Source organism: Aeromonas veronii bv. veronii (assembly GCF_000820225.1).
Lineage (GTDB): Bacteria > Pseudomonadota > Gammaproteobacteria > Enterobacterales > Aeromonadaceae > Aeromonas > Aeromonas veronii.
In genome coordinates this window covers 1-56,242 of the sequence record NZ_CDDK01000020.1, presented here as the reverse complement: position 1 = coordinate 56,242, position 56,242 = coordinate 1, and the positions used below count along the sequence as shown (strand labels likewise).

At 58.2% G+C, this 56,242-nt stretch carries 52 protein-coding genes and 2 tRNA genes (1 of these 54 cut by a window edge); 27 read left to right on the top strand and 27 right to left on the bottom strand.

The features are described from left to right. Window positions 1–1,332 carry the 5' portion of an NAD-dependent succinate-semialdehyde dehydrogenase gene (locus BN1139_RS09335; protein ID WP_005350117.1) on the bottom strand. 132 nt of this gene lie to the left of the window's left edge, so 1,332 of the gene's 1,464 nt are visible here — the first part of the coding sequence; the start codon lies at window positions 1,330–1,332; its stop codon lies beyond the left edge, outside the window. A gap of 413 nt (window positions 1,333–1,745) precedes the next feature. Between BN1139_RS09335 and puuR the strand changes: the two genes are divergently transcribed. Next, entirely contained in the window at window positions 1,746–2,348 is a 603-nt protein-coding gene (gene puuR, locus BN1139_RS09330) for an HTH-type transcriptional regulator PuuR (RefSeq protein WP_005350120.1), read from the top strand. Window positions 2,349–2,393: 45 nt separating this feature from the next. Continuing rightward, window positions 2,394–3,671 (top strand): NAD(P)/FAD-dependent oxidoreductase, encoded by a 1,278-nt coding sequence (locus BN1139_RS09325; RefSeq protein WP_005350123.1) that lies wholly within the window; start codon window positions 2,394–2,396, stop codon window positions 3,669–3,671. A gap of 126 nt (window positions 3,672–3,797) precedes the next feature. On the opposite strand, the gene BN1139_RS09320 is transcribed toward BN1139_RS09325, so the two are convergent. The 6 genes from BN1139_RS09320 to BN1139_RS09295 form a co-directional block, all read right to left on the bottom strand. Then, window positions 3,798–4,046 (bottom strand): DUF3297 family protein, encoded by a 249-nt coding sequence (locus tag BN1139_RS09320; RefSeq protein ID WP_005338226.1) that lies wholly within the window; start codon window positions 4,044–4,046, stop codon window positions 3,798–3,800. A gap of 112 nt (window positions 4,047–4,158) precedes the next feature. Further along, the gene (locus BN1139_RS09315) at window positions 4,159–4,587 is read right to left on the bottom strand and encodes an N-acetyltransferase (protein WP_005350125.1); all 429 of its coding nucleotides are present in this window, start codon (window positions 4,585–4,587) and stop codon (window positions 4,159–4,161) included. A gap of 138 nt (window positions 4,588–4,725) precedes the next feature. Further along, on the bottom strand, window positions 4,726–5,007 hold the full coding sequence (locus tag BN1139_RS09310; protein ID WP_005350126.1) for a putative quinol monooxygenase: 282 nt from the start codon (window positions 5,005–5,007) through the stop codon (window positions 4,726–4,728). Window positions 5,008–5,700: 693 nt separating this feature from the next. Then, window positions 5,701–6,108, bottom strand: coding sequence for a hypothetical protein (locus BN1139_RS21380; protein ID WP_139472625.1), 408 nt, complete (start codon window positions 6,106–6,108; stop codon window positions 5,701–5,703). Between the two features lie 397 nt (window positions 6,109–6,505). Then, a complete protein-coding gene (locus BN1139_RS09300) occupies window positions 6,506–7,891 on the bottom strand; it encodes an ATP-binding protein (RefSeq protein ID WP_005350127.1) in 1,386 nt (461 codons plus the stop codon). Next, window positions 7,891–8,565: a response regulator transcription factor gene (locus tag BN1139_RS09295; protein ID WP_040066247.1), complete on the bottom strand. Its 675-nt coding sequence runs from the start codon at window positions 8,563–8,565 to the stop codon at window positions 7,891–7,893. The genes BN1139_RS09300 and BN1139_RS09295 overlap by 1 nt, the downstream gene beginning before the upstream one ends. Before the next feature lie 199 nt (window positions 8,566–8,764). On the opposite strand from BN1139_RS09295, the gene BN1139_RS09290 reads away from it, so the two are divergent. Further along, window positions 8,765–9,445: a bactofilin family protein gene (locus tag BN1139_RS09290; protein WP_005350130.1), complete on the top strand. Its 681-nt coding sequence runs from the start codon at window positions 8,765–8,767 to the stop codon at window positions 9,443–9,445. Window positions 9,446–9,521: 76 nt separating this feature from the next. On the opposite strand, the gene BN1139_RS09285 is transcribed toward BN1139_RS09290, so the two are convergent. Both BN1139_RS09285 and tsaA read right to left on the bottom strand, forming a co-directional pair. After that, complete coding sequence (locus BN1139_RS09285; RefSeq protein ID WP_005350133.1) at window positions 9,522–10,070, bottom strand: cytochrome b; 549 nt, start codon at window positions 10,068–10,070, stop codon at window positions 9,522–9,524. Between the two features lie 288 nt (window positions 10,071–10,358). Next, entirely contained in the window at window positions 10,359–11,063 is a 705-nt protein-coding gene (gene tsaA, locus BN1139_RS09280; RefSeq protein WP_005350137.1) for a tRNA (N6-threonylcarbamoyladenosine(37)-N6)-methyltransferase TrmO, read from the bottom strand. Window positions 11,064–11,276: 213 nt separating this feature from the next. Between tsaA and BN1139_RS09275 the strand changes: the two genes are divergently transcribed. Continuing rightward, the gene (locus BN1139_RS09275) at window positions 11,277–12,275 is read left to right on the top strand and encodes an NAD-dependent epimerase/dehydratase family protein (protein ID WP_005350140.1); all 999 of its coding nucleotides are present in this window, start codon (window positions 11,277–11,279) and stop codon (window positions 12,273–12,275) included. A 163-nt stretch (window positions 12,276–12,438) separates the two neighbouring features. Here BN1139_RS09275 and BN1139_RS09270 read toward each other — a convergent pair whose 3' ends face one another. The 4 genes from BN1139_RS09270 to cydD form a co-directional block, all read right to left on the bottom strand. Continuing rightward, on the bottom strand, window positions 12,439–12,825 hold the full coding sequence (locus BN1139_RS09270) for a DUF488 domain-containing protein (protein ID WP_005350143.1): 387 nt from the start codon (window positions 12,823–12,825) through the stop codon (window positions 12,439–12,441). A gap of 9 nt (window positions 12,826–12,834) precedes the next feature. Further along, on the bottom strand, window positions 12,835–13,206 hold the full coding sequence (gene rcsF, locus BN1139_RS09265) for an Rcs stress response system protein RcsF (protein WP_013723982.1): 372 nt from the start codon (window positions 13,204–13,206) through the stop codon (window positions 12,835–12,837). A gap of 163 nt (window positions 13,207–13,369) precedes the next feature. Continuing rightward, window positions 13,370–15,100, bottom strand: a complete 1,731-nt coding sequence (cydC, locus tag BN1139_RS09260; RefSeq protein WP_005350145.1) for a heme ABC transporter ATP-binding protein/permease CydC — start codon at window positions 15,098–15,100, stop codon at window positions 13,370–13,372. Continuing rightward, window positions 15,093–16,862: a heme ABC transporter permease/ATP-binding protein CydD gene (gene cydD, locus BN1139_RS09255; protein ID WP_005350149.1), complete on the bottom strand. Its 1,770-nt coding sequence runs from the start codon at window positions 16,860–16,862 to the stop codon at window positions 15,093–15,095. Before cydD ends, cydC begins: the two co-directional genes overlap by 8 nt. A 201-nt stretch (window positions 16,863–17,063) precedes the next feature. Between cydD and BN1139_RS09250 the strand changes: the two genes are divergently transcribed. Both BN1139_RS09250 and BN1139_RS09245 read left to right on the top strand, forming a co-directional pair. Next, a tRNA-Gly gene (locus BN1139_RS09250) sits at window positions 17,064–17,137 on the top strand. Window positions 17,138–17,152: 15 nt separating this feature from the next. Continuing rightward, window positions 17,153–17,227 (top strand) — tRNA-Gly (locus BN1139_RS09245). A 161-nt stretch (window positions 17,228–17,388) separates the two neighbouring features. On the opposite strand, the gene arcA is transcribed toward BN1139_RS09245, so the two are convergent. Next, window positions 17,389–18,108 (bottom strand): two-component system response regulator ArcA, encoded by a 720-nt coding sequence (arcA, locus tag BN1139_RS09240; protein ID WP_005338193.1) that lies wholly within the window; start codon window positions 18,106–18,108, stop codon window positions 17,389–17,391. 396 nt (window positions 18,109–18,504) lie between these two features. Here arcA and BN1139_RS09235 point away from each other — a divergent pair, with 396 nt between their 5' ends. Beyond that, window positions 18,505–18,912 carry a DUF3293 domain-containing protein gene (locus tag BN1139_RS09235; RefSeq protein WP_005350152.1) on the top strand — a complete coding sequence of 136 codons (408 nt, stop codon included), beginning with the start codon at window positions 18,505–18,507 and terminating at the stop codon, window positions 18,910–18,912. 42 nt (window positions 18,913–18,954) lie between these two features. After that, window positions 18,955–19,434, top strand: a complete 480-nt coding sequence (locus BN1139_RS09230; RefSeq protein WP_005350154.1) for a putative 4-hydroxy-4-methyl-2-oxoglutarate aldolase — start codon at window positions 18,955–18,957, stop codon at window positions 19,432–19,434. 3 nt (window positions 19,435–19,437) lie between these two features. Here BN1139_RS09230 and BN1139_RS09225 read toward each other — a convergent pair whose 3' ends face one another. After that, the gene (locus tag BN1139_RS09225; RefSeq protein WP_005350173.1) at window positions 19,438–19,917 is read right to left on the bottom strand and encodes a hypothetical protein; all 480 of its coding nucleotides are present in this window, start codon (window positions 19,915–19,917) and stop codon (window positions 19,438–19,440) included. A 157-nt stretch (window positions 19,918–20,074) separates the two neighbouring features. On the opposite strand from BN1139_RS09225, the gene BN1139_RS09220 reads away from it, so the two are divergent. The 7 genes from BN1139_RS09220 (at window position 20,075) to BN1139_RS09190 (ending at window position 26,487) form a co-directional block, all read left to right on the top strand. Further along, the gene (locus tag BN1139_RS09220; protein ID WP_005338183.1) at window positions 20,075–20,473 is read left to right on the top strand and encodes an META domain-containing protein; all 399 of its coding nucleotides are present in this window, start codon (window positions 20,075–20,077) and stop codon (window positions 20,471–20,473) included. Between the two features lie 239 nt (window positions 20,474–20,712). Continuing rightward, window positions 20,713–21,081 (top strand): ArsR/SmtB family transcription factor, encoded by a 369-nt coding sequence (locus BN1139_RS09215; protein ID WP_005338181.1) that lies wholly within the window; start codon window positions 20,713–20,715, stop codon window positions 21,079–21,081. A gap of 4 nt (window positions 21,082–21,085) precedes the next feature. Then, entirely contained in the window at window positions 21,086–21,454 is a 369-nt protein-coding gene (gene arsD, locus BN1139_RS09210) for an arsenite efflux transporter metallochaperone ArsD (protein ID WP_005350176.1), read from the top strand. 27 nt (window positions 21,455–21,481) lie between these two features. Beyond that, complete coding sequence (gene arsA / locus BN1139_RS09205) at window positions 21,482–23,245, top strand: arsenical pump-driving ATPase (protein WP_005350190.1); 1,764 nt, start codon at window positions 21,482–21,484, stop codon at window positions 23,243–23,245. A gap of 109 nt (window positions 23,246–23,354) precedes the next feature. After that, window positions 23,355–24,419, top strand: a complete 1,065-nt coding sequence (gene arsB / locus BN1139_RS09200; protein ID WP_005350193.1) for an ACR3 family arsenite efflux transporter — start codon at window positions 23,355–23,357, stop codon at window positions 24,417–24,419. Window positions 24,420–24,494: 75 nt separating this feature from the next. Beyond that, complete coding sequence (arsC, locus tag BN1139_RS09195) at window positions 24,495–24,920, top strand: glutaredoxin-dependent arsenate reductase (protein ID WP_005350196.1); 426 nt, start codon at window positions 24,495–24,497, stop codon at window positions 24,918–24,920. A 358-nt stretch (window positions 24,921–25,278) separates the two neighbouring features. Next, window positions 25,279–26,487 carry a NupC/NupG family nucleoside CNT transporter gene (locus BN1139_RS09190; protein ID WP_005350199.1) on the top strand — a complete coding sequence of 403 codons (1,209 nt, stop codon included), beginning with the start codon at window positions 25,279–25,281 and terminating at the stop codon, window positions 26,485–26,487. A gap of 87 nt (window positions 26,488–26,574) precedes the next feature. Here BN1139_RS09190 and BN1139_RS09185 read toward each other — a convergent pair whose 3' ends face one another. Continuing rightward, window positions 26,575–28,674 (bottom strand): hypothetical protein, encoded by a 2,100-nt coding sequence (locus BN1139_RS09185; protein ID WP_005350202.1) that lies wholly within the window; start codon window positions 28,672–28,674, stop codon window positions 26,575–26,577. Window positions 28,675–29,117: 443 nt separating this feature from the next. Here BN1139_RS09185 and BN1139_RS21650 point away from each other — a divergent pair, with 443 nt between their 5' ends. Next, window positions 29,118–29,267, top strand: a complete 150-nt coding sequence (locus BN1139_RS21650; RefSeq protein ID WP_005338159.1) for a hypothetical protein — start codon at window positions 29,118–29,120, stop codon at window positions 29,265–29,267. Between the two features lie 181 nt (window positions 29,268–29,448). On the opposite strand, the gene BN1139_RS09180 is transcribed toward BN1139_RS21650, so the two are convergent. Next, window positions 29,449–30,225, bottom strand: coding sequence for a BPL-N domain-containing protein (locus BN1139_RS09180; RefSeq protein WP_005350204.1), 777 nt, complete (start codon window positions 30,223–30,225; stop codon window positions 29,449–29,451). Between the two features lie 216 nt (window positions 30,226–30,441). Between BN1139_RS09180 and BN1139_RS09175 the strand changes: the two genes are divergently transcribed. Beyond that, a complete protein-coding gene (locus tag BN1139_RS09175; RefSeq protein WP_005350208.1) occupies window positions 30,442–30,975 on the top strand; it encodes a metal-dependent hydrolase in 534 nt (177 codons plus the stop codon). 200 nt (window positions 30,976–31,175) lie between these two features. Here the strand turns inward: BN1139_RS09175 and BN1139_RS20975 are convergent, their stop codons facing one another. The 7 genes from BN1139_RS20975 to BN1139_RS09140 form a co-directional block, all read right to left on the bottom strand. Next, complete coding sequence (locus BN1139_RS20975; protein WP_005350209.1) at window positions 31,176–31,934, bottom strand: hypothetical protein; 759 nt, start codon at window positions 31,932–31,934, stop codon at window positions 31,176–31,178. Between the two features lie 878 nt (window positions 31,935–32,812). Further along, a complete protein-coding gene (gene trpA, locus BN1139_RS09165; RefSeq protein ID WP_005350211.1) occupies window positions 32,813–33,619 on the bottom strand; it encodes a tryptophan synthase subunit alpha in 807 nt (268 codons plus the stop codon). Continuing rightward, window positions 33,616–34,809: a tryptophan synthase subunit beta gene (gene trpB, locus BN1139_RS09160; protein WP_005338139.1), complete on the bottom strand. Its 1,194-nt coding sequence runs from the start codon at window positions 34,807–34,809 to the stop codon at window positions 33,616–33,618. The genes trpA and trpB overlap by 4 nt, the downstream gene beginning before the upstream one ends. A 47-nt stretch (window positions 34,810–34,856) precedes the next feature. Further along, a complete protein-coding gene (gene trpCF / locus BN1139_RS09155; RefSeq protein ID WP_005350214.1) occupies window positions 34,857–36,365 on the bottom strand; it encodes a bifunctional indole-3-glycerol-phosphate synthase TrpC/phosphoribosylanthranilate isomerase TrpF in 1,509 nt (502 codons plus the stop codon). Then, window positions 36,365–37,393 (bottom strand): anthranilate phosphoribosyltransferase, encoded by a 1,029-nt coding sequence (trpD, locus tag BN1139_RS09150; RefSeq protein WP_005350217.1) that lies wholly within the window; start codon window positions 37,391–37,393, stop codon window positions 36,365–36,367. The genes trpCF and trpD overlap by 1 nt, the downstream gene beginning before the upstream one ends. 15 nt (window positions 37,394–37,408) lie before the next feature. Beyond that, on the bottom strand, window positions 37,409–38,026 hold the full coding sequence (locus BN1139_RS09145) for an aminodeoxychorismate/anthranilate synthase component II (protein ID WP_005350219.1): 618 nt from the start codon (window positions 38,024–38,026) through the stop codon (window positions 37,409–37,411). Continuing rightward, window positions 38,023–39,675 (bottom strand): anthranilate synthase component 1, encoded by a 1,653-nt coding sequence (locus BN1139_RS09140; protein WP_005350222.1) that lies wholly within the window; start codon window positions 39,673–39,675, stop codon window positions 38,023–38,025. The genes BN1139_RS09145 and BN1139_RS09140 overlap by 4 nt, the downstream gene beginning before the upstream one ends. Before the next feature lie 436 nt (window positions 39,676–40,111). On the opposite strand from BN1139_RS09140, the gene rnm reads away from it, so the two are divergent. From rnm to tesB, 6 genes are all read left to right on the top strand, one after another. Further along, window positions 40,112–40,993 carry an RNase RNM gene (gene rnm / locus BN1139_RS09135; protein ID WP_005350223.1) on the top strand — a complete coding sequence of 294 codons (882 nt, stop codon included), beginning with the start codon at window positions 40,112–40,114 and terminating at the stop codon, window positions 40,991–40,993. A gap of 106 nt (window positions 40,994–41,099) precedes the next feature. After that, window positions 41,100–41,720, top strand: a complete 621-nt coding sequence (locus tag BN1139_RS09130) for an L-threonylcarbamoyladenylate synthase (protein WP_005350226.1) — start codon at window positions 41,100–41,102, stop codon at window positions 41,718–41,720. Then, complete coding sequence (locus tag BN1139_RS09125) at window positions 41,713–42,582, top strand: segregation and condensation protein A (protein WP_005350228.1); 870 nt, start codon at window positions 41,713–41,715, stop codon at window positions 42,580–42,582. The genes BN1139_RS09130 and BN1139_RS09125 overlap by 8 nt, the downstream gene beginning before the upstream one ends. After that, on the top strand, window positions 42,566–43,138 hold the full coding sequence (gene scpB, locus BN1139_RS09120; RefSeq protein WP_005350230.1) for an SMC-Scp complex subunit ScpB: 573 nt from the start codon (window positions 42,566–42,568) through the stop codon (window positions 43,136–43,138). The genes BN1139_RS09125 and scpB overlap by 17 nt, the downstream gene beginning before the upstream one ends. A 134-nt stretch (window positions 43,139–43,272) precedes the next feature. Continuing rightward, the gene (gene rluB / locus BN1139_RS09115; RefSeq protein ID WP_005347347.1) at window positions 43,273–44,196 is read left to right on the top strand and encodes a 23S rRNA pseudouridine(2605) synthase RluB; all 924 of its coding nucleotides are present in this window, start codon (window positions 43,273–43,275) and stop codon (window positions 44,194–44,196) included. 222 nt (window positions 44,197–44,418) lie between these two features. After that, the gene (gene tesB, locus BN1139_RS09110; RefSeq protein ID WP_005350232.1) at window positions 44,419–45,285 is read left to right on the top strand and encodes an acyl-CoA thioesterase II; all 867 of its coding nucleotides are present in this window, start codon (window positions 44,419–44,421) and stop codon (window positions 45,283–45,285) included. A gap of 78 nt (window positions 45,286–45,363) precedes the next feature. Here tesB and aceK read toward each other — a convergent pair whose 3' ends face one another. Further along, window positions 45,364–47,091, bottom strand: a complete 1,728-nt coding sequence (aceK, locus tag BN1139_RS09105) for a bifunctional isocitrate dehydrogenase kinase/phosphatase (protein ID WP_005350234.1) — start codon at window positions 47,089–47,091, stop codon at window positions 45,364–45,366. Between the two features lie 206 nt (window positions 47,092–47,297). Between aceK and BN1139_RS09100 the strand changes: the two genes are divergently transcribed. The 4 genes from BN1139_RS09100 (at window position 47,298) to thrC (ending at window position 52,994) form a co-directional block, all read left to right on the top strand. Continuing rightward, window positions 47,298–48,002: a tRNA/rRNA methyltransferase gene (locus tag BN1139_RS09100; RefSeq protein WP_005350238.1), complete on the top strand. Its 705-nt coding sequence runs from the start codon at window positions 47,298–47,300 to the stop codon at window positions 48,000–48,002. 263 nt (window positions 48,003–48,265) lie between these two features. After that, window positions 48,266–50,725, top strand: coding sequence for a bifunctional aspartate kinase/homoserine dehydrogenase I (gene thrA / locus BN1139_RS09095; protein ID WP_005350241.1), 2,460 nt, complete (start codon window positions 48,266–48,268; stop codon window positions 50,723–50,725). Between the two features lie 2 nt (window positions 50,726–50,727). Next, window positions 50,728–51,723: a homoserine kinase gene (gene thrB / locus BN1139_RS09090; protein ID WP_005350244.1), complete on the top strand. Its 996-nt coding sequence runs from the start codon at window positions 50,728–50,730 to the stop codon at window positions 51,721–51,723. Then, window positions 51,720–52,994 carry a threonine synthase gene (thrC, locus tag BN1139_RS09085; RefSeq protein WP_005350247.1) on the top strand — a complete coding sequence of 425 codons (1,275 nt, stop codon included), beginning with the start codon at window positions 51,720–51,722 and terminating at the stop codon, window positions 52,992–52,994. The genes thrB and thrC overlap by 4 nt, the downstream gene beginning before the upstream one ends. Before the next feature lie 349 nt (window positions 52,995–53,343). On the opposite strand, the gene BN1139_RS20965 is transcribed toward thrC, so the two are convergent. Both BN1139_RS20965 and BN1139_RS20960 read right to left on the bottom strand, forming a co-directional pair. Next, window positions 53,344–54,348, bottom strand: a complete 1,005-nt coding sequence (locus BN1139_RS20965) for a hypothetical protein (RefSeq protein ID WP_005350248.1) — start codon at window positions 54,346–54,348, stop codon at window positions 53,344–53,346. Next, window positions 54,341–55,810 (bottom strand): AAA family ATPase, encoded by a 1,470-nt coding sequence (locus tag BN1139_RS20960; RefSeq protein WP_005350249.1) that lies wholly within the window; start codon window positions 55,808–55,810, stop codon window positions 54,341–54,343. Before BN1139_RS20960 ends, BN1139_RS20965 begins: the two co-directional genes overlap by 8 nt. Window positions 55,811–56,242 lie beyond the last annotated feature (432 nt).

Sequence of the window (56,242 nt, the reverse complement as noted above, 5' to 3'; positions counted from 1 at the left end):
GTTGATGCCAACCATGCCGTACTCCAGCTGCTCGGCGACGCGCCACACCCGGGCGATATCGCGGCCATAGAAGTAGGCGGCCAGGCCATAAGGGGTGTCGTTGGCAATGGCGATGGCCTCGGCTTCCGTCTCGAAGCGCACCAGCGGGGCGACCGGGCCGAAGATCTCCTCCTGCAGGATGGGGTTGGTTTTATCCACCTTGCCCAAAATGGTGGGGCGGTAGAAGAGGGGGCCAGCGGGGTGAGCTTCGCCCCCCAGCAGCACTTCGGCACCGGCGGCGACCGATTGTTGCACCAGCTCGGCCACCTTGCTGGCGGCGGCGGGGTTGATGAGCGGGCCGATCTGGGTGCCTTCGGCCATGCCATCCCCCACCTTGAAGGCGCTGACGGCAGCGGTCAGCTTCTCGGCGAAGGCGTCATAGACACTGGCCTGCACCAGAATGCGGTTGGCGCAGACACAGGTCTGCCCGGCGTTGCGGTATTTGGAGGCGAGCGCCCCTGCCACGGCAGCGTCGAGATCGGCGTCGTCAAAGACGATAAAGGGGGCGTTGCCACCCAGCTCCAGCGAGAGGCGCTTCATGGTGTCGGCGCACTGGCGCATCAGCAGCTTGCCGATGCGGGTGGAGCCGGTGAAGGAGAGCTTGCGCACCACCGGATTGCTGCACAGCTCGTTGCCCACCGCGCTCGCCTGATGGCTGGTGACGATATTGATGACACCGGCGGGGATGCCCGCCTGCTCGGCCAACACCGCCAGCGCCAGCGCGCAGAGTGGCGTCTCGGCGGCGGGCTTGATGACTATAGTGCAGCCGGCGGCCAGCGCCGGGCCCGCCTTGCGGGTGATCATGGCAATGGGGAAGTTCCACGGAGTGATGGCGGCGACCACGCCCACCGGCTGCTTGATGGTGGCCAACCGGCGATCGCCGCTAAAGCCCGGGATGGTGCGGCCATAGGCGCGCTTGCCCTCCTCGGCGAACCACTGGATAAAGCTGGCGCCATAGGTCACCTCTCCCTTTGCTTCCGCCAGCGGCTTGCCCTGCTCGCAGGTCATGATGCGGGCCAGCTCGTCGCTGTGGGCTGTGATGGCGGCAAACCAGGCGTAGAGCTTGTTGCTGCGCTCCTTGGCGGTCAGCGCAGCCCAGGCGGGTTGCGCCGCGTGGGCGGCCGCGATGGCGCGGCGGGTATCCTCGGCATCCATGTCGGGCACCTGGGTAATGACGGCACCGCTGGCGGGGTTGGTGACCTCGAAGGTGCGGCCGCTGGCGGCCTCGCACCACTGTCCATCTATATAGGCGCGGGATGTGATCAAGCTGGAGTGGGATGTTGTTCCTGACATGAGAAGCCTCGAGTGTGGGTCAGAGCAGCTGGTTGCCGGAGTGAGCCGACCCTTCCTGCGCCGCTGCCGTATAAAATAATAAGCACAGGAAGACCATAATTTGAGCTGAAATGTTTTTCAAGTGTTAAATATATTTGAATTGCTGGGGGGCGCCATGCTAGAAAATGGGCTGTGTAGCGCGCTTTCTCCGGTTCGCTTGCAGGCTGTAAGTGGGCAGACGACCGGGAGATGGTAAATCAGGTGTGCAAAATAATGAACGGCTGTGCTGTGTAACATAGTGAACGGCAAGGGAAAGCTGGTTGGCTATTTTAACCAGCAGGGTAAACAAGCAGCGCCTGATCCGATGCGATCACGCGCAAGCAGGAGAGGCTGATGATGCAAGGATGCAGACATGGCGCAGAAGGGGGCCTTTCATGAGCGGGCCACAGAGCCGGGAGGGCGTGGCTCGACCGGTGAGTGGGACTGACGCCGGGGCGCGCACCATGGGGGAACGGCTGGCGGCGGTACGCCATCAGCTGGGGCTCTCCCAGCGGCGGGCGGCCGAGTTGAGTGGCCTGACTCATGGCGCCATCTGCATGATCGAGCAGGACAAGGTGAGCCCCTCGGTCGCCTCCCTGCAAAAGCTGCTCACCATCTACGGCCTGCCGCTGTCGCGGTTTTTCGCCGAGGAGGAGAGCCGCACTCCGGAGGTGGTGATCAAGGCGGATCAGCTGATCGAGCTGGGCAGCCAGGGGGTCTCCCTCAAGCTAGTGCACAACGGCAACAACCGCCGCCAGCTCGGCTTTATGCTGGAGACCTATCCCCCCGGCACCGACACAGGCGGTCAGGTTACCCATCAGGGGGAGGAGGTCGGCACCGTGCTGGAGGGGTCGGTGATCCTGACGGTGGCGGGCCAGAGTTATCAGCTGGAGGCGGGCGACAGCTATGTGATCGACACCGGCGAGCCCCATAGCTTCAGCAATCCGTCGGGGGAGACCTGTCGCATCGTCAGCGCCCACACCCCGGCGAGCTTTTAATCCTCACAGTAGTTTGGCAACCGAACCGGTAAGGAAACAGGGATCATGACCGAACATGTAAACAGTTACTACGCAGCCAGCGCCAATAAACACGCGCCCTACCCGACACTGACCGAGCAGCTGGAGTGCGATGTCTGCGTCATCGGGGCGGGTTATACCGGCCTCTCCAGCGCCCTGCATCTGGTAGAAAAGGGCTACAAGGTGGTGGTGCTGGAGGCCGCACGAGTTGGCTTTGGCGCCAGCGGCCGCAACGGCGGCCAGATCGTCAACTCCTACAGCCGCGACATCGACACCATAGAAGCGAACTGCCCGCCGGATCAGGCCAGGCTGCTCGGTTCCATGTTGTTTGAGGGGGGCCAGATCATCCGCGAGCGGATCAAGCGCTACAACATCCAGTGCGATCTGCAGGAGGGCGGTGTCTTTGCCGCCGAGACCGAGAAGCAGCTGCACGAGCTCAAATCCCAATACGCCCGCTGGCAGAAGTGGGGTAACGACCAGCTGGAGCTGCTCGATGCCAAGGGGGTGCGCGAGGTAGTCGCGAGCGATCGCTACGTCGGCGCCTTGCTCGACAAGAGCGGCGGCCATATCCACCCACTCAATCTGGCGTTGGGGGAGGCGGAAGCCATCCGCATCCAGGGGGGGCAGATCTTCGAACAATCCGCCGTCACCAGCATCACCCCGGGCCAGCCAGCCTTGGTCAAGACCGCCAAGGGGGCGGTGAAGGCGCGCTTTGTCGTGGTGGCGGGCAACGCTTACCTCGGCAACCTGGTGCCCGAGCTCGCCGCCAAGAGCATGCCCTGCGGCACCCAGGTGATAGCTACCGAAGTGCTGGGGGAGGAGCGGGCCCGTTCACTGCTGCCGCAAAATTACTGTCTGGAGGATTGCAACTACCTGCTCGACTACTACCGAACCTCCGGCGATCACCGGCTGCTCTATGGCGGCGGTGTGGTCTATGGGGCGCGGGATCCGGCGGATATCGAGCGGCTGATCATCCCCAAGATGCTCAAGACCTTCCCGCAGCTGGCCGACGTCAAGGTGGATTACACCTGGACCGGCAACTTCCTGCTCACCCTGTCGCGGCTGCCGCAGTTTGGTCGCATCGGCCCCAACATCTACTACATGCAGGGCTACAGCGGCCACGGCGTCACCTGTACCCATCTGGCGGGCAAGCTGCTCGCGGAGGTGCTGAGCGGTCAGGCGGAGCGCTTCGATGCATTCGCTAAACTGCCGCACTACCCCTTCCCGGGTGGCCGCCTGTTCCGTATACCCTTTACCGCCGCGGGCGCCGCTTGGTACACCTTGCGCGATCGGTTGGGGGTATAAGAGCTGCCAGCGAGAAATGTGGGCTGGTGGTTGCCGCTTAGTTAGCGCAGATGCCAGCACCAATACCGGAAACAACAAGGCCACCGCGAGGGTGGCCTTGTTGTTTATCAAGCAGTAGCGCGCTGATTAGCTGTAGAAGGCTTCAACGGTGCCTTTGAGTTTGATCAGGATGGGCTGACCACGGCGATCCAGCGCCTTGGGGGAGGGGATCTTCACCCAACCTTCGCTGATGCAGTACTCCTCGACATCGGTGCGCTCTTTGCCGTTCAGGCGAATACCGATCGGATGCTCGAAGCAGGCGGCCACATAGTGAGGGCTGCGGGGATTGCAGGAGAGGTGATCCGGCAGAGCCGGTTTGGTGCTGGTATCGCTCATCGATATAACCCGAAATGAATAAAAAGTGGGTCATTGTAGAGAATGCCGCCATGGCATTCAAGGCGGCCACAAAACAGGCAAAGCGTGCTCGCCATCGCTATGGGCGACCCGCTTATACTCGTTGCCAATGCATCACCAGCTCGGGGTGTCCGCTATGCTCGCACAACTGCTGCTCACCCTCTTTGAAACCGTTGCGGGAATAGAAGCGCCGCGCCTGCTCATTTTCGGCGTAGACCGTCAACTCGAGTCGATCATATTGGGCTTTGAGGTGTTCGAGCAATTGGCGACCCAACCCGTGTGCTTGGTGATCTGGGGAGATAAACAGGGCGGCAACAGACCCCTGATACCAGGAGATAAAGCCCAGTAGCTGTCCATCCTCCTCATAGCCCCAGCTCTGGCTGGCGGGCAGATAACTATCGCGCATCGCTGCCTGTTGCTCACGCCAAAAGGTGGCGGGAATAAAGTCGTGGGCCTGCACCGATGCCTGATACCAGAGCTCGACGGCGGCATCCAGATCGGTTGTTAATAATGGGCGGATCATAGTGGCCTTAATAACAAAGGGTGGAAGTAACGCAGGCTCGATAAGCGCAGCGTAATCGGGCATTCGCGGTAGCGAGAGGGGGGAGAGTTCTGCGCCACTCCCAGTTCGCCACCTTGGCCAAAATGGCAAGGCTGTGATTTATGCAATCCCTGTTACCGTATAGTGTCGCTCGACATTGACGGTAATTTCACCCCAGCGGGAGGATTTGACTCTGGCCTGATGCGCTTGAAAAGCCGCCTCATCAACAAACTCTTCATAGACATCGAATCGGCAGGGATTGAGAGGATCTTGAGTCACCTTAAAGATCAGGCAGCCGGTTTCAGCGCGGGTTAACAGGATATGGTTATCAAGTTCATTCTTGACCGCAGTCAAATCGTTGGAGGACACGATAATAAATCCATTTAATATTACAACGCCCATGAATGCCTCTTCATGTCGGAGATTGGAAGATTCCATAGTTAACATTGATTAATTAGGTTTGATTTTTATTAGAGCCTGCTTGCAAGATAAATGCTCTTGGCAATCATTTCGATTGTGTGATTTTTTTTGTGATAATAGCTGAAATTTGTCTCATTTCAAGAACAAAGGAGTCATCCAATTCATCATTAATAAACGTCGGCCTTATGTCATTGTGCGCTATCCATGTAGGATGTTTGTATATAAACTCAAGGTAATTGTTTAATAAGGAAGTGCGAGTGGTTTTTCTGGCTAGCTGTTTTTTGAACGAATCACATGTGAGTTTGGATTTATAATTGTAAAATTTATCATATTCGAAAACGAATTCATTCATACTCCAACCAATTTTTGATATTTCATCCTTTATTTTTTGTGCTTTGTCATCATAGTCCATTTTTGTCCCCAATTGTCCCTATTGCTCCTGTTAATCTTAATGCGTCCAGAGATGGTCTGGATATGCAAACTTACTGGAAGGATTGATTTATGGCTAAAGGTAACAACTCTGGTTCTAGCTCAGGTAAAGGTAATAGTCGTGGCCCCTCTTCACATCCTGGCCCTGGGGGCAACTGGCCTTCTACAACAGGTAGAGTTTCGGGTGATGGCAGAGGTAATGCTCCGGTGAAGGGAACTAAATAAGGTGATGCTCAGAGCTATCAATTAACCGTTTGGCTCTGAGCATATTTCTGAATTTTTTGAAAAAGCAGAGGCAAAGCTTTCATGGTCTACTTTATAACGTATATATGAGATTTCATTCATGGTTTTCTCCATTGAACATAAACAAATTTCCTTTCTTCGGCTATAAACAGAGAGACTAACTAGTTCACTGTATGAATTATTGCATGCATCAATTATTGAATACTCAGTTTTTATGGGGTACCTATTATCATTTATTACATAGTCAGCTATTTGTCCACCAACAATTCCAATAGCCAACATAGCCCCACTAGAAATAATATGTTTTTTGAATTTATGAGAGCTTAATTCCTCTTGGCAATGTCCACACCTTACAATTGCATTTAATTTGATATTGTTTTCTTTATGGCATTTCGGGCATTCAATTTGCATTCGTTATCCTTTAAAAAACATTTCAATTTGATATTTTTATTGATTTAGTAAATCCGGAATGTTTGATGAGTCATCCCCCCCTCATGATTTATTTTTTCTCTTATCGGTAACTCCAAAGCTACCGCCCTCAAGTTACAGCCCCTGACTTGCTGCTTTTAACCCATGTTCTGCGGATAACACCCTTATGAAAACGAATGCTCATGGTGTGGCTCCGGAAGCAGCTTTGTGCCGCGCCACCATGATACCGATTGAAGCCGGTGGTGGAAGGTCTGAGGGGCGAGAATCAGTGCCGGATCAATAAATTAAAACAACTTGGGTGGCAGAAACGACAAGGCCCCCGAGGTCGGGGGCCTTGTGGTAGGGGCATCACTGGCGAGGCTGAGCAGGGCAATGCCGATCAGGGTAAGTTCAGGGTAAAGCGGGCGCCGCCGAGGGGGGATTCATCGACCCGGATCTGGCCGCCGTAGCTGTGGACGATTTCGGTCACCACCGCCAGTCCGATGCCCTGACCCGGCGAGCTGTCAGCCCGCACGCCGCGCTGGAAGATCTGCTCCGATTTGGCCGGATCGATACCCGGTCCATCATCTTCCACTTCGATGCGCAGCCGCTCGAGATGACGGCGCACCGTCACCTTCACTTCGCTGATGGCAAACTTGCAGGCGTTGTCGAGCAGGTTGCCCATCAGCTCCATCAGGTCGCCCTGTTCGCCGTGGAAGAGGGCGTCATCGTCGAACTTGAAGTGGGTTTGCAGCTTCTTGTGGCGATAGACCTTGGTCAGGCTGGCCAGCAGTTTTTCAATCAGCGGCACCGGCTCGGTGCCCTTGCTGGCAAGGCGCTGGCGGCCGGTCACGGCCCGTCTGAGCTGATACTGGATCATCTGATCCATGGTGAGGATCTGCTCATTGATGTTGTCGTGGATCTCCCGCCCCAGCTTCACTTCGCGGGTGGTGATCTGGATCAGCGCCAGCCGGGTTTTCAGGCTGTGGGCGAGATCGTTGAGGGCGTGCTGGTAGCGCTGGGTCTGCTGGCGTTCGTTCTCCAGCAACTGGTTGATGGAGTCGGTCAGCGGGGCCAGCTCCCGCTCAAAATCGCTCGAGAGGTCATCGCGCTTGCCGGCCCGGATATCGTCGATCTGACGGGCGATGGTGCGCAGGGAGCTGAGGCTCCAGAAGGTGGTGAGCAGCAGCAGCCCGGCCAGCAGCATATAGGCGAGCAGTGCCTGTTTGGCGGTCTGGTAGAGGTAGGTGCGGGACTCTTCGTGATAGCGTTTGGCCGAGTCGATCATCACCACGTAGTAGGCGGTGGTGCCGCTGCCGGGATTGCGGATAAACCGCAGGCTGTAGACGAAGTAGCTCTCGCCGTTCTTGATGGTGTGCTTCTTGAAGAAGTAGTCGAGATCCATCCCCCCCAGATACTTCATCAGATCGCCGCAGATGGTCTGTTTGGCCTTGATCACCTCCGGCATATGGAGGCTCGACCAGACCAGATCGCCATCGGCGCGGCAGATCAGGGTATCGAGGTTGCGATCCCCCGCACCACGGGATATCCGCCCCAGCTCGACGTTTGACCCCTTGTCATCTGGCTCGGTGGAGGAAAACAGCTTGGCCAGGTTCTCCTGCATCCGGGCGCTGGCCTTCTGGGTCTGCTCCTCGACGTGGCCAAGATAGAGGGCGTAGACGGCAAACCCCATGATCAGCGCGATGACCAGCAGCGAGCTGAGCAGCAGTTTGATGTGCAGTGAGCTGCGGATCATCTTGATGGGGCGCGGCAGATGAAACTGCATCAGTTACAGGAGAGGTTGAAGATATAACCCTGACGCCGGATGGTGGAGATGGGTTGAATCGTCCCCTCCGGATCCAGCTTCTTGCGCAGGCGGCTCACCATCACCTCGATAGTGTTGGGATCCCCCTCGCCGTCGCCGTAGAGCTGGTCGAGCAGTTGCTGCTTGGAGACCACCTGACGGGCGTTACGCATCAGGTACTCCAGAATCAGGTATTCAAAGCTGGTGAGCACCGCCACTTCTCCGGCGATGGTCAGCTCCTTGCGGGAGAGATCCAGCTCGTAATCACCAGCCTTCACCTTCGGCGAGATAAAACCGGCGCTGCGGCGCACCAGCGCATTGAGTCGGGCCAGCAGCTCATCTTTCTGGAACGGTTTGACCAGATAGTCATCAGCACCCGCTTCCAGTCCTTCGACCTTGTCCTGCCAGTTGCCACGGGCGGTCAGCACAATGATGGGGAAGGGGATCTGCCGTTCGCGCAGTTGCCGGATCAGTTGCAGGCCGTCCATATCGGGCAGACCGAGGTCGATGATGGCCACATCAATGGGATAGTCGGCGGCGTAGTGCAGTGCAATCCCGGCCTGGTCGGTGCTGTAGACCTGATTGTCGGCTTCGGTCAGCAGAGAGGAGAGGTGGTGATTGAGCAGCTTGTCGTCTTCGACCAACAGAATTTTCATGATGTGAGCGGTCATAGGGATCCAGGCTGTCAATTAGAAAGTGTATGTCGCTTCGAGTCAATTCGAATCCTAATGCATCCCGGCTGTATCGGGACTGAATCAGCGGGACTTCAGAGTTCGCGCCAACTGGTCGTTTAACCATGGTCCGGGTTGTCGATGGCCTGCTGGTCGGCAGCCATGCTGCGAAAGGTTTGATGTGATGAGAGAAATGGCCGGGAGGCTGCTGGCGCGACTGCAACAGCGTGAGCGCAGCGACCTCCTCTATATTGTCTGGCTCTGCTGGGAGGCAGCCTTGCTGCTCTACGTGCTGGGGTTGCCCTGTTTTCTGTGGCCAGTGGCGCCGATGCCGCTGGTTCTGCTTGTGTGGTTGGTGGAGAGAGTACGGATGTTTGGAAGAAACAAAGGTGGTGCGGCTACTGGGTCGGCCGGGGCCACTGTGATTGCAGCCGGTGCCCGCTTCAAGGGCGAGTTGCAGGTGGAGGGGGATCTGGAGGTGCGCGGTCAGGTCAATGGCACCATCCAGCTCATCGGTGGTGTGTTGCGCATCATGCAGGGCGGTAGCGTTGAGGGGGAGGTGAGTGCGCCTCACGTGATCATCAATGGCCTGCTGGAGGGGACGTGCACCTCCGCCGAGGTGGAGATCCTGGAGAGCGGCAAGATGCAGGGGATCTTCAAGGGGGGCAGTCTCTCCATCTGCAAGGGCGGCAACTTTGTTGGCCAGTCCCAGCCCACCGTGGCTAGCAAGGCCGATCCCGTGTTGCAAGCCTTGTCTGAAAACAGTTCGTCCGGGAGCAAGCAGCCGGAGAACAAGAGCAATGTGAAAAAGCTGCCGCACGAGCCGAAAGGCAAGCCGACCGAGGAGCTGGCTAAGCAGGCGTGATGCTCTTTGCCAGCGTGCTGTTCAGGAAAACAGAGAGGGGGCCACGATGGCCCCCTCTGCATTTCCCCGTTACCCGTTAGCTGCGGCGTGGCGGCAGCATATTGGTGAGGGTGTTGTCTTTGAGAATATGGTGGTGATAGAGGGCCGCCACCGTGTGCAGGCCGATCAGGGCGTAACCGATATTACCCAGCGTCTCGTGTACCTCCTTGATCAGCCCCTTGAGGTCCGGACTGGGGGAGAGCAGGGCAGGCAGCTCAAGCCCGAAGAAGGGGATGGGCTTGCCCGCGGCGCTCAGCAGCAGCCAGCCAAACAGCGGGGTGAGAATCAGAAAACCGTAGAGGGCGAGGTGGGCCAGTTTTGCCAGCTTGTGCATGATCGGGGAGAGCTCGGGCACGATACGCGGCGTCGGGCTCATCCAGCGCAGGGCCAGTCTGACAAAGACCAGGGCGAAGATAAGCAGCCCCAGCATAAAGTGCCACTCCTTCATCAAATCACGGCCAGGGTCCCCTTTAGGGAAAATATCGCGAAATTCGATCAGGGCGTAGACGGCGATCATGGCCCACAGGGTCAGCCAGTGCAGCCCGATATTCAGGGTGCCATAACGTTGTTCACTGTTCATCAGCATAGGTTTGTTCCTTCGAAGTGCTGTCACATCCGTTTGGCATCCCCGCACTCAAACGTGTCGGGGCGAGGCCAGATCCTTTGGCGGCAATAGCAGAGCTACCATGCTTGCGATACATCGATAGCCTGCTTCTGACATCAGTCAGAGAGGAGATGCCCTCTGCTGTCTGCATGGTATCACTGGCAACCGGGTGGATAGTCTGATCAATGCCACACAATTTACAGGCTCATTAAGCCCCTTGTGACGTGAAGAAGGCGTGAAATAGCATCAGCGATGTCAGCCCCCCCAGGTTCAGGCAGGCTCGATGGCCAGCACCACGCAATCCGGCTCGCTGATGCGAAAACGGACGTTGCAGTCAAACAGTCGCACCCCGTACTCCTTCTCATCGGGCTTGCCCTTCTTGTAAGCGGGGCGCGGATCTTGTGCCAGCACTTCGCTCACCAGCTGGCGCAGCTCGGGATGGGCCTTGAGCCAGGGTTGCAACTGCTGCTCGGCCTCGGCACTGAAGCTCACCGCTAGCGGCGGGGTGGGGGCGTCGGGGGCAAAACCACCACGGGCATTCGGCAGGCTGTCGGCATAGGGGATGTAGGGTTTGATATCGACGATGGGGGTGCCATCGAGCAGATCCACCGCCCCCAGCTCCAGCCACAGCTTGCCACGCTCGCGACCGACCCCGTGCAGCTCGACCACCGAGAGCCCTAGCGGATTGGGGCGGAAAGTAGAGCGGGTGGCAAAGACGCCGACCCGTTCGTTGCCGCCAAGGCGCGGCGGGCGCACCGTCGGGTGCCAGCCCTGCGCCATGGTCTGATGAAAGACGAAGCTGAGCCACAGATGGGAGAACTGCTCGATGCCGCGCAGCACATCCGGCTGATCGTAAGGGGGGAGCAGCTCGAGGCGGGCGCGGGCCGATTTGACCAGTCCGGGCTGGCGGGGGATGGCGAACTTCTCCTTGTAGGGAGAGCGGATGATCCCGAGGGTGTCGATTTCGAACTTCATGGCGGATCCTGACTGAAAACCCCGGCAATTTAGCACAGGCGGCCCCAAAACGCAGGTTCGGCCTTATTACGCCAATTTCTGAGGCGCTGCCGTGATCCCTGTCCCATCCCGGCCAGTCGGGGGCTGTGCCCGCGCGCCAAGTTGCGTAGGGTGGAGGCAACTGGCGTGTCAGGATGAAATGTGCGCACTCGCGCCGAAGGGGGAGGGAGAGGGATGAAACTGCTGATTATCGGTGGCACCGGCTTTTTGGGGCGCCACCTCACCGCGCTGGCACTGGATTGGGGCCATGAAGTGACGCTGTTCAACCGCGGCCTGCACCAGCATCCGGACTGGCGCGATCTGGTGCAGCTCACCGGCGACAGGGACAAGAGCCTGAGCGCCCTGCAAGGGGCCGGGTTGCAGTGGGATCTCGTCATCGATACCTGCTGCTATCGCCCCGAGCAGGCGGCGAGCCTCTCGGCAGCTTTGCTCGGGTGCTGCGCGCGGCTGATCTTTATCTCCACCATCAGCGTCTATCGCGATTTCTCAATGCCCGGGATGAATGAGTCGGCGCCGCTGCATGCTATCCCCGAAGGGGAAATGCCCACTGACTATGGCCCCCTCAAGGTGTTGTGCGAGCAGGAGTATCGCGCCCGCTGGGGTGAGCGGCTTTGCATCTTGCGCCCGGGCGTGCTGTGCGGCCCCCATGATCCTACCGGGCGCATGGCCTGGTGGATTAAGCGGGTGCAGCAGGGCGGGCCCTGGTTGCTGCCGGGCAGTGGCGAGGATCGCTTGCAGTATCTCGATGTGCGCGACTGCGCCGAGTTTGTGTTGCGTGCGGCCGAGCAGCAGTTGGGGGGCACATTCAACCTGATCAAACCCGGCATTATCCTCTGCGACTGGCTGGAGCGGCTGAGCGCTAGGTTGCAGCCAGCTCGCTCCATCCAGCCCGAGTGGCTGCCTTGGTCGACCCTGATGGCGGCCGGAATCGAGCCCTGGCAGAGCTATCCCACCCTGCTGCCCTGTGCGCAGGCGGAGTTTGCCGGTTACGGCTCTATAAGCGCCGAGGCGGCCATCGTGAAGGGATTGAACTTTCGGCCGCTGGAGGAGACCGCCGCCGACCTTGCCCACTGGTTGGCTATCGAGCCTGCCGCCGGGGTGGCGGAACATGCCATGACTCAGGCCGAGGAGACTTCGCTACGGCAGCAGTTGCTGGAGCCCAGTCTGCAATAGGAAAGAGTGGCGGGATCATAGTGCTGCTGCCGAGTGTGGCGCGGCAGGTGTGAATACAACGAGAGAGGGCATCCCGCGGGATGCCCTCTCTGTCTATTCATACCTGATGGCTACTGAAGATCGGCTGACGCGATTCCCCATCCCATCGTTGTCGCTCGCCGAGTTAGCGGATGGCGGCGCCTGCGGCTACCAGCAGCTCTTTCAAGATAGCGCGATGGCAGCGGGACTCCTGCTCGCAGTAGCAACCGACCGAGAGGTTGGTGGTATGAGAGAGGGCGGCCAGCAGCGTCAGATCGTGCCTAGCGGCAGGTTGCGCCATCTCGGCCTTGTACTGTTTGCCAAACGCCGCCCACTGGGCGGGCGTCTCGGCTGCCTGCCCCAGCTTCATGGTCTCGCTGCTGGGGGCCAGGTTGGGGAACCAGACATCGTACCAATGCTGGCTGGCAAATTCGCTCTTGGGTACGCCGCGGGGCGGGCGGCGCACTGTGCCGATCCGCAGCCCCTCATCGGGCAGGCGCGGGCTGCCAAGGCGAACGATAGCGAGGGCCATGACAGCGAGTTACTTCTCTTCGGCCACTTTCAGCGCCTGCCCGTAGCAGATCACCTGTTTCAGGCAGCCCGGGGTGTCGCTGAACTCGGCGCATTTGTCGATGGTGACGCCGTTGCCGCCCATGTCGGCGGCGCGGCGGCGGGCCAGGGTGCGCGCTTCACCGGCGTTGGGCACCGGCTGGTTGGCATCGGCCTGGCAGGATTCACCCTCGATGGTGCCGAGGTAGAGGTAGTTGAGGTCAGCCAGCTCATCCTGTTCATAGATGCGCACGCTACCGGGTTTGAAGTATTCGTCGAAGTTCTCTTTATCCAGATTGCTGTTGAAGGCGTAGTTGGCACAGCCGGAGGCAATCAGGGGCATCATCAGGATCAGGCGTTTCATCGTCTCGTATCTTGTGTCGGTGATGAGGACAGTAGAAATGCGCAGGCGCTCCATGTCGGCATCTTGTTGAATAATGAGGGGGACATTATAGGGGCCAGCCGCCTGCGGCGACCAGCCCCGTTTTGCGCCCGGTTGTCAGGGTGTGACCCCCATCAGCCTGATATCAAACCGGAGCCAGTCGCTGATAGAGGCTGCGGTAGTAATCATCCGCCAGCAGCTCGTTGTGCGGGGCGCAGAGGCGGATCTGTCCCTCTTCCATCAGGGCAATCCGGTCCATCTGCTCCATCCCCAGCAGGCGGTGGGAGATAAGCAGCAAGGTGCGATCTGCCCCGAGCCGGAACAGCAGATCCATGATCTCCCGCTCGGTCTGACTGTCGAGCCCTTCGGTCGGCTCGTCCAGCAGCCAGAGCGGCGCATCGTGCAGCAGGGCACGGGCGATGCCGATACGGCGACGCTCACCACCGGAGAGGGGGCGGCCACCGTCACCGAGCCAGGCGTCGAGGCCCGCCTCATCTTCCAGCAGATTGGCCAGTCCGACCTGGGTCAGCACCGCAATCAGCTGCTCGTCAGTGGCGGTTGGTGCGGCCAGCTTGAGGTTGCCCCGCAAGGTATCGGCAAACAGATGCACCCGCTGGCTCACCACCGAGATGGAGGCACGCAGCGCCCCTTCGCTGTAGTCGGTGAGCGGCTTGCCACCCAGCAGGATCTTGCCTGCTTGCGGGCTCCACTCCCGGGTCAGCAGCCCCATCAGGGTCGATTTGCCGCAGCCGGTCTGGCCCAGCAGCGCCAGCTTCTCACCGGCGTGCAGCTGCAGGGTGCAGCCACGCAGCACCGGCTGGGGGTTGCCCGGGTAGCCAAAATAGAGGTCATTGATCTGCAGCGCGCCAGCGGTGGCATGGGTCTGTTCGTCGCCCCACACGGGGGCTTTTGCCTCTTGCAGGATCTCGTTCAGGCGGCGTGCCGAGGTAAGACTGGTGGAGAGGTGCTGGAAAGCCCCCGCCAGTGGCATCAGTGCCTCGAAGCTTGCCAGGGTGGCAAAGACCATCAATGCGGTAATGGGGTCGGGCGCAGCACCCGCTACCCCATGACCGGCCAGCCAGAGCATCAGGGTCAGGGTCCAGCCGCTCAGCAGTTGCACCGAGAAGTTGGCCTGCCCGCTCACCTTGGCCATCCGGGCCTGCGCGACGAGCAGCGCCTGCTCGGCTTGTTGCAGCTCAACCAGCGCCTTGGGGGCGGCGGCAAACATCTGCAGCTCGGCCTGACCATCCAGATAGTCCACCATCCGGGTGCGCAGGGTCGATTTTTCGGCAATCAGCGCCTGACCGGGGCGACGGCCGAGGAAGTAGAACACCAGCGGCAGGGCAATCATGCCAAACAGCAGAATGGCACCCAGGGTGAGGGCGAGACGGCTGTCGAAAAACGACAGGAAGAGGACCAGTCCGGCGGTACTGAGCAGGGCCGCGCCTATGGGGGTGATCAGCCGCAGATAGACGTGATCCATCGCATCGATGTCGGCCACCAGTCGGTTGAGCAGATCCGCCTGACGGAAACCGGCCAGGGTACCGGTGGAGAGCGGCGAGAGTTTCTGCCAGAACCAGACCCGCAGTCGGGTCAGCACCCGGAAGGTGGCATCGTGGCTCACGACCCGCTCACCCCAGCGACCGGCGGTGCGAACGATGGAGAAGAAGCGCACCCCACCAGCGGGGGTCATGTAGTTAAAGGCATGGGTCGTCGCAACTGTCATTCCCGCCACGGCGGCGGCAGAGAGGAACCAGCCGGAGAGGGAGAGCAGCCCCATGCCGGCGGCCAGGGTCACCAGCGCCAGCAGCAAACCAATGGTGAGGCTGAGCCAGTGTTGGCGATAGAGGCGCAGAAACGGCAACAGATCACTCATCGAGAGAACCTCCGGAACGTTGGGAGAGCAGGCGGGCAAAAGGCCCATCCGCCTGACTCAATTGTTGGAAGCTGCCTTGCTCCACCAGCTGGCCACGGGCCAGCACCATTATCTTGTCCATCTTGGTAAGCTGGTCGAGGCGGTGGGTGATCATCAGCAGGGTCTGGCCAGCCATCGCCTGCTCAATGGTGGTCATGATGGCGCGTTCGGAGTGGCGATCCAGACTGGCGGTCGGTTCGTCGAGCACCATCAGCTGGGTTGATTTGAGCAGGGTTCGCGCCAGTGCGAGGCGCTGGGCCTGACCGACCGAGAGGCCGCCCGCCTGATCGCCGACCGGATAGTCGAGCCCCTTCTCCATGGCAAATTCCCACGCCTGTGCCCGTTTCAGGGCATCTTCCAGTTCGGCATCGCTGGCCGTTGGCTTGGCCAGCAGCAGGTTGTCGCGCAAGGAGGCGTGGAACAGCTGCGGGTTTTGCGAGAGCCAGCCCAGCTGCAGGCGCCACTGGCTCATGTCGAGGGTGGCAAGCTCCTGCCCGTTGACCTTGAGCTCACCGCGATAGGGGGCAAAGCCGAGTAGGGCGTTGACCAGCGAGCTCTTGCCTGCGCCGCTGACGCCGATGAGGGCGGTGCGCGAACCGGCTTCCAGGGTGAAGTCGATGGGGCCGACCAGCACCTTGCCTTCGGCGCTCAGCACTTCAAGGGCTTTAGCTTCTACCTTGACCGAGCTGTCGGCATGGAACGGCGCTGTGCCTGCGGCCGGCTCGCTCACCTCGGCTTCTAGGAATTCAAGCAGCTGCTCGGCAGCGCCGATAGCCTGCGCTTTGGCGTGGTAGTGGGTGCCGAGTTCTCGCAGCGGGGCGTAGAACTCGGGGGCGAGAAACAGCACGAACAGGCCGGTAAAGAGGGTGACTTTGACCCCATAGCTACCAAAGTTCAGATGGTCGATATAAGAGAAGCCGAAGTAGACGGCGACCAGCGCCACTGAAATGGCGGCGAAGAACTCCAGCACGGCGGTGCTCAAAAATGCCAGGCGCAGCACTTCCATGGTGCGCTCGCGAAAATCTTCCGAGGCGTTGCGAATAGCGTCACCTTCTGCCTGGGTACGCATAAAGAGTTGCAGGGTACGCAGCCCCTTCAGCCGATCGAGGAAGTGGCCGGAGAGACGGGCCAGCGCCTGAAAGTTGCGGCGGTTGGCATCGGCGGCGCCCACACCGACCAGGATCATAAAGATGGGGATGAGGGGGGCAGTGCCCAGCAGGATCAGGCCCGCCGCCCAGTTGACCGGGAACACGGCAACCAGAATGACCACCGGAATAAAGACGGCGATGGCCATCTGCGGCAGATAGCGGGAGAAGAAATCCTGCATGTTTTCAATCTGTTCCAGCAACAGGCTGGCCCAGCTACCGGCCGGACGGCGCTGGATATAGGCAGGGCCGAGACGACTCAAGCGAGTGAGCACCAGCTGGCGGATGGTCTGGCGCACCGCGCTGCCCGCCTTGAAACTGGCCACTTCGCGGCCATAGGCCAGCGCCGCTTTGCCAAGCGTCACCAGCAGCAGGGTAATAAAGAGCGTGATGGATTGCTCAGGCGTTGAGCCTTCGATGATAAAGCCGTGCAACAGGGTCGCCAGCAGCCAGGCTTGCGCCACCATCAGAATGCCCTGGCCAAGGCCAAAAGCGATGGATATCGTGATCCAGCGGCGACCGTGACTCGATTGCTTGCGCAACCAGCCATAGAGACGTTTTTGCGTTTTTTTATCCATTACCACCATCCTCGCGTCGAGTGGCGCAAGACTATCCTTGCCGTTTGGCCTTGGCAACCTTGTAAATTATCTGTGTTGAAAATGTTTGATTGAAAAAGCAACCGTCTGTTCAATCCTTGTCCGAACAGATTGATTTATTGAAAAAAGTGGCAAAGGCGCCATTGCGCTCGGCGGCAAAATGCATATAGTAGGAGCCCTGACGCGGGTGTAGTTCAATGGTAGAACGGTAGCTTCCCAAGCTGCATACGTGGGTTCGATTCCCATCACCCGCTCCAAATTTCAGATGCCAGGCGGGCATCGTATAATGGCTATTACCTCAGCCTTCCAAGCTGATGATGCGGGTTCGATTCCCGCTGCCCGCTCCAGCTTCAAAACAAAAAGCCCACTCCTGCGAGTGGGCTTTTTGTTTTTCATCTATCCTGTGCGCCGTTCGACGTCACGCTCACGGTTTCTCGGCTTTAAGGCAAACCGCAGAGACAGAAAAGGCGCCCGAGGCGCCTTTTCAGATCAACAGCGTAGCGGGAGCTTATTCCTGCTCCAGCTCACCACAGAAACGGTAGCCTTCGCCGTGGATGGTGGCGATGATCTCCGGAGTATCGTTGACGCTTTCGAAGTGCTTGCGAATGCGACGGATGGTCACATCGACGGTTCGGTCGTGGGGCTTGAGCTCACGGCCGGTCATCTTCTTCAGCAGCTCGGCACGGGTCTGGATCTGGCCCGGGTTTTCGCAGAAGTGCAGCATGGCGCGGAACTCGGAGCGCGGCAGCTTGAACATGTCGCCAGTCGGGCTAACCAGTGCGCGGCTGTTGATATCCAGCGCCCAGCCGTTGAACAGGTAACGCTCAACCAGCTTCTTCTCTTCGCCACCGGCTGCCACGTTCATGGTGCGGCTCAGCAGGTTGCGGGCACGGATAGTCAGTTCGCGCGGGTTGAACGGCTTGGTGATGTAATCATCGGCGCCGATCTCCAGACCCAGGATCTTGTCCACTTCGTTGTCACGACCGGTCAGGAACATCAGAGCGATGTTGTCGTTCTCACGCAGTTCACGGGCCAGCAGCAGGCCGTTCTTGCCCGGCAGGTTGATGTCCATGATCACCAGATTGATGGTGTGGGAAGTGAGGGCTTGATGCATTTCGTCGCCGTTGTTGGCTTCGAGCACGATGTAGCCTTCGGCTTCAAAAATGCTTTTCAGGGTATTGCGTGTGACCAGCTCGTCTTCGACGATCAGAATGTGTGGTGTTTGCATGAGTATTCCCAGATTCTTATCAGTTAATTATCTTAAATTTAACACTCTTTGGCGTTTCAAACCGATTTCCTGACTGATCCTGAAAATTTATTACGTCATCCTGGGTATGAGAGTCAGGTCGGAATATCGCGAATTAGGCATCAGTACCGGCAAGTATCCCTGTGCCACTTATAGGTTCCCGACAAGTCTGGTCGAGCAGAGCCTGGAAAGGTCGTCCATTACGAAAGTGGCCGCATTTTATCAGTTAACAGGAGCATAACAACACTCTTTGCCGTCAGATAGCAACTTTTTAACTCTGATTTGATATAGGTCAAACCCTGGTACAGCAGCATCATACTTGGCCTGAACCGGGTTTTCGCCCCTACAAAATGTAATGGAATGTAACATGTGATTGACATGAATTTGTGGGAAAACTACAAGAAAATCTGCTTTATCGCGCCATTTGAGCCACCAGACTGGTCTGCTTTTGCCATCATCACAGCCTGGAATCCGGCCAGCCAGTGGGTCACAGAACGACGCAATATGCGGCGAGAACGGGCGCTGTGGCGCCATCTGACCGTGGATTTGCAGGTGCCCGTGGTGGGGCCGTTTTGGGGATCTGACCTGGACGAACACTGGCAGGAGTCATCGCTGGCGGTGGCGCTATCCCTGCCACAAGCCCGTCAGCTGGCTGTTCGTTTTGGCCAGAACGCCATCTACTGGGTGGAGGATGGCCAGCTCTGGCTGACACCAGTATTGATGGATAAATCAGCAGTTTATCTGGGCAATATTGAATCCTTCTGGATTGCCAGAAATCTTGCCTGATGAAAGAATGAACACCTTCATGCATCTGAAAGGAATCAAATCATGCTGGATCTCCTGCCCGACCTCTGCGATCAACATGGCGACTTGCTGCAAGTGGCCGACCCGGTGTTTCAGGATTTTGGCGGCAAGGCCCTCTTTTATGGTCGCGCCGTAACGCTCTCCTGTTATGAAGACAACAGTCTGGTGCGGGGTCTGGTGACCCGCCCCGGTCACGGCAAGGTGATGGTGATCGATGGTGGCGGCTCGCTGCGCCGTGCGCTGCTGGGCGATCAACTGGCGGTCAAGGCGGTGGATCAGGGGTGGGAGGGGATCCTGATCCACGGCGCGGCGCGGGATGTGGGCACCCTGGCGACACTGGCGCTCGGGGTCAAGGCGCTGGCGGCCTGTCCGGTCAAGACCGAGAAGCGAGGATTGGGAGAGCTGGGGGCTGTGGTCAGCTTTGCCGGGGTGACCATCCACGAAGGGGATTATGTTTATGCGGATCGCAACGGCGTGGTGGTGAGTGCCACGCCGCTGATGTGATCATCAGAAGTTGAAGCCGACCCCCAGACTCAGTGCCTGATCGGCAGTGATGGCGCTGACGCCGTAGTTGGCGGTGAGGGAGAGTCTGGGGGTCAGCAGCAGGCTGGAGTTGAGCTCCAGCAGGGTGCTGGCCTTGTTGAGATCGAGATGCTTGATCTGGCTGCCGATATTGAATGCCGGAGAGAGCTGGTAGCGTACCCCCGAACTCATATTGAAACCGGATGTGCGATTCTGATCCGCCACCGCCGGGCCCGCTTCCATAAAGAGGGTCACATCATCCACCACCGGATATTGATAGCCGCTATTGACCAGCCAGAGATCAAAACTGTCGCTGTGATGGCTATGGCCATTGAGCAGCACACCCGAGTAACTTTTGACATAGAGAGACGGGTTGGATTGCGGCTGAACCACTGCCCAGTCGGCGGCCTGAACAGCCATGCTGGCGCAGGTTGCAAGCAGTGTGATGATGAGTGATTTGACCATTCGTTTCCCCTCCCTGGGTCCGGAACTGAGCCTAAGCATGGCACATGCCAGCTGGTAGTAAAGTGAAGGGAGATCACAATAAAATCCTTTGGCATGGGCGCCAGCCATGATAAACAGGCTGCCGTATTGATGGCTCTAATCATTAAGAGGTGAATCCATGAACAAGAAACTGACTCTGCTGGCCGCGCTGGCACTGGGAGGCTGCGCAATGGCAACAGGTTCCAGCATGGCTCAACTGCAAGCATCCAGCTGGCAGCTGCAAGGCGCCACCGGCGATACCTTCACCCTGCAAGTGGTCGACGGCAAGGTGGCGGGCAAGGGCGGCTGCAACCGCTATTTTGGCGGTATCACCAAGCAGGGTGACGGTGTCTTGACGCTGGGCGCCATGGGCTCCACTCGCATGATGTGCATCGGCGACGCCATGAACAAAGAGACCGAGTTCCTGCAAAAGCTGGAGAAGGTGGCAACCTACTCCATCAACGGCAACCAGCTGACTCTGAGCGATGCCAACAAGGCGGCCCTGCTCACCTTTAACGCAGTGCCTGCTACCAAATAAGGGACGCGTTCGTCTGATTGCCCCGACAGCTCTGACTGTCTGATACGCCCTCCCTCTGGAGGGCGTCTGTTTATCTGCGACGAACCCTGCGTGGTCGTCCGCTACTGTTGTTCACTCGTCGATTCTCCAGTCAGCCCGGTTTGATACCAGAACCTCGTATCTTCGCTTCGGTACGCATCTTGATCATTTCAATAATTCTTGTATAGTTGAAATAAAAAGTCGCACCAAGGGGAGTGAAGATGAACAAAGAGATGGCCACCAAGGTCTTTGAATCGCTGGCATCCGGCATCCGGCTCGATGTATGGCGGCTGCTGGTGAAGGCTGGGCTGGAGGGGCGGGTCGCCGGTGAACTTGCCAGCGAGCTCGATATTGCCCCCAATACCCTCTCGTTTCACCTCAAGGCGATGCTCAACACCGGTCTGCTGTCGGTGGAGCAGGAGGGGCGCTTTCTGCGCTACCGCGCCAATATTCCCCTGATGCTGGATGTGATCGCCTACCTCACCGAGGAGTGCTGCGCCGGTCATCCCGAGGCGTGCGGCGTGATGCGTGCCGAGTCAGCCTGCTCCCCCCATGTTCTGCCAGCGCAGCCCTGCTGCAACAAGGAGTAATGCCATGTCCTCCATTCAGATTTTTGATCCCGCCCTCTGCTGCTCCAGCGGTGTCTGCGGTACCGAGGTTGATCAGGCACTGGTCACCCTCGCAGCCGACCTCGCCTGGGCCAAGGAGCAGGGCGTTGCCATCGAGCGTTTCAATCTGGCCCAGCAGCCGATGCAATTTGCCGAGACACCTGCCGTCAGCGCTTTTCTGACCCACGCCGGGGAGGAGGGGTTGCCACTGGTGCTGGTGGAGGGGCAGGTGGTGTTGACCGGCCGTTATCCGAGCCGTAGCGAGCTGGCTCGTTATGCCGGGTTGCCTGCGCCTCAAGCGACCATCAAGGGGATCGTCAAGGGCGGCTGCTGCTCCGGCAGCGGTTGCTGCTGAGCCGTGACGCACCATTCGGGAGAGGCTATGTATCATTTTCTGACCAATCCACCGCCGTTTCTCTTTTTCACCGGCAAGGGCGGGGTGGGCAAGACCTCGCTGGCCTGCGCCAGTGCGGTGGCTCTCTGTGATATCGGCAAGCGGGTGCTGCTGGTGAGCACCGACCCCGCCTCCAACGTGGGGCAGGTGTTTGCCACCGAGATTGGCAATCGCGTCACCGCCATCGCCACAGTGCCCGGTTTGTCGGCGCTGGAGATAGATCCCCCCGCGGCGGCCAAAGCCTATCGGGAGCGGATCGTCGGGCCGGTGCGCGGCAAGTTGCCCGAGAGCGTGGTGCGCAGCATCGAGGAGCAGCTCTCCGGCGCCTGCACCACCGAGATTGCCGCCTTTGACGAATTCACCGCCCTGCTGACCGACCACACGCTGCTGGCCGAGTATGACCACATCGTCTTTGATACGGCGCCAACCGGTCACACCATCCGGCTGCTGCAACTGCCGGGCGCCTGGAGCGAATTTCTGGAGCAGGGCAAGGGGGATGCCTCCTGCCTTGGCCCGCTGGCGGGGCTGGAGAAACAGCGCAGCCAGTATGGCGAGGCGGTCGCCGCCCTGGCTGATGCTGCCAGCACCCGCTTGGTGCTGGTGGCGCGCGCCCAGCAATCCACTCTGCGGGAAGTGGCCCGCACCCACGAGGAGCTGGCCGCCATCGGCTTGTGGAACCAGCAACTGGTGATCAATGGCCTCTTCCCCGAAGGCGCCCTTGCCGGAGATCCGCTGGCAATGGCCATCTGGCAGCGCGAGCAACAGTCTCTCGCCCAGATGCCGCAGGGGATCAAGGGGCTGGCGCAGGATCATATCCCGCTGCTGGCCACCAATCTGGTGGGGCTCGACAGTTTGCGCCAGCTGCTGCAACCACAGGATGCTGGTGAGCAGGTATCACTGGCAACGTCAGCCCATCTGCCAGCCCAGCCCGAGTTGAGTTCGCTGGTGGACGAGCTGGCCGCCGATGGTCACGGCCTTATCATGCTGATGGGCAAGGGCGGGGTAGGCAAAACCACCCTGGCGGCCGCCGTGGCGGTGGAGCTGGCGAGCCGCGGCTTGCCGGTGCACCTCACCACCTCGGATCCCGCCGCGCACCTGAACGAGACGCTGGCAGGGAGTTTGCCCCATCTGGAGGTGAGTCGCATCGACCCCCACGCCGAGACCGAGCGTTACCGCGCCCAAGTGCTGGCCACCAAGGGGGCGGCGCTGGACGAGCAGGGGCGGGCGCTGCTGGAGGAGGACTTGCGCTCCCCCTGTACCGAGGAGATCGCCGTGTTTCAGGCTTTTTCCCGCATCATTCGCGAGGCGGGCAAGCGTTTCGTGGTGATGGATACTGCCCCCACCGGCCACACCCTGCTGCTGCTCGACGCCACCGGCGCTTACCACAGGGAGATCGCTCGCCAGATGGGAAACAAGGGGCTGCACTTCACCACCCCCATGATGCAGTTGCAGGATCCCAAACAGACCAAGGTGTTGATTGTGACGCTGCCCGAGCCGACGCCAGTGCAGGAGGCAGCCAATCTGCAATCCGATCTGCGCCGGGCCGGCATCGAGCCCTGGGGCTGGCTTATCAACCACAGCTTGCAGCAAGCTGCGGTCAGCTCACCGCTGCTGCAACTGCGGGCTGAACGCCAGCAGCCCCATATCGAGGCGGTCGAGCAGCAACATGCCAGCCGCTTCGCCGTGGTGCCGCTGCTCGCTGAGGAGCCGGTGGGGCCCGATGCCCTGCACCGCCTCTGCCAGCACCATTGAGTTGCCGCTCCGGTCTGCTGCCGGGGCGGCTTGAATATGCCGTTACTTGTTATAACCCTTTGTTTTGAACCAATACAAGATGCGGGATTGCGCCGTATCGGGAGCTGTGATGTCTGCAACATGTGATGCCAAGGCCGTGCCTGCCATCGGCTTTTTTGAACGTTATCTGACCGCCTGGGTCGCCCTCTGTATTCTGGTGGGGATTGGCCTCGGGCAGGGTTTGCCGGATCTCTTCAAGGCGATCGGTGCCATGGAGGTGGCCAAGGTCAACCTGCCGGTGGGGCTGCTGATCTGGGTGATGATCATCCCCATGCTGCTCAAGATCGACTTTGGCGCCCTGCATCAGGTGAAGGGCCACATGAAGGGCATTGGGGTCACCCTCTTTATCAACTGGCTGGTCAAGCCTTTCTCCATGGCCTTCCTCGGTTGGCTCTTTATCCGCGTGCTGTTTGCCGACTGGCTGCCGGCTGATCAGCTCGACAGTTACGTAGCGGGGCTGATCCTGTTGGCGGCGGCCCCCTGCACCGCCATGGTGTTTGTCTGGAGTCGCCTTACCAACGGCGATCCCTACTTCACTCTGTCGCAGGTGGCGGTGAACGACCTCATCATGGTGTTTGCCTTCGCCCCGCTGGTGGCGCTGCTGCTCGGGGTCTCCAGCATCATAGTGCCGTGGGATACCCTGCTCACCTCTGTGGTGCTCTATATCGTCATCCCGGTGATCATCGCCCAACTGCTGCGCAAGGCTTTGCTGAAAAAGGGAGAGGCCCATTTTGACGGCGTCATGACCCGCATCCAGCCCTGGTCGGTGGCGGCCTTGCTGCTCACTCTGGTGCTGCTGTTTGCCTTTCAGGGCAACGCCATCATTGAGCAGCCGCTGGTTATCGCCCTGTTGGCGGTGCCCATTCTGATCCAGGTGCTGTTCAACTCCGGGCTGGCTTACTGGCTCAACCGCAAGGTGGGGGAGAAGCACTCGGTCGCCTGTCCTTCCGCCATGATCGGCGCTTCCAACTTCTTCGAGCTGGCGGTGGCCGCCGCCATCAGCCTGTTCGGCTTTCACTCCGGCGCGGCGCTCGCCACAGTGGTCGGGGTACTGATCGAGGTGCCGGTCATGCTGCTGGTGGTGCGGGTGGTTAACGCCAGCAAACCCTGGTACGAAGCGGGGCTGAGCCGTTAACTGATGGCCGCTAACAGCTGGCCGCGAACTGATGCTATCCATTTTCTATTCACTTGATTAATGAGAGACACGCAAATGAGTGCAATCACCATCTATCACAACCCGGAATGTGGTACCTCCCGTAACACCCTGGAGCTGATCCGCAACAGCGGCGTGGAACCCACAGTCATCCACTATCTGGAGACGCCCCCTTCCCGTGACCAGCTGGTGGCGCTGATCGCCGCCATGGCCATGCCGGTGCGCGATCTGCTGCGCAAGAACGTGCCACCCTACGAGGCGCTCGGTCTGGCGGAAGATCGTTTCAGCGATGATGAACTGATCGATGCCATGCTGGCCCACCCCATCCTCATCAACCGCCCTATCGTGGTCACGCCGCTTGGCACCAAGCTGTGCCGTCCGTCGGAAGTGGTGCTCGATATTCTGCCCGATCAGCAAAAAGGGGCCTTCGCCAAGGAAGATGGCGAGCAGGTGGTGGATGCGAGCGGCAATCGCCTCAAGTAATCATCTGAACGCTCAAGTACGGATTGAAACAGGGCCAGCTTCACGCTGGCCCTGTTTCGTTGTGTGAACAAGTTGAAAAAGTTACTCCGGCCAATCGTTTTACCGCTTTTTCTGTGACGATGATCACTGTACCATCGCCGCCCGACCTGCCACCCGGCCGCATCTCCCCCTGCGACGGCGCTGGCGTCACCCGATACATGCTGTCACCCGGAACGTGAATGACCCCAGGATGGGACCCGCCACTAACCTGTAGGTTTGTGGTCTGCGTGTCGCGTGGGTCGGCATTTCTCTCGCCGGATCGCCCGCGACGCCTGTCTGCAGACTTGCCATATGAAACTCCTCTCTTCATAGGTGCAAGATGACACTGTTATTGAGTCTGGTCGGTATGCTGGCCCTGATGTTTATCGCCTGGCTGGCGAGTGAAAACCGCCGAGCCATCCGCTGGCGAACCGTGCTGGGTGCGCTCGCCCTGCAAACCGGTTTTGCCGCGCTGGTGCTCTATTTCCCCCCCGGACAAATCATGCTCGGTGCCATGAGCAATGGCGTCTCCGCCCTGCTCGGCTTTGCCGACAGCGGCATCCGTTTCGTGTTTGGCGATCTCGCCAGCAACGGCTTTATCTTCGCCGTGCGGGTGCTGCCGCTGGTGATCTTTATCAGCGCGCTGATCGCCGTGCTCTACCACTTCGGCATCATGCAGTGGGTGATCCGGGTATTGGGTGGCGCCGTGCACCGCCTGCTCGGCACCAGCCGCGCCGAGTCACTGGTGGCCACCGGCAATATCTTCTTGTCGCAAGGGGAGTCGCCGCTGCTTATTCGTCCCTTCCTCGCCGGTATGACCCGCTCCGAGCTCTTTGCGGTGATGAGCTGCGGCATGGCCTCGGTGGCGGGCTCGGTGCTGGGTGGTTACGCCGGTCTGGGTGTGGATCTTAAATACCTCATTGCCGCCTCCTTTATGGCGGCGCCGGGTGGCCTGCTGATGGCCAAACTGCTGGTGCCGGAGCAGCAACAGGTGAGCGATCAGACCGAGATCACCCTCGACAAGAGCGACTACAGCAACGCCATCGACGCACTGGCGGGCGGCGCCATGGGCGGCATGAAGATCGCCGTGGCCATCGGCACCATACTGCTGGCCTTTGTCAGCGTCATCACCATGATCAACGCCGGTCTCACTACCGTCGGCGAGTGGTTCGGCTGGGCCGATCTCTCCCTGCAGCAGCTGCTGGGTTATCTCTTCGCTCCGGTGGCCTGGCTGATTGGCGTGCCCGCCAGCGAGATGATGGCGGCAGGATCGCTGATTGGTCAGAAGGTGATCATGAACGAGTTTGTCGCCTATCTGGACTTTGCCAATATCAAGGCAGATCTGAGTGCCCACACCCAGATCATCATCACCTTCGCGCTGTGCGGTTTTGCCAATCTGGGCTCCATTGCGGTGCAGCTTGGCTCCATCGGCACCATGGCGCCGGAGCGCCGTCACGATGTGGCCAATATGGGCTTCAAGGCGGTGCTGGCTGCGACCCTCGCCAACCTGATGAGCGCCACCCTGGCCGGGATCTTTGTCTCTCTCTGATGAGATAAAGCCAGGCTGCGCCAGTAAAAAAGCGCCCGCCCCATCTGGGGCGGGCGCTTTGCTTTATGGGGCTTTATGGGCCGGGTGCTAGCGAGCGTTCGCTTCCCCCAGCCGTGGGTTGAGGGAGAGGATACGGGTCTTGCTGACCCGGTGGCGATAGATCTCCCGCAGATAGAGCAGCGCCTTTTTCACCGATTCACGACTGAGGCGAATATCGTTGATGGAGACGAACTTCTCTTTCTCGCGGATAAGCTCCCGATATTTCTTCTCATACATGGGCTTGATAGCGTACCAGTTGGTATCGAGGATCTTGGCCGGGTTCTCGAACTCGTTGAGCATGCTGTCGAGCAGCGCATCGTTCCACTCCTCATTGCAGATCATCTCGATCACCGCCTTGTCCAGATGCTCATCGAAGCGATAGTGATCCTTGGCAAAGCAGCGCTTGATAAAGGCCACGATCAGGGTCAGGAAGTCATCGCTCAGGCAGGGGCTCTTGACGATCAGGGTGGTGAGGGAGATGTTGGCCGACGCCCCGATGACCAGCGCATACCGCTTGAGGGTGGTATTGGGGAAGAGCCCGTTGAGGTGAGACTTGAGCCGGTTGAGATCCATATAGGAGAGCTTGTACTCCTTGGGCAGGGAGATGATCGACACCACAGAGGAGCAGTTCTTGAAGAAGTGCAGCTCGTTGAGGTGGGCCGGGTTATGGCCACTTTTCACATAGTCGTCCAGATACTCCCGATAGTTGCCCGCCTCGATGGGCAGCAGACTGATCCCCTCGATGGCCTGGGTCATCTTGTTGAAGTGGGGCAGCTCGATGGAACGGGTGAAGAGATCGTCCACATTGAGCCCATCCTCCTTGTCAAACAGGCCGCCGGGGGGTGAGATGGACTCGGCATACGCCACCGCCACCGGCCCCGCCAGACTCATAAAGAGGTCGTTGGCATCGAGTCGAATGGTCTCGCTGATATCGATGCCCGCCCGGCGAAAGTAGTTCTCGTCGTAGTCGGTGGTGACGGCCTGAGCGGTAAGAATGTTGAAGATCTGCTGGGAGATGTACTGGTTGGCGTACTTCTCCATGGTGTTGACGTCAACATGCTGGATCTCGCCATCGTCGCTCTCTTCGGCGTAGCGCATGATGTCGTTCGAGATCAGCATCATGGCATTCCAGGGTCTGATCCGCTTGAGCATGCTGGCATCGCACGCCTGCTCGTTGTCGAAGTGATAGGAGAAGTCCCACTCCTCGGCCAGATACTTGCACAGCAGGCGCCCGGCATTGATGTGCAGCGCTTCCGAGATCTCGATACCCCGATCACAGATATTGGGCAGGATGCAGATGCCGCTGGTGAAGATGGGATCGAACATGAAGTGCTCCCCGAGGGAGAGGTGCTCCTCCTCTTCTGACGGGGGCGAAAAGGTCTTGCTCATGTAGGAGTACTGTTGGGCCAGCCCGAACTCGGAGGCCATGCCGGAGCCGGTGCCGCCCCCGGCACTGAAGATGTAGAAATAGAGGCGGGACTGGTTGGCCTTGATGCCGCAGGAGTCCACCAGATAGGTATGAATGGCCTGCCACTCCGAGTTGGCGAAGTAGTGGGGGCTCTTGTTGAGGATGATCTTGGCCAGATACTGGCCAAGGATGGGAGCGTTACCCGCGCCTCCCGCGTGGATCTCCGACAAGTCCATCACCCGCATCTTGGCGTAGTCACGCAAGGAGCCACCTTCGCCGCTGCGATTGGAGTGGCGGATGCGGCCATCGATGTCCTTGTCCAGATCCCCCAGCATCACCATGGGCTCGATCAGAAAGACCGGCCGGGCCCCGTTGTTTGGCAGCCGCAGATTGCGCCGGATCCAGCTCACCGGGCCAAACTCCTTCTCCCGCTTGCGTTGCTCTTCACTGTTGAATTCATTGAGATAAAAACTGCGGGCGTTGTAGACCAGCGAGGCCACATCCTGCGCGATGTTGGAGCCGCAGCGCCCCAGCCCCACCAGACAGACGGACGGAAAGTTGTGGGGCACGGCGGCGCCCGTTTCGCTCTCTCCGATGGCGGCCGGAAACACCGCGTGGCGCAGCTGTTCCAGATTGGCAAGAATGCGGGCCAGATCCCCTTCGGTGTAGTAGAGGTAACGGTTGCCTGCGTCCTGCTCATCATCCGTGTTGATAGGTAGCAGATCGATATGCTCGGTCATGAAAAAAGATCCCTCTTGGCGGCGAATGTATATAAATCAGCAGCTTTTGGACTGCCCGCTAACTCTAGATGATAAAAAGCGGGGGCGCGGTGAGCGGAGGGCGAGAGTTGTGACTGTGTGATCATGGGCACAGCAACATCCCGGAAATCTGCTGGTACCCCCCACTGGACGGATGGGGCAACGGCGCCCCATTCCCCTGAAAAGGGGGATGACTGCACTCAATCATGTGTTGGCCGCGTGCCGGATCATCCCGCTCTGAGCGGTCTGTTTCCCTCGCGCTGGCGTGGTGGAATAAACACGAAAAGAATTCTTAGATTGGTTTTCCTATTTCCAATCGATTATTTGATTGGGCAGTAACGGCATTAGCGGTGTCAGATTAGGGGAGCAGGTTGGCCAACGCGCCGTCAGCCAGTCTTTACGCGGTCACACAAGGAGACACTCTGATGGAAACACTTGACCAGAAAATCGACACCATGCGAGAAGCATTTATGCAGCAGGAGCGCAAACAGGCCCACGACAAGTGGCAAGCCAGGGTCGAGGAGCTGCTACAGATACGGGGTGAGGAGAGACAACCGGAGGAGCAGGAAGAGTAGTGCTCGCTCCCGGGCGAAAGTTGAGGTAGCGAACCCTTCGTATCGGCTACCCGTTATCTACCACCGATAAAAAAACCACCGACCTTTTGCAGGTCGGTGGTTTTTTTATGGATTGCTGCCGATTGGCTGGCCTGACTTCCGGGCCGAGCAATGGGGTCACATCCAGGGCGTAGGGACACGCCTACTTCGAATGGGTGACGGGCTTTTCGGAGAGCAACTCGTTAACGAATCCAGCGGCTAGATAGATATTGGACTCCATCTTGTCGCCGTCCACCGCATTCTCTTTCCACGATTCGGGTGCTTCCGGGTGTGGCCCGGAAACCGCCACTTTGCCTTTGCCGTATGAGCTGATCAGCGCGGCAATCTGATGGTTTTGAAAATGGGCGATAACCTTGACCTGCTCGGAGCTTGGCACCGGCGTAAATTGCGGGCCGGCCTGGTAATACATCTGGCGCTCTTCACCAAGCCAGCTGATCGGGAAGATCCTGGCGCTAAAGTCGCCGTCATAATCATCGGATGTGGCAGGAACAAGGCCCAGCGCCGGCACAAAGCCCTCTTCTTCAGACCAGCCGGTGGATGCCACAAAGGCACCCCCACAGATCCCGAGGTAGCGGCCACCATTCTGCAAATAGGTTTTTAACGCCGAACGAGCGTCCGCGGTGAAGGCATTGAGGAGCGGCTCAACATCGTCCTCAGTGCCGCCTACGATCAACACCCTGGCATTATCGAGCTCTGCAGGCAGCGCCTCGAGATTGGAGAGATACCTGACTGGCAAGCCCACCTGCCTGACAACATCCGCAATCGCTCTGGTGCTATCTCCATCAGAAACCGGCCCGTTATAGATCAGCGCGTACGGCTCTTGCTGTGGCTGCGCAGAGGCGGCCTCAGCCATGCATCCAGTCATTAACCAAAGGCTGATAATGCTCGCAATCCGCACGAGGCTTTTTGGTACATTCATCGCTGCAACTATCCCTGTGATGTGAACCGAAGAGACTACTTATCACGATCCCGTTCTGCATGTCAGCCGCTGTTAAATGAACATTTCAAGTTAACGTGCCAAGGCTGATTGGCGCTGCGTTCAGCTAACAGCGAGTCAATACAGTGGGCGCACTTCACCTTCACTTCACCGAGCGGGGTTAGGGTAGGCTCACGTTTTCAGTTGGAGCTTTATTCTATGCCCACCATAGTTACCCACGCTGCCGTCCCTCTCTGCCTTGGACTGGGGCTTGGCAGCCGGATTATCCCGCCCCGCCTGCTGTTGGCCGGTGTCGCCATCGCCATGCTGCCTGATGCCGATGTGCTCGCCTTTAAACTGGGGGTCGCCTACGGCCATGTCTTTGGTCACCGCGGCTTTACCCACTCCCTGTTGTTCGCTTTTGCCCTGCCCACGCTGGCCATGTTGTTTCACCGCCAATTTCGAGCGAGCGCCGTCACCGTCTGGTCGTTTCTGCTGGTCTCGCTACTCTCCCACAGCTTGCTCGATTCCCTCACCACCGGCGGCAAGGGGGTTGGCTGGCTCTGGCCGTGGCGGGATGAGCGCTTCTTCGCCCCCTGGCAGGTGATCCGGGTTGCCCCCTTCAAGCTGGAGGCTTATCTCACTGCCCGAGGTGAAGCGGTGATCCTCTCCGAGCTCTACTGGGTCTGGCTGCCGGGAGGTCTATTGATGCTGGTGTTGATGGGATGGCGGGTGTGGAAAAAAGAGAGGTAGTGGGGGGGAAATTGTTATTGGATAAATTGTGGCTGAGTAACAAATCAGACCTTGGACACCCATCTCTGTGATTCTGGTTATGTGACGCCTTGCTCAGAAAGGTGGTGTCCTGATTTCCCTCGGGAAATAAATTATCGTTTCCACGGGTACTTTGGTAGGCACGCCCCGCCATCAGTGCATATTGTATGTTACTATCAATTTTATTTTTCTCCAAAAATCTGATTGCAAGGGCAATGTTTAGCATCGTACCCTTCTCGTTTGCAATAATTTAAACAAGCGTCAATATCTGGTTGGCGTTTAAATGAATCATCACTACTCCAATTCCCCTTTCCATCGTGGAACATGACTGAGCAATCACCTGTATAAACTGGTTTTCTCAGAATGCCATTCAATTCAGGTTGATTGATATCTCTATTCATTTCCTTCATTACCACTGGATTGATTGGGGATTCATCCAGTAGAACTTTCTCATTAGACTTGGTGGTTATCACTAAATTTATACTATCTAATTCGATGGGAAGTTCTTCCAGCGAAATACGTTGCCATACTTTACTATGGAATTTAAAAATAACATAAGGGGGGTTAGGCCTACCCCATTTATTGTAAGAAAGGCATGATGTGGTTGTTGATATAATATATGGCACTCCATTTAATATATGAAGGGCAAGTGGAGTGAAATTTGCTCTCTTGATATCATCCCCATACTCATTCTTCCATGAAATATATTCATTAGTATTAGGTATGGTAAATGAAACTGCTTGCTCCTTTATGGGAGGAGATTGCCCTAGTTCACGACGACCACCATAACTCTGTGATCTATCTACCATGATCTTGCTACCATCGTGCAGCACGACCTCTTCCTGCCAACTCACAATGTCAGAGGAAGTGCAAGATAGGATGATGCTAAATAAAATAGCGAGCGGCATCATCCAACGCCAAAAAATTTTTTTAACATTCATTTTCGTCCCCGACACACATCAGAGTCGTTGCTTTAACGCTCTTTATTTTGTGTTGAATGAGCATCTTCGCAATCAATCTCACCACATGATCAACCGCGTGTTGCGGGAGCTATTTAGGCCCCCCCCCCTTTTTGTGTGCTGACTATACAGCGTCTTGCTCAGAAAGGTGGGTGTCCTGATTTCCCCAGAAATATGAGGTACGCAATACCGATGCCGCCGCACACCACCTTAACCACTAAAATCAACGTATAGTAAAAATGCCACGCGTTGCGAATCACTCTTAAACATCGCGAATGTTGGGCTAAAAATCGTAGGTTGGATCTGAACGAAGTGAAGCCCAACGTTTACCGCGAATATATCTGTAAATCTGTTGTACCGATCTACCACATCCTTGTTTATCCCGATCTGGTTGGCGCAATAATGCTTGCCTGTTGGGCTTTGCTACTCGCTGCAGCAGCCTACATAAACCACGCTACCGCCCCTGAGTTCCAGCTCCCAGTCCGCTGCTGTTAACCTGCGAGATTGCAACAATCGCTGTCATGGCGTTCTTCCGATAGATTGATTGTCATTCGGGTATCTTAAAGGCGAGGGTAGAGCGTTGAGAAGCGCGTTTTGGTGGGAATCTGTGTGTTGGATCAACAAATTAGTCATCGGTTGTGCTTTGGGTTAGCCGCTGGTTTGGCTAGCAATGTGTCAGGCCCCTCACCCTAACCCTCTCCCAGAGGGCGAGGGGATCAACGAGGGAGATGGGAGCAACATGTCGGGAGCTGTTAGCGGGTACAAGCGAGATAAAAAGAAAGGGAGCCGATCAGGCCCCCTTTTACATGGTTATGCGAACTGGCAACTCAGGGCCACGGACATCTGACCCCAACCGGACCTTATCGATTGGTCGCAGCCTTCATCCCTTCCACAAACTCTTTCAGGCGGGTCAGCATATGTTCCGGGTTCTGGTGGTGGGTCTCGATGATCTTCACCACGGCGGAGCCGGAGATGGCACCGGCGGCGCCAGCTGCGATCGCTTCACGCACCTGAGCTGGCTCGCTGATACCAAAGCCGAGCAGGGCGGGGGGGGCGTTGAATTCGCGCAGGGTATTGATCAGCCCCTCCACCGGCATACCGGCCTTGGTCTCGGCGCCGGTGACGCCGGCGCGGCTCACCAGATAGGTGTAACCATTGCCGAGCTCCGCCACCTGTTTCAGGGTCTCGGCGTCGCCATTGGGCGGGGCGATAAAGATGCTGTCGATGCCAAACTTGTCGGCGGCCGCCTTGTAGGGGGCGCACATCTGCACCGGCACGTCGGCAACCAGCACCGAGTCCACGCCCGCCTGCTGGCACTTCTCGTAGAAACCGTCGATTTTGCGCACATAGACCAGGTTGGCGTAGACCAGCAGGCCAATCGGCAGCTGCGGGTACTTGGCGCGGATGCGGCCAAGCAGCTCGAAGCAGTCGTCCGGGGTGGTGTGGCTGGCAAAAGCGCGCAGAGCGGCGCCCTGAATGGTGGGGCCGTCCGCTACCGGATCGGAGAAGGGAATGCCGAGCTCGAGGGCATCGGCGCCCCCTGCGACCAGCGCATCGACGATGGCTAGCGAGAGTTCAGGAGTGGGGTCCCCCAGCATCACGAACGGCACAAAGGCGCCCTGATTGGCCTCGTCCAGACGGGAGAAGAGTTGTGCGTAACGGTTCATGACAAGGTTCCTTCTTTCTCGAAAATGTCAGCGACGGTGAAGATATCTTTGTCGCCACGGCCGGAGAGGTTGACGATGAGCACCTGCTCTTTTTCCGGTTCACTGCGGGCCATCTTGAGGGCGTGGGCCAGCGCGTGGGAGGACTCCAGCGCCGGGATAATGCCTTCGGATTTGGCCAGCTCCTGGAAGGCGTCCAGCGCCTCCTTGTCGGTCACCGAGGGGTACTCGGCGCGGCCGATGGCGGCCAGATGGGCGTGCTGCGGGCCGACGGAGGGGAAATCCAGCCCCGCCGAGACGGAGTAGGACTCCTGAATTTGGCCCTGATTGTCCTGCATCAGGTAGGAGTGCATGCCAAAGAAGACCCCCTTGCTACCGTGACCGAGCGGCGCACCGTGCTCGCCGCTCTCGATGCCGTGACCACCCGGCTCGACGCCGATGAGGCGCACCGACGGCTCATCGATAAAGTCGGCAAACATGCCGATGGCGTTCGACCCACCGCCGACGCAGGCGATCACCGCATCGGGCAACCGCTCCTCCTTCTCGAAACACTGGGCCTTGGCTTCTTCGCCGATCATCTTCTGGAACTCCCGCACGATAGTGGGGAAGGGGTGCGGACCGGCGGCGGTGCCGAGCAGGTAGTGGGCCGACTCGTAGTTGGCAGCCCAGTCGCGCAGTGCCTCGTTGCAGGCATCTTTCAGGGTGCTGGAGCCGGAGTGCACCGGAATGACGGTGGCGCCCATCAACTTCATGCGAAAGACGTTGGGCTTCTGGCGCTCGCAATCCTTGGCACCCATATAGACCCGGCACTTGAGGCCGAGCAGGGCGCAGGCCAGCGCAGTGGCCACACCATGCTGACCGGCGCCGGTCTCGGCGATGATCTCGTTCTTGCCCATCCGCTTGGCCAGCAGCGCCTGACCCAGCACCTGGTTGGTCTTGTGGGCGCCGCCGTGCAGCAGATCTTCACGCTTCAGATAGAGTCGGGTCTTGGTACCCTTGGTCAGATTGCGGGTCAGGGTGAGCGGAGTCGGGCGACCGGCATACTCGGTCAGCAGGGACTGAAACTCGGCGATAAAGGCCGGATCATCCTTGGCATCGACGAAGGCTTTCTCCAGCTGGAGCAGGGCCGGGATAAGGATTTGGGGTACATACATACCGCCAAATTCACCGAAAAACGGGTTGAGCAGGGTCATGGCTTCTTCCTTGTATTAGCTAAATCGAAATATCAAAAAGGGTTGCGTTACAGGTTGCGCAGTGCGGCAAAGGCAGCCGCCAGCTTATGCGCATCCTTCTGGCCCGGGGCACTCTCCACCCCGGAGTTGAAATCAAGGCCGAGGCAGCCCACTTGTGCCGCTTGCAGGGCGTTGTCGGGATTAAGGCCCCCCGCCAGCATCAGTTTGCTCTTGTCGAGCGTGGCCAGCAGGGCCCAGTCGAACGCCTGACCGGTGCCGCCGCTCTGGCTGCCTACTTTGGTATCGAGCAGCAGGCGATCCGCCGGGTAGTCGAGGGCGGGCAGCGGTTCGCCGTTTTCTTTGCCGAGAGAGACGCCTACGGCCTTCCAGATCTGGCAGCCTGTCGGCAGCAGTGGGCGCAGGGTATCGATATAGGCGGCATCCTCATCTCCGTGCAGCTGCACCGCGGCGAGTCCCAGCGCATCCACCGTCTTGGCGATGGTGGCGGGCTGGGCGTTGCGAAATACCCCGACGTAGGAGAGCGGTGCGCCCGCCATCACGGCGCGGGCGGCGGGAATGTCCACATAGCGTGGGCTTTTCGCCACAAAGATAAGACCGCCAAACACCGCGCCCGCCTGATGGGCGGCGGCGGCATCTTCGGCGCGGGTCAGGCCGCACACCTTGTTCTGGCCCAGAGTGAGCTTGCGCACTGCGGCTTCCAGATCCGGCTCGGCCATCAGGGATGAGCCCACCAGAAAGCCCTTGGCGTGGTGGCGCAGATCCGCCACCTGAGCGCGGTGGTTGATGCCGGATTCGCTGATCACCACCCGATCGCCCGGAATATCTTTAGCCAGCTGTTTGGTGCGGTTCAGATCTACGCTCAAATCGCGCAGATCCCGGTTGTTGATGCCGATGACCGGCGCCCCTAGCGCGATGGCGCGGGTCAGCTCCTCCTCGTTGCTCACCTCGGTGAGCACGCCCAGACCCAGCTCCTTGGCCACCGCGAACAGGGCGCGATACCCCTCGTCGGTGAGCACCGAGAGCATCAGCAGGATGGCGTCCGCCTGATAGTGGCGGGCCAGATAGACCTGATAGGGGTCAATCATAAAATCCTTGCAGAGCACCGGCTGCGATACGCGGCTGCGCACCCGCGGCAGGAAGGCGAAATCCCCCTGAAAGAACTTCTCGTCGGTCAGCACCGAGATGGCGGTGGCGTATTTGCCATAGATGTCGGCGATGGCCTCCGGGCTGAAATCGTTGCGGATCAAGCCCTTGGAGGGGGAAGCCTTCTTGCACTCCAGAATAAAGCGGGTGGAGCCCGCCTTGAGCGCCCCGACGAAATCCCGATCGCTTGGGGTCAGCGCACTCTGGAAGCTCTCCAGCGGCTGGGCCAGTTTGCGGGCGGCAACCCACTCCTGTTTGGCCGCCACGATCTTGCCGAGGATGGTCTGGCTGATGGAGGCCATGTTCAGAAATGCATGGGGGGCAATAAGGTCTGACATCTCGTTATCCTTGCGAAACTGGCTCTTGCCCTGCGGGCGTTCTGAATGACTGCTGTGCAACGTGGTGGCTGACATCATGCCTTCTGATGGCCCGCATCCTGATGGCTTAAAGTGGCGAGCCGGGCAGCCAGATCCGCTGCCTTGCCGCTCGCCAGCACCGCCAGCACGTCGGCCGCCGCGCTCTTGAGATCTTTCGCCTTGCCCGCCATCAGCAGCAGTGGCGCCACATTGGCGGCAATGGCGGCGTTGTGAGCCGGAGTGCCACGCCCTTCCAGAATGGCGGCAGTGATGGCACGGTTCTCTTCAGGCTCACCACCCTGAATGGCGCTGACCGGATAGGTCTCGAGGCCAAAGTCAGCCGGGGTGATCATAAATTCACGGATTTCGCCGTCACGGATCTGGGCCACCTGGGTCGGGCCGTGGATGGCAATCTCGTCGAGCCCGGCGCCGTGAACCACCATACCGGTTTTCAGCCCCAGTGCCAGCAGGGTTTCTGCGATGGGACGCACCAGCTCGGGGGCATAGACCCCCATCAGCTGATAGGTGGGGCGAGCGGGGTTGATGAGCGGCCCCAGCACATTGAACAGGGTACGGGTTTTGAGGGCCTGACGCACCGGCATGGCGTGGCGCACCCCGGCGTGGTACTGGGGGGCGAACAGGAAGCAGATGCCAAGCTCATCCAGGCAGCGGCGCGCCTGCGCCGGGCTCATGTCGAGCTTGATGCCCATTTTGTCCAGCAGATCGCTTGAGCCCGACTTGCTCGAGACCGAGCGGTTGCCATGCTTGGCCACTTTCAGGCCGCAGGCGGCGGCGACCAGTGCCGAGGTGGTGGAGACGTTGATGGTGTTGAGGCCATCGCCACCGGTGCCGACGATGTCGCAGAACTCGTAATCCGGACGCGGGAAGTCGCGCGCTTCTGCCAAAAGCGCCTCGGCGGCGCCGGCGATCTCCTCCGGGGTCTCTCCCTTGATCTTGAGGGCGGTCAGGAGACTGGCGAGCACGATGGGGTCCACTTCGCCACGTACCACCTGACCGAAGGCGTCGCGGGTACTTTCACGGCTCAGAGACTGACCCTGATAGAGGGTGTTGAGATGTTGATGCATGTTGGTCTCCTTACCTTAACGCACGCTGCTTTCTGGGCGGGTGATATGGGCGAGCGCCTGAGTCAGCAGACGGGCCCCTTCCGAGGTCATGATGGATTCCGGGTGGAACTGGAAGCCCAGCACCCGCTCATCCTGTTGCTCGATGGCCATGGGCATCCCCTGATAGTGGGCAATCACCGTCAGCTCTTCCGGTACATAGGTGGCGACCAGCGAGTGGTAGCGGGCCACCGGCAAGGGGCTTTGCAGCCCCGCGAAGGCGCCGTGGCCGTTGTGCTCAATCAGGGACCGCTTGCCGTGGACGATCTCGCCCGCCGCGCCGACGGTGCCGCCGTAGGCTTCGCACAGGGCCTGATGGCCGAGACAGATACCGAGGATGGGCACCTGACCGCGGGCCAGTTTGATCAGGTCAATCAGGCAACCCGCCTCGTGGGGGGCGCCCGGCCCCGGCGAGAGCACCAGCACCGCATCCCCTTCGCAGGCAGCGATCTCGCTCATGATGCGGCTCGCCGGCAGGCTGTTGCGGTAGATCCGCACCGGATAGCCGAGGGAGCGGAACTGGTCGACGAGGTTGTAGGTAAAGGAGTCGAAGTTGTCGAGCAGGAAGATATTGGTGGCTGTTGATCCGGTACTCATTGGCTCACGTCCTTATGTTGCTCCTGCTGGGCGCTCAGGGCTTGCAGGGAGGTGCCATGGCTGGCGGCGATGGCGGCCAGCACGGCGGCCGCCTTGGCGCGGGTTTCGTCCGCTTCTGCTTGCGGTTTGGAGTCATAGACCACCCCGGCACCGGCCTGCACATGGGCCACGCCATCTTTCACGAAAGCGGAGCGGATGACGATGCAGGTATCCATCTCGCCAGCGCCGTTGATGTAGCCGACGGCGCCTCCGTAGCTGCCGCGGCGCTTGCCTTCCACCATGCGAATAAGCTCGCTGGCGCGGATCTTGGGGGCGCCGGTGAGGGTGCCCATGTTCATGCAGGCCTGATAGGCGTGCAGGGCGTCAAGATCGGAGCGCAAGGTGCCGACCACCTTGGAGACCAGGTGCATCACGTGGCTGTAGCGATCCACTTTCAACAGCTCCTTGACGTAGCGGGTACCCGGCTCCGAGATGCGGGCGATGTCGTTGCGGCCCAGATCCACCAGCATCAGGTGCTCGGCCACCTCTTTCTCGTCCTGACGCAGCTCCAGCTCGATGCGGCCGTCGAGATCCCGGTTGATGCTGCCATCGGGGTTGAAGCCGCGGCGGCGGGTACCGGCGATGGGGTACATCTCCACGTCGCGGCTGGCGGCGCAGAATTTCACCGCGCTCTCCGGCGAGGCACCAAACAGGGTGAAGCCCTCATCCTGCACGTAGAACATGTAGGGGCTGGGGTTGGTCTGTTTGAGGCGGCGATAGGCGGCCAGCGGGCTCGGGCACGGCAGGGAGAAGCAGCGGGACGGCACCACCTGGAAGATGTCGCCACGGCGGATGAAGCCCTTGAGCTTCTCCACCTCGGCGCAGAACTGTTTGTCGCTCTTGTCCACGCTCATGCCGCCGGTCAGGGGCTGGGTGGTCAGATCGGCGCAGAGGGGTTGCTGGCAAATCTGTTTGAAGTCGGTGAGTCGCTCGGTCAGGCGGGTGTATCTGTCTTCCACCTGGCTCTCGTCGCTGTCGCCGCCAAAGATGCAGGCAAGCAGTTGAGTGGTGCGTTCGATATGATCGATGGTGATCAGGGTTTCGGCCACATAGAAGCAGTAGTCGGGGCAGCTGTTGCTCCCCTCCGGCACGTCGGGCAGATCTTCAAATGAGGCGATGAGGTCATAGGCAAAGCTGCCCGCCATAAACAGCGCTTCGCTGTTCGCGCTAGCGTCAAGAGGGCCGAGCTGGCAATCGAGCTCCCGCTGCAGGGTGCGCAGCACGTCCAGCACGCTGCTCCCCTTGAGGCGGGAATCTTCGTCCTGCTCCCGATCGGAGGCCGGGAAGTCGAGCTGCAGCTCGCCATCTACCAGCGAGCGGGCAACCACCGCAGGCAGCCGCTCAGCCAGCAGGCTCTGCAACTGGGCTCCGTTGTCGTTCAGGCTGCGCACCCGCACGGTGTGGCCACGGCACTCGATGCGCAGGCAGGCATCCACCAGCAGTAGGCTCTGTTTGCCTGCCTTGGAGTCGATCTCTACCGATTCCAGCAGCAGGTTGTTGGGGCGACCCTGACAGAGGCGGGTATAGAGCGCCAGCGGATCGGCCACATAGGGGGCGTTGAGTTTGAGGGTATCGAATTCACCCAGAGGAAGGCGATGTGTGGCTGTCATAGTGCGTTCCCTTGCGTGTGATGCTGTTTACCGATGTTCATGACATTGAATTCCTTGAAAATTTAATTGGTCCGGGGTGGCTGGTTCAGGGGCGCCATCGCCAGGTCAGCTTGCTTGTCTGAATTCTCGGTTTCATCACAGGTCCATTTGCCGGATAATAAAAAAGCCCGCTGGGGTCAGCGGGCTTTTTCTTTGGGTTCTTAATTTGCTGTCAGATTACAGGTACAGCAACGACCACACGCCCGCATGTCAGGGAGTGTGCCACCACCAGATGGTCAGGATGGAAGTCGTTTGCATGATAAAGTCCTGTAAAAAGATGTTTGCAATGAAGTGCCTACAGAAAACGATAAAGCCGCGACCAAGTCAAGTCGCTTTTTAGCCTTCTTTCACCGATTTGCCATGAATGGTGACCTGACCACGAGAGCGGAATAACCTGATGAGATTCGATCTTCACTGCCATACCACTGCCTCCGACGGGGTGCTGAGCCCGGCCGAACTGGTGCGACGCGCCGCCGAGAAACAGGTCGAGGTGTTAGCAGTTACTGACCACGATACCCTTGCCGGGCTTGATGAAGTACGCCGCACCATCGAAGCTGAGCAACTGCCGCTGCGACTGGTGAGCGGGGTCGAGATCTCCACCGGCTGGGAGCATCACGAGATCCATATCGTGGCGCTGGGGGTGGATGAAAAAAATCCGCAGCTGTTGGATTTTCTGGCCGGTCAGCTGGCACGACGTGAGGCGCGTGCACTGGAAATCGGGCGTCGTCTGGAGAAGTGCCTCATCCCCGGCACCTATGAAGAGGCCAAGGCGCTCGCCGGTGACGCCGCCGTGACCCGCGCCCACTTTGCCCGGGTGCTGGTGGCACGCGGGGTGGCCGACAACATGCAAAAGGTATTCAAAAAGTACCTGAGCCGTGGCAATAAAGGGTATGCCCCGGCCGAGTGGCCCGAGATGAGCGAAGCCATCGCGGCCATTCACGCCGCCGGTGGGCTGGCGGTGCTGGCTCACCCCAGCCGTTACGATCTCACCGCCAAGTGGATCAAGCGGTTGCTGGTGGCCTTCAAAGCGGCCGGTGGCGATGCCATGGAGGTCTCATTGCCCCAGCAGAGTCCGCAGGAGCGGGCCAATCTGGGCCAGTGGGCCAAGGATCACGACCTTTATATCTCGGTGGGATCGGATTTTCACTTCCCCTCCAACTGGACCGAGCTGGGCCGCCACCTCTGGCTGCCCAAAGAAGGGATGCCCGTCTGGCTGGCCTATCCCGGTCACTTTGGGCTCACCACCGAGCAACATGCCGAGCTGCTGGCGAGCCGGTAACGGCGCCAGCGAAGCGGCCACAAACAGGTTAAGGTAGTGTCATGGGTCTTTGGCCCGTGACCATACGAGCGGGCAGGTATTGCTGCCCCCATTGCGAGAACAAGCTATGAGTCAGCATTTTTACGTACATCCGGAAAATCCCCAGGCCCGTCTGATCGGTCAGGCGGTACAGATCATCCAGAACGGCGGCGTGATCGTCTATCCGACCGACTCCGGCTATGCGCTGGGTTGCCAGATGGGTGACAAGGGCGCGCTGGAGCGCATCTGCCGCATCCGTCGTCTCGACGCCAACCACGACTTCACCCTGGTGTGCCGCGATCTCTCCGAGATCTCCACCTACGCCAAGGTCGACAACAGCGCGTTTCGCCTGATCAAGAACAACACCCCGGGCGCCTACACCTTCATCTTCAAGGCGACCAAAGAGGTGCCGCGCCGCTTGATGAACGAGAAGAAGAAGAGCATCGGCATCCGGGTGCCGGACAACAAGATTGCTCAGGCGCTCTTGGAAGCCCTCGGCGAGCCGCTGCTCTCCACCACATTGATCCTGCCGGACTCCGAGATTGCCGAGTTCGACCCGGAAGAGATCTTCGACAAGCTGGGCAAGCAGATCGATCTGGTGGTCAACGGCGGCTATCTGGGCGAGCAGCCCACCACAGTGGTCGATTTTTCTGACGACGAGCCGGTATTGCGTCGTCGCGGCGCCGGAGATCCAACCCCGTTTGAGTGATGTCGCTGAACCGGTGACTGTCCCCGCTGCCGAGACGGGGGCTGGCTCCGCGCTACCCATCGCGAAAGTCCTGGGGCAGCCCTATCACGAGCTGCCCCAGGATCTGTTCATCCCGCCCGATGCGCTGGAGGTGTTCCTCGATACCTTCGAGGGGCCGCTCGATCTGCTGCTCTATCTGATCCGGCGCCAGCAGCTCGATATCCTCAACCTGCCGATCCTGCAGATCACCGCCCAGTACATGGAGTACGTGGAGCTGATGCAGGGGCTCAACCTTGAGCTGGCAGCCGAATATCTGCTGATGGCGGCCTGGCTGGCGGAGATCAAATCCCGCCTGCTGCTGCCCAAGGCGCCGGAGCTGGAGGATGAAGAGGAGGGAGAAGACCCGCGGGTGACGCTTATTCGCCGCCTGCAGGAGTACGAGCGCTACAAGGTAGGTGCAGAGAGGGTCAATGAGCTGCCACGGGTGGAGCGGGAGATTTATATCGCAGCCGCCCTGCCCCCCGATTTTGGCGCCCTCAAGCCACTGGCGCCCGATGTTTCGCTGGTTGAGCTCGCCCTTTACATGCAAAGTGTGGTAAAACGCGCGACTCATTTCGAACATCACCAGATCCGCCGCGAACAGATCCCGACCCGGGTGCGCATGGCGGAGATCCTCGCCATGCTCACGCTGGGCCAGACCCTGCGCCTTGAGCAGGTGCTGCGCGCCGAAGAGGGGCGCATGGGGGTACTGGTGACGTTTCTGGCCCTGCTGGAGCTGTGCAAGGAGCAACTGATCTGGATCCTGCAGGCAGAACCCCTTGGCCCAATCCATTTCGCATTGGCCGAGCAGAGCGAGGAGGGCAACCGTGGCGCTGCCCACTGAACGACTCAAGACCCTGATCGAAGCTGCGCTGTTTGTGGCCGGTCGCCCGCTCAATGTCAGCGAACTGAAAAGCAGCGTGCTGGCGGATTATCCGGTGACCAGTCGCTATGTTCAGCTGCTGTTGGCCGAGATCAGGCAAGATTACAGCTCGCGAGGCGTCGAGCTCAAAGAGGTCGCCTCCGGCTGGCGCTTTCAGGCGCGTCAGGAGTATGCCGAGGAGCTCTCGCGGCTCTGGAGCGAGCGTGCGCCGCGCTATTCGCGCGCCGTGATGGAGACGCTGACCCTGATCGCCTATCGCCAACCCATCACCCGGGCCGAGATCGAAGCGATCCGCGGGGTGGCGGTGTCGAGCCAGATAGTGAATACCCTGAAAGAGCGTGGCTGGGTGCGCAGCATAGGCCACAAAGAGGTGGCGGGTCGCCCCGAGCTGCTCGCCACCACCAGAGAGTTTCTGGATTACTTTAATCTGCAGAGTCTGGAGCAGCTCCCCGAGCTGGATCCGGAGCTGCAACCCCTGTTGCCCTCTGCGGTGGACGGGGAGAGCGATGCCCGGTGAATGACGCCCAAGTGTGCCGACGTCACCGAGATATACATTTTTCAACTGTGGCGAGTGCTCCAACCGGTGTTTGTTACAGTTAACCCCGTTGCCCCTTTTACCAGTGGGCAGCGATCAACAATCAGGTAACCCCGATGAGTGAAAAACTGCAAAAAGTGTTGGCCCGCGCGGGTCACGGCTCCCGTCGTGAGATGGAGGCCCTGATCACCGCAGGTCGGGTCAGTGTGGATGGCAAGGTCGCCACACTGGGGGATCGCGTCGAAGTGAACGCCGTGATCCGGGTGGATGGTCACCAGGTCAAGACCCGTGCCGCAGAGGAAGTGATCTGCCGCGTACTGGCTTATCACAAGCCGGAAGGGGAGATGTGTACCCGTCACGATCCGGAAGGTCGTCCCACCGTGTTTGATCGTCTGCCCAAGATGGAAGGTGCCCGCTGGATCGCGGTCGGCCGCCTCGACGTCAACACCTCCGGTCTGTTGCTGTTCACCACCGACGGTGAGCTGGCCAACCGTCTGATGCACCCGAGCCACGAAGTGGAACGGGAATACGCGGTACGTGTCTTTGGCGAGATCACCGAAGCCATGCTGCAGCGTCTGCGCAAGGGCGTGCAGCTGGAAGATGGCACCGCCAAGTTCAACAAGATCAAACCGGCTGGCGGTGAGGGTCTGAACCAGTGGTTCAACGTCACCCTGACCGAAGGTCGCAACCGTGAAGTGCGCCGCCTGTGGGAATCCCAGGAAGTGCAGGTTAGCCGCCTGATGCGGATCCGCTACGGTGACGTCAAGCTGGACCGCGGCATCCCGCGCGGCGGCTGGCAAGAGCTTAAACTGCCGGAAGTGAACTACCTGCGCGGTCTGGTCAACCTGCCGCCGGAGACCGAATCCAAGGTCGACCTGCAGCAGGATGGCAAAACCAGCCGTCACAAGCAGGCCGCCCAGATCCGTCGCGCCGTGCAGCGTCACAAAGAGATGCAGGGCAAAGAGCCCCGTGCCCGCGCCACCACCGCCCGTCGCAAGCCGCAAGCCTCTACCCGCAACTCAGGTACCGGCAGCAAGTAAGCGCCGTTTGCCAGTGACGCACACTGATAGACGTGCAAACTTGCCAAAAAGCCCGCACCAACTGGTGCGGGCCTTTTTGTATCAACCCCCCTGGCTGGTAAAAGGGGGGGGGGGAGAAATTGAGGGGAATTTCTGTCGTCTGTTTGCCCGCAGACTCGCCGCTGCGGTTGCTCTGCTCCGGTGAGCTTGTTAGCCTGTGCGGCTCTGACAGAGGAGTGAACGATGAGCAAGGTACTTGATGAGCTGCTGGCGTTGCTGGCGCTGGAAAAAATCGAGGAGGGCCTGTTTCGGGGCCAGAGCCAGGATCTCGGTCTGCGGGCCGTGTTTGGCGGACAGGTAATGGGGCAGGCTTTGTCAGCCGCCAAGCAGACGGTCGAGACCGGTCGTCAGGTTCACAGTTTTCACTCCTACTTCCTGCGTCCGGGGGATGTGACCCGTCCCATCGTCTATGACGTTGAGAATATTCGCGATGGCCAGACCGTCTCCACCCGCCGGGTCAAGGCGATTCAGGGCGGCAAGCCCATCTTCTATCTCAACGCCTCGTTTCAGGTGCCGGCCGACGGTTTCGAGCATCAGGTACAGATGCCCACCGGCATCACCCCGCCGGAGGAGCTCAAGAGCGAGCTGGAGCTGGTGCGCCCCTACGAGAACCTGATCCCGGCCTCCTTGCGGGACAAGATCCTCTGCGAGCAGCCCATCGAGATGCGTCCGGTGACTCTGGTCGACCCTATTCGGCCGACGGTGCAGGATCCGGTGCGCCACGTCTGGTTCAAGGCCAACGGTCAGATGCCGGACGATCTGCGGGTGCACAAATACCTGCTGGCCTACGCCTCCGACTTCAACTTCCTGCTCACCTCGCTGCAGCCGCACGGGGTGTCGTACTGGGAGCCGGATATGCAGGTGGCCACCATCGATCACTCCATGTGGTTCCACCGGGATTTCCGCTTCGACGACTGGCTGCTCTACGTGGTAGACAGCCCGAGCGCCAGCAGCGGTCGCGGTCTGGTGCGCGGTCAGTTCTTTACCCGTGACGGCATGCTGGTGGCGAGCACCATGCAAGAAGGGGTGATCCGCCGTCGCGGCAGTTAAGGCGCAAAGCGGATAGCAAAACGGGGTGGCTTGGGCCACCCCGTTTTCGTTGCTGCGATGTGCGCGGGCGCTGCGCGATCAGCCGCCGCGCTGGTACTTGAAGCGCTTCTTGCGCCGGTAGGGGTAGACATCCTCGAACACCCCCACCTTGATGTTGCTCTGCAGCATCTTCCAGTAGTTGGCATCGAACATCTCCTTGTGCAGCTGCAGCATGATCTCCCGCACCTGCGGCTTTTGCAGCAGGAAGGTGGCGAACTCCTCGGGGAAGATGTCGTTGGGGGCTACCGAATACCAGGGCTCGGCGCTCCACTCATCCTCGGGGTAGCGCGGCGGCGGGATCTGGCGGAAGTTGCACTCCGTCATGTAGCAGATCTCGTCGTAGTCGTAGAAGACCACCCGGCCGTGACGGGTGACGCCAAAGTTCTTGAACAGCATGTCCCCCGGGAAGATGTTGGCCGCCGCCAGCTGCTTGATGGCGTTGCCGTACTCCTCCAGCGCGAGGCGGGTCTGCTGCTCGTCCGCCTTGTCCAGATAGAGGTTGAGGGGGATCATCTTGCGCTCGGTGTAGAGGTGCTTGATCACCAGCTTGTCGTCGCTGATGGTGAGCGCCGACGGTGCCACCGTCTTGAGCTCGGCAAGCAGTTCCGGCGAGATGCGATCCAGCGGAAACTCGAAGTTGGTGAACTCCTGGGTATCGGCCATCCGGCCAACCCTATCGTGCTGTTTAACCAGCCGGTACTTTGCCTTCACCTGCTCGTGGCTCACATCCTTCGGGGGAGTGAACTCGTCTTTTATCACCTTGAACACCACATCGTAGGAGGGGAGGGTAAACACGCTCATCACCATCCCCTTGATGCCCGGCGCGATGATGAACTGATCCCGACTCTGGGCCAGATGGTGGCGGTAGTGGCGATAGAGCTCGGTCTTGCCATGCTTCTGGCAGCCGATGGCGTTGTAGATCTCGTAATCGGGCTTGTGGGGCATGATCTGGCGCAGGAAGGCGACGAACAGCGCCGGTTCGCGGGCATAGACCATAAAGTAGGCGCGGGCGAAGCCAAACACGATGGAGGCGAGATCCGGCTCGAAGATCACCGTGTCCACATAGATGCTGTGGCCGGTGCTGAGCAGGGGCAGGATAAAGGGGAACACCTGATCCCGGGCCCGGATCAGTCCCACCAGATAGGCCCCCTTGTTGCGGTAGAACACCTCTTTGAGCAGCTCGATGGCAAAGGGCTCATCATGGAGGATTTGCGGGCCGTTCTCCGCAAGATGGCGGTGGATGTCGACAATATCTCGCTGCTTGTCCTCGTAGGGGAGGGTGAAGCTGTAATCCCCCAAAAGCTGGCTCAAGGTCTGCGGCAAGTGGGCCAGATCGGTGCGATAGACCCGCAGCAGGGAGCTTAAATCCGGTTTTTCGCCACGGCTGACAAAGGGGTGGATATAGAGGTTCTCGTCGCGGATATTGCGATGGCGAAAGATCCGGCGATAGACGGAGTTGAAGAAGGACTCCGCCACCTCGAAGTTGTCACAACGGGGCAACAGATCGCTGAAGGCGCTCTTGACCCGCTTGAGCAGCTCCTGAGTGGCGTGGTGCTCCCCCATCATCTGGCGGATGGAGCTGGCGGTGGCCCCCACATGGTGGTCATAGAGGCGAATTCGCTCGCGACCCGCCAGCTGCACCCCCAGCCAGTCACTGTTCTCGAAGCGGCTCTTGCTGCCCTGGGTTATCTCGAGAAACCGGCTGTAAAACGACTCGAAGCGTTGCAAGATAGTCTCGGCGACGGCCTGTTCCAATGGCTGCTGCATCTCTCTCTTCCTTGTGATCTGTCGGGCCGATAGCGCGAAGGAGTGGGTGTAATTTGTTCACACGTCAGGCCACTATCGCAACATTCAAACGTCTGTTCAAGTGGCAATTTTCGGGGATAAACGGTAGATTGCGCCCCTGTTTTGGTGATGGTTTAGCGACTGTTTGCTGTCTGTTTGAGAGGCCGTCCGGCCTGTGAGGAAACCCGATGAAGCTCTATTTTGTCCTGGTGGCACCTGCCCGACCTGCGAACGTGGGGGCGGCTGCCCGCGCCATGAAAACCATGGGATTCGATGCCATGCGACTGGTGGCTAGCCGGGTACACGAAGAGGAGGAGGCGAGCTGGGTGGCCCACGGCGCCCAGGAGATCCTGACTCAGGCCGAAGCGTTCGATACCCTGCCCGAGGCGCTGGCGGACATGGATCTGGTGATCGCCACCACCGCCCGTGAACGCGGTCGCTACCAGCACTACCTCACGCCGGGGGAGATCCGCGAGCAGATCCGCAGCAAGCCTTCACTCAACAAGGTGGCCATCGTCTTTGGCTGCGAGGAGTCGGGGCTCTCCAACGAGCAGCTGGCCGAGGTCGATCTCATCAGCTATCTGCCGCTCAAGGTGAGCTACCCGTCTCTCAATCTGGGGCAGGCGATCATGCTCTACGCCTACGAGATGAGTCAGCTGATGGATGAGCTGAACGCCGACGGCGGCGCTGCGGTAGCAGAAAATTTTGATAACGCCGGGCAGGTTCGGGTGCTGAAAAGCAAAACAGCAGAATTGCTGGGTGAGCTCGGAGTTTCGCAGGATGAAAAACTGCATCAATGGGTGATGGACCGGGTTCCCATGCTGCCGCAGCGGGATTTGAACATGCTCCACCTGCTCTGCAAAGACCTTGCGCGCCGATTTGGGCGTGAGTAGCGAAGAGGTTTAAGTTGACAGCCCATCGCCCGCCGCGGTATTGCTAAAAGCCAGCTTCGTCAACGAGTGTTCGTCATGCAGTTATTCACCAACGTCATCACCACCACCATTATTACCGGTACCACCACAGGTGGCACTGGGGCCGGTTGATGCGCTGACGAACAAGCACAGAAATCAGAAAAGGCCCGTACCCACCCAGTACGGGCCTTTTTGTTGGATTGGTTTTTAGATTGAATTTCATAGATTTACAGGGAGAGAAAGCGATGAGAGTGTTGAAATTTGGCGGGTCTTCACTGGCCGATGCAGAACGTTTTTTACGGGTGGCCGATATCGCGGTCAACACCCACGGCCAATCTCAGGTAGCCCTGGTGCTCTCTGCACCTGCCAAGGTGACCAATCATCTGGTGGCGCTGGTGGAGCAGACCAGTCGCGGCATGGATGCCAGTTCCACCCTGTTTGAAGTCAATGGCATCTTCTCCCGCCTGCTGGCCGGGTTGAAGGCGGCCTATCCGGCGCTCGATGACAAGGCGCTGCTGGCCCGCCTCACCGCCGAGCTGGATCAGGTGGAGCGGCTGATGCAGGGCATCCGTCTGCTGGGCCTCTGCCCGGACAACGTGCAGGCGCGCATTCTGAGCCGTGGCGAGAACCTCTCCATCGCCTTTATGCACGAGCTGCTGCGGGTGCGCGGTCTGGATCTGGAGCTGATCGTGCCGGAAGAGCTGCTGGTCACCGACGGCGGCTATCTGGAAGCCCATGTCGATATCGAAGCCTCCCGCCTGCGCTTTGCCGCCAAGGGGCTGCGTAGCGACTGTCTTTACCTGATGCCGGGCTTTACCGGTGGCAGCGACAAGGGCGAGACCGTGCTGCTGGGTCGCAACGGCTCCGACTACTCCGCCGCTGTATTGGCCGCATGCGTCGATGCCGAGTGCTGCGAGATCTGGACTGACGTCGAGGGTTGCTACAGCTGCGACCCCCGTCTGGTGCCGGATGCCTATCTGCTGAAAACCCTCTCCTACAAGGAGGCGATGGAGCTCTCCTACTTCGGCGCCAAGGTGCTGCACCCTAAAACCATCGCGCCGGTGGCCCAGTTCCATATTCCCTGCCTCATCAAGAACAGCTTCAACCCGCAAGGGCCGGGCACCCTGATCGGCCCCGAGAGCGGCGACGATGACCTGAAAGTGAAGGCCATCTCGGATCTCTCCGGCATGTGCATGTTCAACGTCTCCGGCCCCGGCATGAAGGGGATGGTCGGCATGGCCGGTCGCATCTTCTCCGCCGTCTCCCGCGCCGGGGTCAGCATCGTCCTGATTACTCAATCCTCCTCCGAGTACAGCGTCAGCTTCTGTATCCACAGCTACGACAGTGAGAAGACCCGTAAGGTGCTGGAGCGCGAGTTCGAGCTGGAGTTCAAAAACCAGCTGCTGGAGCCGCTGGATATCATCAGCGATCTGGCGATCATCTCCCTGATCGGTGACGGCATGCGCACCAGCAAGGGGATGGCGGCCCGCTTCTTCACCTCGCTGGCGCAAGCCTCCATCAACATCGTCGCCATTGCGCAGGGCTCCAGCGAGCGCTCCATTTCGGCGGTGGTGCGGGATCGCAAGGTGGCGGAAGCCATCAAGGCGTGCCACCAGAACTTCTTTGGCAGCCAGCAGTTTATCGATCTGTTTGTGGTCGGGGTCGGCGGCGTCGGTGCCGCGCTGGTGGATCAGATCGCCCGCCAGCAACCGGTACTGGCCGAACAGGGCACTGGCCTTCGCGTGGTCGGCATCGCCAACAGCCGCCAGATGGCGGTTAACAAGGATGGCCTGAACCTCGCCAACTGGCGTGAACAGCTGGCGGAAGCCCGCGACAGCTTCTCGCTGGAAGGGGTGAAAAAGCTGGTGGAAGATAGCCATATCATCAACCCGGTGATCGTTGACTGCACCTCCTCCGAGGCGGTGGCCGTCCAGTATGCCGACTTCCTCGCCGCCGGTTTCCATGTGGTGACTCCGAACAAGAAGGCCAACACCGGCTCGCTCGATTACTACAAGGCGCTGCGCCGCACTGCCCGCCAGACTCGCCGCAAGTTCCTGTACGAGACCAACGTCGGCGCCGGTCTGCCGGTTATCGAGAACCTGCAAAACCTCATCAAGGCCGGTGACAAGCTGCGTGCCTTCGACGGGATTCTGTCCGGTTCCCTCTCCTTTATCTTCGGCAAGCTGGATGAAGGGATGGCGTTCTCCGAGGCAACCCAAATCGCTCGCAGCAACGGCTTTACCGAGCCGGATCCCCGCGACGATCTCAACGGCATGGATGTGGCGCGCAAGCTGCTCATTCTGGCTCGCGAAGCCGGCATGGCGCTGGAGCTCTCCGATGTCGAAGTCGAACAGGCGCTGCCGCCCGGATTTGACGCCAGCGGCGACGTGGAAGCCTTTATGGCCCGCCTGCCGGAGGCCGACGGCTGGTTCCGCGACCAGTTCGCCGCGGCCCAGCGTGAAGGCAAGGTGCTGCGCTATGTGGGTTCCATCGAGGGTGGCAAGTGCAAGGTGGCCATCAAGGCGGTCGGTGGCGACGAGCCGCTGTTCAAGGTCAAAGACGGGGAGAACGCGCTCGCCTTCTTCTCCACCTACTACCAGCCGATCCCGCTGGTGCTGCGTGGCTATGGCGCCGGTACCGAAGTGACTGCAGCGGGCGTCTTTGCCGACGTGCTGCGCACCCAGAACTGGAAGCAGGAGCTATAAGCATGAGTTCAGACATGTACCCCTCTTATATGACGGACGGCGGTAGCGTAGTCGCCTACGCGCCTGCCTCCAGCGCCAACCTGAGCGTGGGATTCGATGTACTGGGGGCGGCGCTCGCCCCCGTGGATGGCTCTCTGCTCGGCGATCGGGTGCAGGTAAAATCGGCTGACGTGCCTTTTGCGCTGTCCTCTGTGGGCCGCTACGCCCACAAGCTGCCGGACGATCCGAAAAAGAATATCCTCCATGACTGCTGGGTCGCCTATGGCGAGGCGCTGGAGAAGCGGGGCCTGAAACTCAAGCCGCTCGAAATGGTGCTGGAGAAGAACCTGCCCGTCGGTTCGGGTCTGGGTTCCAGCGCCTGCAGCGTGGTGGCGGCGCTGGAGGGGCTCAACGCCTTTCACGGCGCGCCGCTTGATGAGCACGACATGCTGCTGCTGATGGGGGAGATGGAAGGCAAGATCTCCGGCTCCGTTCACTACGACAACGTAGCCCCCTGTTATCTGGGCGGCATGCAGCTGGTGCTGGAAGAGCACGGCGTTATCAGTCAGGGTATTCCGGTGTTCGATCAGTGGTACTGGGTGGTCTGCTATCCGGGTACCGTGGTCTCTACCGCCGCGGCCCGCGCCATTTTGCCGGCCCAATATCGCCGTCAGGATTGCCTCACCTATGGCCGTCGCCTGGCTGCCTTTGTCCACGCCAGCTACACCGGGCAGGAGCCGCTGGCGGCGAGCGTTTTGAAAGACGTGATTGCCGAGCCCTACCGCGCGGCGCTGATCGAAGGCTTTGCCGAGGTGCGGGCGCAGGCGGCCCAGAACGGGGCGCTGGCTACCGGCATCTCCGGCTCCGGCCCCACCGTGTTTGTGGTGATGAAGGAACTGGCGCAGGCCGAGCGAATGAAGGAATGGATGGAAGCACATTTCGTGCAGAACGAAGATGGATTTGCCCGGGTCTGCAAACTGGACATGGCCGGGGCACGGGTAACAGGAAGCGAGCTATGAATCTCTACAACATCAAGGACAACAGCGAACAGGTGAGCTTCGCGCAGGCGGTGCGTCAGGGCTTGGGTCGCGAACAGGGGCTCTTCTTCCCCGAACAACTCGAACCGCTCGCCGATGTGGATGCCCTGCTCGATCTGCCGCTGGCCGAACGCTCTGCCCGCATCCTGAGCCACCTGTTGGGGGACGAAGTGCCCGCAGCGAAAGTGAGCGAGCTTGTCAACGCCGCCTTCACCTTCCCGGCGCCGCTGGTGAAGCTCAAGGACAACACCTATGCCCTTGAGCTGTTCCACGGCCCGACTCTGGCGTTCAAGGATTTCGGCGGCCGCTTTATGGCCCAGTGCCTCGCGGCGTTTAGAACCAACGACAAGATTACTATCCTCACCGCCACCTCCGGCGACACCGGCGCCGCCGTGGCCCACGCCTTCTACGGGCTGGAGGGGATCGAGGTGGTGATCCTCTATCCCAAAGGCAAGATAAGCCCGCTGCAGGAGAAGCTCTTCTGCACCCTCGGCGGCAATATCCGCACCATCGCCATCGACGGCGACTTCGATGCTTGTCAGGCGCTGGTAAAACAGGCCTTTGACGACGAAGCGCTGAAAAAGGCCATTGGCCTCAACTCCGCCAACTCCATCAATATCAGCCGTCTGCTGGCGCAGGTTTGCTACTACTTCGAAGCGGTGGCCCAGTTGCCCAAGGCCGATCGCGCCAAGGCGGTCATCAGCGTGCCGTCCGGCAACTTTGGCAACCTCACCGCAGGCCTGATCGCCAAGGCGCTGGGGCTGCCGGTGAAGCGCTTTATCGCCGCCACCAACGCCAACGATACCGTGCCGCGCTACCTGAAAACCGGTCAGTGGGAGCCGCATCAGACAGTGGCCACCCTGTCGAACGCCATGGATGTCAGTCGCCCCAACAACTGGCCGCGAGTGGAAGAGCTTTGCCGTCGCAAGGGCTGGGCGCTGGAGACCCTGGGGTCAGGCATGCGTGACGACGCCCAGACCCGCGCTGCCCTTAAACGGCTGCACCAGCTGGATTACCTCTGCGAACCCCACGGCGCCATTGCCTGGGATCTGCTGGGTGAACAGCTGGCCGAAGATGAAGTGGGGGTGTTCCTCTGCACCGCCCATCCCGCCAAGTTCAAGGAGTCGGTGGACGAGATCCTCAATCTCGATGTACCGCTACCCGGCCCGCTCGCCAAACACGCCGAGCTGCCGCTGCTCTCCGTTAATTTGCCCGCGGAGTTTGCCCGGTTAAGGGCGTTTTTGGTGGGTTAAGCCGCTGAGCTGAGATAATCGATAGAAATAAAAATCCCCCGGTAACGGGGGATTTTTATTTTCTGGATTGGAAAGTGGCGGCTGAAATTGGAGCGGTTGCTGGTCGATCTCGTTTCCGACTTTATTGCTGGAGTAGTGACGTAAAGGGAGTGTTGTGTGTGGAAGGTGTTAATCTGCCAGCTGGTATCAGTAACATGAGTGCAGCGAGTGAATTTTATTCTCTTGCTAGCTGTTAATCTTTTCAGCGTTCAAAACTCCAAGCGTATAGATAATGATTTATTTAGTAAAGGTGAACGGTAGTTATATCCTCGTAAAAATAAAAATCCCCCAGAAGGGGGATAGGGGAAATTTAATATGTTAGAGAGATGCGTCTTATGGCTTGATTTTGCTTTAACGTATCTTCTATGGATAAAAAATCACACTCGGCAAGCGAGGTGATAGAAAACGTGGAGTTTACGCTTGCTCGTGAATTTCTAAATACTGATAGACCTGCACCAAAATAAAATGCGTGGAATTTATCAAATCTAATGTATCTATCATGTGAATTTGTTGCAAAACACGAGTCAGGTGAAATTATTATTGTTATCCTTCTGAAGGAAAATCTACCTGTCGTTATAATTTCATTTAAAGCGTTTGTTATGTCATCTAATGCAAAATTTATGTCTAGTGTTGATATGGATGAATAAATGGTGATGGATGTAGTAGTATTTTCAGATGAAATTCTACTAAATATGTAATATAGCTCTCTCTTGTTTGTTGCAATGTTTTTTTGCCACTGCTCCACTGTGTTTTTAATTATGTATCGGTCAGTTATAATAATACTCTTTGATAGGGGTATTATATGTTTGAAGCGTGTATTCCAGATCGCGTCTCTACATTCACCTATTGAAATAGATGCATTAGCAATATGAAGGGAATCTTCGATTGATTCAATATTAAACAGTCGATCAAAACTGGTGATACTGTTTCTTTTATTTGTTGTAAATGATGCGTCTTTAATATTTAGCAATGATAAGTTTTCATCATCTATCATTAAATAGTTGCAACGATCATCAAGCTCCTGCATTTCGTCTGTATCTTCAAATATTGAGGTTTTTTTAATGACATTACAATCAGTCTCTATTCTTCTGGCATTCGATATCGCGAAAGTCCATTTTTGATTTATTTTTGGGGGTAATTTATTAATCTTTTCTTGTATAGTTAGTGCATAATCATCACTACGATTAAAAATTAAAACGCCTTGTTTTAGAATTAATTTTATAGCCTTCTTATGCACTGATATTAATGCATGATGTTCAGGATTTACATTTAAGCTGTTCGTATTAATGCCAAAAATCTGAACTGCACTAGTCATTAAAGATCTCCTTGAACGTCAGTTCAGAAAATCCATCTGGCCATTCATCAATGAGTTCTCCCGACTCATCTATTTCTAATTCAAATATGTCTGCTCCAAAATTTGTTGGTTGCACATATATAACTGAAAGCATTTCTGGAGTTATAGTCCCAGTTCTAATTCTTTTTAGTAACCGTAGCAGTAGAGCTTCGCTGTGAGTTTCAATTATCCATTGATTATTGTTCTTTCCAAAATCATGAGTTTCGGTTGTCGAAATAAAATAATCTGCTAGTTCAGCTTGTAGTTTAGGATGTAGATGGATCTCTGGCTGTTCAACACAAATAATACTATTTTTCCTTACTATTCCCTCAACTAAAATAGGGAGTAATTGACCTATACCAAAACCAACATCAGATGGAGTTACAATAACATCTGTTCTAGTGTCTCGTAGAGATATTGAAATTAGTTCTCCTGTTAGAGAAGTTCCAACATTTTCGACATCTATCTCATATGGAATATTGAATTTTTGGAAGCATGAGTTTAATTCAGGGATTATAACATCCTTTTCTTTGTATATTATTTGAGGGGTATCCTTTCCTGAAACACCTACTGTATTTAAGCTATATTGGTTTTTACTATAAAATCGTTCTGGAGCTGAGCGAAGTGGGCCAAGATAAGATATTGAACTCATTAGCTCAATAAATTCTGAATGAATGTTGTAGAAAAATCCTCTTAAACGACTAAATGACTTTAAATAAGAATCGAAAAAATTAAAGTTGGAGTCGAGAGTTGATGTGGGTGTGGATAAAACAAATGGAAAATCATCGCCGCTTGACGTTTTAAAATATATCGATTTTATAAATTTTTCTGTTACATGGTGATCGAAAAGTTCTGATTCCTTGTTGTATCTTCGGAATAGCAAATCTAATAATGAAGCTTCACTTTCTTTATCAGATAGTAAAAAGAAGTCATTGGTATTATTGAATATAAATTCTTCATTATCGCTAATGAAATGGTCAGATCTTTCTAATCTAATATCAAATGTAGTTTCTTTTGAGGTTTTTTCGATAAACCGCATTCGTAATTCATTTAATATTGAATCATATTCATTATAGTTGAAGCTTTCATCATACCACTGGTATTGAAAAGATAACTCTCTGTATTCTTTTAGGCTAACAAATTCATTTTGTCTTTTGTTTACATTTAGACCGTCGTAACATATTGAGATTCTAATACTATTAAAAATTTCATGTTCATGAATAACTGAACGATATCCACCTAAATCAAAAATCTCCCCACTAGTTACTAGTCCTCTACTACCTTTTGGTTTTCCGCTATAGGTTTGTTTTAAAACACCAAGCGCTTGTAATATAGACGTTTTCCCCGATGAGTTTGGGCCAAAAATCAGGGTTATCGGTGCAAGTCTTATATCTGCCTTATCTTTTATTGATTTGAAATTTTCAATTTTTATTGACTTTAGCATACGTTGGCCTGTTATAAAAATATCGAGTGCACTAATAATATTGTACAAAAGTGCAATTTGAAATGTACTCTAAGGTCATCATAAATAATATTTCATGAATTGAATCTTTGTATCTTTAAAAATTAATTTTTAGTTCACAAATTTGGTAAGCACATATTTAGTTGTAGGTAATCTAAAAAATTTCACGCTACCGCCCGTGGATTACAGCTTCCAAAATGCTCAATTAACCAGCGAGGGCTTCGGTCCATCACTGATGAATAGGCACCGGATGGCTATGATAAGCCAATCGAATCTGGCCACACCAGTCAAAAAGTGACGTAAATGTCAGTAATGAATGATTTTTTGCGCTGGCTCAACAAATCGCCCTGACCGGGCACCGGATTCCCATGGCCCTTGATTTTATTGGGGTTGGCGGGTGTGCCAAGGAAGTTG

Bases quoted from the DNA above. Each gene is read 5' to 3' on its own strand.
- arsC (WP_005350196.1), top strand. From the start codon at position 24,495: ATGAGTGCAATCACCATCTATCACAACCCGGAATGTGGTACCTCCCGT.
- BN1139_RS21380 (WP_139472625.1), bottom strand. From the start codon at position 6,108: ATGCAAATTGAATGCCCGAAATGCCATAAAGAAAACAATATCAAATTA.
- BN1139_RS20960 (WP_005350249.1), bottom strand. From the start codon at position 55,810: ATGCTAAAGTCAATAAAAATTGAAAATTTCAAATCAATAAAAGATAAG.
- aceK (WP_005350234.1), bottom strand. From the start codon at position 47,091: ATGCAGCAGCCATTGGAACAGGCCGTCGCCGAGACTATCTTGCAACGC.
- rnm (WP_005350223.1), top strand. From the start codon at position 40,112: ATGAGATTCGATCTTCACTGCCATACCACTGCCTCCGACGGGGTGCTG.
- BN1139_RS09225 (WP_005350173.1), bottom strand. From the start codon at position 19,917: ATGGTCAAATCACTCATCATCACACTGCTTGCAACCTGCGCCAGCATG.
- BN1139_RS09180 (WP_005350204.1), bottom strand. From the start codon at position 30,225: ATGAATGTACCAAAAAGCCTCGTGCGGATTGCGAGCATTATCAGCCTT.
- rluB (WP_005347347.1), top strand. From the start codon at position 43,273: ATGAGTGAAAAACTGCAAAAAGTGTTGGCCCGCGCGGGTCACGGCTCC.
- BN1139_RS09275 (WP_005350140.1), top strand. From the start codon at position 11,277: ATGAAACTGCTGATTATCGGTGGCACCGGCTTTTTGGGGCGCCACCTC.
- arsB (WP_005350193.1), top strand. From the start codon at position 23,355: ATGTCTGCAACATGTGATGCCAAGGCCGTGCCTGCCATCGGCTTTTTT.
- BN1139_RS09290 (WP_005350130.1), top strand. From the start codon at position 8,765: ATGAGAGAAATGGCCGGGAGGCTGCTGGCGCGACTGCAACAGCGTGAG.
- arsD (WP_005350176.1), top strand. From the start codon at position 21,086: ATGTCCTCCATTCAGATTTTTGATCCCGCCCTCTGCTGCTCCAGCGGT.
- BN1139_RS20965 (WP_005350248.1), bottom strand. From the start codon at position 54,348: ATGACTAGTGCAGTTCAGATTTTTGGCATTAATACGAACAGCTTAAAT.
- arcA (WP_005338193.1), bottom strand. From the start codon at position 18,108: ATGCAAACACCACACATTCTGATCGTCGAAGACGAGCTGGTCACACGC.
- trpA (WP_005350211.1), bottom strand. From the start codon at position 33,619: ATGAACCGTTACGCACAACTCTTCTCCCGTCTGGACGAGGCCAATCAG.
- BN1139_RS09140 (WP_005350222.1), bottom strand. From the start codon at position 39,675: ATGACAGCCACACATCGCCTTCCTCTGGGTGAATTCGATACCCTCAAA.
- arsA (WP_005350190.1), top strand. From the start codon at position 21,482: ATGTATCATTTTCTGACCAATCCACCGCCGTTTCTCTTTTTCACCGGC.
- trpB (WP_005338139.1), bottom strand. From the start codon at position 34,809: ATGACCCTGCTCAACCCGTTTTTCGGTGAATTTGGCGGTATGTATGTA.
- BN1139_RS09175 (WP_005350208.1), top strand. From the start codon at position 30,442: ATGCCCACCATAGTTACCCACGCTGCCGTCCCTCTCTGCCTTGGACTG.
- puuR (WP_005350120.1), top strand. From the start codon at position 1,746: ATGAGCGGGCCACAGAGCCGGGAGGGCGTGGCTCGACCGGTGAGTGGG.
- thrA (WP_005350241.1), top strand. From the start codon at position 48,266: ATGAGAGTGTTGAAATTTGGCGGGTCTTCACTGGCCGATGCAGAACGT.
- BN1139_RS09145 (WP_005350219.1), bottom strand. From the start codon at position 38,026: ATGAGTACCGGATCAACAGCCACCAATATCTTCCTGCTCGACAACTTC.
- BN1139_RS09215 (WP_005338181.1), top strand. From the start codon at position 20,713: ATGAACAAAGAGATGGCCACCAAGGTCTTTGAATCGCTGGCATCCGGC.
- BN1139_RS09270 (WP_005350143.1), bottom strand. From the start codon at position 12,825: ATGGCCCTCGCTATCGTTCGCCTTGGCAGCCCGCGCCTGCCCGATGAG.
- thrB (WP_005350244.1), top strand. From the start codon at position 50,728: ATGAGTTCAGACATGTACCCCTCTTATATGACGGACGGCGGTAGCGTA.
- BN1139_RS09230 (WP_005350154.1), top strand. From the start codon at position 18,955: ATGCTGGATCTCCTGCCCGACCTCTGCGATCAACATGGCGACTTGCTG.
- BN1139_RS09295 (WP_040066247.1), bottom strand. From the start codon at position 8,565: ATGAAAATTCTGTTGGTCGAAGACGACAAGCTGCTCAATCACCACCTC.
- BN1139_RS21650 (WP_005338159.1), top strand. From the start codon at position 29,118: ATGGAAACACTTGACCAGAAAATCGACACCATGCGAGAAGCATTTATG.
- BN1139_RS09220 (WP_005338183.1), top strand. From the start codon at position 20,075: ATGAACAAGAAACTGACTCTGCTGGCCGCGCTGGCACTGGGAGGCTGC.
- BN1139_RS09185 (WP_005350202.1), bottom strand. From the start codon at position 28,674: ATGACCGAGCATATCGATCTGCTACCTATCAACACGGATGATGAGCAG.
- rcsF (WP_013723982.1), bottom strand. From the start codon at position 13,206: ATGAAACGCCTGATCCTGATGATGCCCCTGATTGCCTCCGGCTGTGCC.
- BN1139_RS09190 (WP_005350199.1), top strand. From the start codon at position 25,279: ATGACACTGTTATTGAGTCTGGTCGGTATGCTGGCCCTGATGTTTATC.
- tsaA (WP_005350137.1), bottom strand. From the start codon at position 11,063: ATGAAGTTCGAAATCGACACCCTCGGGATCATCCGCTCTCCCTACAAG.
- trpD (WP_005350217.1), bottom strand. From the start codon at position 37,393: ATGCATCAACATCTCAACACCCTCTATCAGGGTCAGTCTCTGAGCCGT.
- BN1139_RS09320 (WP_005338226.1), bottom strand. From the start codon at position 4,046: ATGAGCGATACCAGCACCAAACCGGCTCTGCCGGATCACCTCTCCTGC.
- BN1139_RS20975 (WP_005350209.1), bottom strand. From the start codon at position 31,934: ATGAATGTTAAAAAAATTTTTTGGCGTTGGATGATGCCGCTCGCTATT.
- BN1139_RS09310 (WP_005350126.1), bottom strand. From the start codon at position 5,007: ATGGGCGTTGTAATATTAAATGGATTTATTATCGTGTCCTCCAACGAT.
- thrC (WP_005350247.1), top strand. From the start codon at position 51,720: ATGAATCTCTACAACATCAAGGACAACAGCGAACAGGTGAGCTTCGCG.
- cydC (WP_005350145.1), bottom strand. From the start codon at position 15,100: ATGAGTGATCTGTTGCCGTTTCTGCGCCTCTATCGCCAACACTGGCTC.
- trpCF (WP_005350214.1), bottom strand. From the start codon at position 36,365: ATGTCAGCCACCACGTTGCACAGCAGTCATTCAGAACGCCCGCAGGGC.
- BN1139_RS09285 (WP_005350133.1), bottom strand. From the start codon at position 10,070: ATGCTGATGAACAGTGAACAACGTTATGGCACCCTGAATATCGGGCTG.
- BN1139_RS09300 (WP_005350127.1), bottom strand. From the start codon at position 7,891: ATGCAGTTTCATCTGCCGCGCCCCATCAAGATGATCCGCAGCTCACTG.
- cydD (WP_005350149.1), bottom strand. From the start codon at position 16,862: ATGGATAAAAAAACGCAAAAACGTCTCTATGGCTGGTTGCGCAAGCAA.
- BN1139_RS09315 (WP_005350125.1), bottom strand. From the start codon at position 4,587: ATGATCCGCCCATTATTAACAACCGATCTGGATGCCGCCGTCGAGCTC.
- BN1139_RS09130 (WP_005350226.1), top strand. From the start codon at position 41,100: ATGAGTCAGCATTTTTACGTACATCCGGAAAATCCCCAGGCCCGTCTG.
- BN1139_RS09100 (WP_005350238.1), top strand. From the start codon at position 47,298: ATGAAGCTCTATTTTGTCCTGGTGGCACCTGCCCGACCTGCGAACGTG.
- BN1139_RS09235 (WP_005350152.1), top strand. From the start codon at position 18,505: ATGAATTTGTGGGAAAACTACAAGAAAATCTGCTTTATCGCGCCATTT.
- BN1139_RS09325 (WP_005350123.1), top strand. From the start codon at position 2,394: ATGACCGAACATGTAAACAGTTACTACGCAGCCAGCGCCAATAAACAC.
- tesB (WP_005350232.1), top strand. From the start codon at position 44,419: ATGAGCAAGGTACTTGATGAGCTGCTGGCGTTGCTGGCGCTGGAAAAA.